This is a genomic window from Pseudoduganella aquatica (assembly GCF_020865585.1).
Lineage (GTDB): Bacteria > Pseudomonadota > Gammaproteobacteria > Burkholderiales > Burkholderiaceae_D > Rugamonas > Rugamonas aquatica_A.
In genome coordinates this window covers 3,587,289-3,644,959 of the sequence record NZ_CP086370.1, presented here as the reverse complement: position 1 = coordinate 3,644,959, position 57,671 = coordinate 3,587,289, and the positions used below count along the sequence as shown (strand labels likewise).

Annotated in this window: 45 protein-coding genes and 4 tRNA genes (2 of these 49 cut by a window edge); 22 read left to right on the top strand and 27 right to left on the bottom strand. The window is 63.5% G+C overall.

From position 1 onward, the window contains the following. Positions 1 to 542: the 3' portion of a tetratricopeptide repeat protein gene (locus KT882_RS16235; RefSeq protein WP_228892503.1), read on the top strand. 91 nt of this gene lie to the left of the window's left edge; the window shows 542 of its 633 coding nt (coding positions 92-633); its start codon lies off the left edge, out of view; its stop codon occupies positions 540 to 542. A 1-nt stretch (position 543) separates the two neighbouring features. Here the strand turns inward: KT882_RS16235 and prsR are convergent, their stop codons facing one another. Genes prsR through KT882_RS16220 form a run of 3 tightly spaced genes read right to left on the bottom strand, consistent with a single transcriptional unit; the run spans position 544 to position 5,390 of the window. Beyond that, positions 544 to 1,893 (bottom strand): PEP-CTERM-box response regulator transcription factor, encoded by a 1,350-nt coding sequence (gene prsR, locus KT882_RS16230; protein WP_161073481.1) that lies wholly within the window; start codon positions 1,891 to 1,893, stop codon positions 544 to 546. A gap of 21 nt (positions 1,894 to 1,914) precedes the next feature. After that, entirely contained in the window at positions 1,915 to 3,987 is a 2,073-nt protein-coding gene (gene prsK, locus KT882_RS16225) for an XrtA/PEP-CTERM system histidine kinase PrsK (RefSeq protein WP_228892502.1), read from the bottom strand. Further along, the gene (locus KT882_RS16220; protein WP_228892501.1) at positions 3,987 to 5,390 is read right to left on the bottom strand and encodes a TIGR03013 family XrtA/PEP-CTERM system glycosyltransferase; all 1,404 of its coding nucleotides are present in this window, start codon (positions 5,388 to 5,390) and stop codon (positions 3,987 to 3,989) included. Before KT882_RS16220 ends, prsK begins: the two co-directional genes overlap by 1 nt. A 208-nt stretch (positions 5,391 to 5,598) precedes the next feature. Here KT882_RS16220 and nadB point away from each other — a divergent pair, with 208 nt between their 5' ends. After that, positions 5,599 to 7,212 carry an L-aspartate oxidase gene (gene nadB, locus KT882_RS16215; RefSeq protein WP_228892500.1) on the top strand — a complete coding sequence of 538 codons (1,614 nt, stop codon included), beginning with the start codon at positions 5,599 to 5,601 and terminating at the stop codon, positions 7,210 to 7,212. 12 nt (positions 7,213 to 7,224) lie between these two features. Here nadB and KT882_RS16210 read toward each other — a convergent pair whose 3' ends face one another. Further along, entirely contained in the window at positions 7,225 to 7,977 is a 753-nt protein-coding gene (locus KT882_RS16210) for a substrate-binding periplasmic protein (RefSeq protein WP_228892499.1), read from the bottom strand. A gap of 76 nt (positions 7,978 to 8,053) precedes the next feature. On the opposite strand from KT882_RS16210, the gene KT882_RS16205 reads away from it, so the two are divergent. Continuing rightward, positions 8,054 to 8,605: a GNAT family N-acetyltransferase gene (locus tag KT882_RS16205; protein ID WP_161073477.1), complete on the top strand. Its 552-nt coding sequence runs from the start codon at positions 8,054 to 8,056 to the stop codon at positions 8,603 to 8,605. A 3-nt stretch (positions 8,606 to 8,608) separates the two neighbouring features. Here the strand turns inward: KT882_RS16205 and KT882_RS16200 are convergent, their stop codons facing one another. From KT882_RS16200 to KT882_RS16190, 3 genes are all read right to left on the bottom strand, one after another. After that, positions 8,609 to 9,265 carry a PEP-CTERM sorting domain-containing protein gene (locus tag KT882_RS16200; RefSeq protein ID WP_228892498.1) on the bottom strand — a complete coding sequence of 219 codons (657 nt, stop codon included), beginning with the start codon at positions 9,263 to 9,265 and terminating at the stop codon, positions 8,609 to 8,611. A 114-nt stretch (positions 9,266 to 9,379) separates the two neighbouring features. Continuing rightward, positions 9,380 to 9,583 carry a hypothetical protein gene (locus KT882_RS16195; protein WP_228892497.1) on the bottom strand — a complete coding sequence of 68 codons (204 nt, stop codon included), beginning with the start codon at positions 9,581 to 9,583 and terminating at the stop codon, positions 9,380 to 9,382. A 199-nt stretch (positions 9,584 to 9,782) separates the two neighbouring features. Then, positions 9,783 to 11,870: a 3-hydroxyacyl-CoA dehydrogenase NAD-binding domain-containing protein gene (locus KT882_RS16190; RefSeq protein ID WP_161073474.1), complete on the bottom strand. Its 2,088-nt coding sequence runs from the start codon at positions 11,868 to 11,870 to the stop codon at positions 9,783 to 9,785. Positions 11,871 to 12,197: 327 nt separating this feature from the next. Between KT882_RS16190 and KT882_RS16185 the strand changes: the two genes are divergently transcribed. From KT882_RS16185 to KT882_RS16170, 4 genes are read left to right on the top strand one after another with little or no spacing between them, the layout of a single operon-like run. Beyond that, positions 12,198 to 13,892 carry a methyl-accepting chemotaxis protein gene (locus tag KT882_RS16185; RefSeq protein WP_456107286.1) on the top strand — a complete coding sequence of 565 codons (1,695 nt, stop codon included), beginning with the start codon at positions 12,198 to 12,200 and terminating at the stop codon, positions 13,890 to 13,892. A gap of 3 nt (positions 13,893 to 13,895) precedes the next feature. Next, entirely contained in the window at positions 13,896 to 14,726 is an 831-nt protein-coding gene (locus KT882_RS16180; RefSeq protein WP_228892495.1) for a CheR family methyltransferase, read from the top strand. Continuing rightward, positions 14,723 to 15,241 (top strand): chemotaxis protein CheD, encoded by a 519-nt coding sequence (locus KT882_RS16175; protein ID WP_228892494.1) that lies wholly within the window; start codon positions 14,723 to 14,725, stop codon positions 15,239 to 15,241. Before KT882_RS16180 ends, KT882_RS16175 begins: the two co-directional genes overlap by 4 nt. Next, a complete protein-coding gene (locus KT882_RS16170; RefSeq protein ID WP_228892493.1) occupies positions 15,228 to 16,868 on the top strand; it encodes a chemotaxis protein CheW in 1,641 nt (546 codons plus the stop codon). The genes KT882_RS16175 and KT882_RS16170 overlap by 14 nt, the downstream gene beginning before the upstream one ends. Here KT882_RS16170 and KT882_RS16165 read toward each other — a convergent pair. The 6 genes from KT882_RS16165 to KT882_RS16140 form a co-directional block, all read right to left on the bottom strand. Next, positions 16,865 to 17,572 carry an ABC transporter ATP-binding protein gene (locus KT882_RS16165; RefSeq protein ID WP_187358751.1) on the bottom strand — a complete coding sequence of 236 codons (708 nt, stop codon included), beginning with the start codon at positions 17,570 to 17,572 and terminating at the stop codon, positions 16,865 to 16,867. The two genes, KT882_RS16170 and KT882_RS16165, sit on opposite strands and share 4 nt — an antisense overlap. Next, positions 17,572 to 18,324 (bottom strand): ABC transporter ATP-binding protein, encoded by a 753-nt coding sequence (locus tag KT882_RS16160; RefSeq protein ID WP_161073471.1) that lies wholly within the window; start codon positions 18,322 to 18,324, stop codon positions 17,572 to 17,574. Before KT882_RS16160 ends, KT882_RS16165 begins: the two co-directional genes overlap by 1 nt. Continuing rightward, complete coding sequence (locus KT882_RS16155) at positions 18,321 to 19,601, bottom strand: branched-chain amino acid ABC transporter permease (RefSeq protein ID WP_228892492.1); 1,281 nt, start codon at positions 19,599 to 19,601, stop codon at positions 18,321 to 18,323. Before KT882_RS16155 ends, KT882_RS16160 begins: the two co-directional genes overlap by 4 nt. After that, positions 19,598 to 20,542 carry a branched-chain amino acid ABC transporter permease gene (locus tag KT882_RS16150; RefSeq protein WP_228892491.1) on the bottom strand — a complete coding sequence of 315 codons (945 nt, stop codon included), beginning with the start codon at positions 20,540 to 20,542 and terminating at the stop codon, positions 19,598 to 19,600. Before KT882_RS16150 ends, KT882_RS16155 begins: the two co-directional genes overlap by 4 nt. Positions 20,543 to 20,675: 133 nt before the next feature. Next, positions 20,676 to 21,905: a branched-chain amino acid ABC transporter substrate-binding protein gene (locus tag KT882_RS16145; protein WP_161073468.1), complete on the bottom strand. Its 1,230-nt coding sequence runs from the start codon at positions 21,903 to 21,905 to the stop codon at positions 20,676 to 20,678. A 58-nt stretch (positions 21,906 to 21,963) separates the two neighbouring features. Next, positions 21,964 to 23,613, bottom strand: coding sequence for a 3-(methylthio)propionyl-CoA ligase (locus KT882_RS16140; protein ID WP_161073467.1), 1,650 nt, complete (start codon positions 23,611 to 23,613; stop codon positions 21,964 to 21,966). A gap of 181 nt (positions 23,614 to 23,794) precedes the next feature. Between KT882_RS16140 and KT882_RS16135 the strand changes: the two genes are divergently transcribed. From KT882_RS16135 to KT882_RS16090, 10 genes are all read left to right on the top strand, one after another. Then, the gene (locus tag KT882_RS16135) at positions 23,795 to 25,285 is read left to right on the top strand and encodes a protein adenylyltransferase SelO (RefSeq protein ID WP_456107285.1); all 1,491 of its coding nucleotides are present in this window, start codon (positions 23,795 to 23,797) and stop codon (positions 25,283 to 25,285) included. A 14-nt stretch (positions 25,286 to 25,299) separates the two neighbouring features. Beyond that, positions 25,300 to 25,698: a peptide-methionine (R)-S-oxide reductase MsrB gene (gene msrB / locus KT882_RS16130; protein WP_161073466.1), complete on the top strand. Its 399-nt coding sequence runs from the start codon at positions 25,300 to 25,302 to the stop codon at positions 25,696 to 25,698. Between the two features lie 17 nt (positions 25,699 to 25,715). Beyond that, the gene (locus KT882_RS16125; RefSeq protein WP_161073465.1) at positions 25,716 to 26,345 is read left to right on the top strand and encodes a septation protein A; all 630 of its coding nucleotides are present in this window, start codon (positions 25,716 to 25,718) and stop codon (positions 26,343 to 26,345) included. Further along, a complete protein-coding gene (locus KT882_RS16120; protein ID WP_228892490.1) occupies positions 26,342 to 26,614 on the top strand; it encodes a BolA family protein in 273 nt (90 codons plus the stop codon). The genes KT882_RS16125 and KT882_RS16120 overlap by 4 nt, the downstream gene beginning before the upstream one ends. A gap of 94 nt (positions 26,615 to 26,708) precedes the next feature. Continuing rightward, complete coding sequence (locus tag KT882_RS16115; RefSeq protein WP_161073463.1) at positions 26,709 to 27,488, top strand: peptidylprolyl isomerase; 780 nt, start codon at positions 26,709 to 26,711, stop codon at positions 27,486 to 27,488. A gap of 90 nt (positions 27,489 to 27,578) precedes the next feature. Next, on the top strand, positions 27,579 to 28,355 hold the full coding sequence (locus tag KT882_RS16110; protein WP_161073462.1) for a peptidylprolyl isomerase: 777 nt from the start codon (positions 27,579 to 27,581) through the stop codon (positions 28,353 to 28,355). Positions 28,356 to 28,465: 110 nt separating this feature from the next. Next, positions 28,466 to 29,992 (top strand): methyl-accepting chemotaxis protein, encoded by a 1,527-nt coding sequence (locus tag KT882_RS30805; protein ID WP_321170255.1) that lies wholly within the window; start codon positions 28,466 to 28,468, stop codon positions 29,990 to 29,992. A gap of 73 nt (positions 29,993 to 30,065) precedes the next feature. Then, entirely contained in the window at positions 30,066 to 30,755 is a 690-nt protein-coding gene (locus KT882_RS16100) for a DNA alkylation repair protein (RefSeq protein WP_228892489.1), read from the top strand. A 79-nt stretch (positions 30,756 to 30,834) separates the two neighbouring features. Then, positions 30,835 to 31,614, top strand: coding sequence for a class II aldolase/adducin family protein (locus KT882_RS16095; protein ID WP_228892488.1), 780 nt, complete (start codon positions 30,835 to 30,837; stop codon positions 31,612 to 31,614). Positions 31,615 to 31,623: 9 nt separating this feature from the next. Beyond that, a complete protein-coding gene (locus KT882_RS16090; RefSeq protein ID WP_161073459.1) occupies positions 31,624 to 31,809 on the top strand; it encodes a 4-oxalocrotonate tautomerase in 186 nt (61 codons plus the stop codon). Positions 31,810 to 31,910: 101 nt separating this feature from the next. Here KT882_RS16090 and purL read toward each other — a convergent pair whose 3' ends face one another. Continuing rightward, a complete protein-coding gene (purL, locus tag KT882_RS16085) occupies positions 31,911 to 35,957 on the bottom strand; it encodes a phosphoribosylformylglycinamidine synthase (RefSeq protein WP_228892487.1) in 4,047 nt (1,348 codons plus the stop codon). A 282-nt stretch (positions 35,958 to 36,239) separates the two neighbouring features. Here purL and KT882_RS16080 point away from each other — a divergent pair, with 282 nt between their 5' ends. Continuing rightward, positions 36,240 to 37,922, top strand: a complete 1,683-nt coding sequence (locus tag KT882_RS16080; RefSeq protein ID WP_228892486.1) for a response regulator — start codon at positions 36,240 to 36,242, stop codon at positions 37,920 to 37,922. Continuing rightward, complete coding sequence (locus tag KT882_RS16075) at positions 37,922 to 39,559, top strand: tetratricopeptide repeat protein (protein WP_228892485.1); 1,638 nt, start codon at positions 37,922 to 37,924, stop codon at positions 39,557 to 39,559. The genes KT882_RS16080 and KT882_RS16075 overlap by 1 nt, the downstream gene beginning before the upstream one ends. Positions 39,560 to 39,582: 23 nt before the next feature. On the opposite strand, the gene KT882_RS16070 is transcribed toward KT882_RS16075, so the two are convergent. Beyond that, positions 39,583 to 43,194 carry a hydantoinase B/oxoprolinase family protein gene (locus KT882_RS16070; RefSeq protein ID WP_228892484.1) on the bottom strand — a complete coding sequence of 1,204 codons (3,612 nt, stop codon included), beginning with the start codon at positions 43,192 to 43,194 and terminating at the stop codon, positions 39,583 to 39,585. A 141-nt stretch (positions 43,195 to 43,335) separates the two neighbouring features. Between KT882_RS16070 and KT882_RS16065 the strand changes: the two genes are divergently transcribed. Further along, on the top strand, positions 43,336 to 44,865 hold the full coding sequence (locus KT882_RS16065; protein ID WP_228892483.1) for an NAD(P)H-hydrate dehydratase: 1,530 nt from the start codon (positions 43,336 to 43,338) through the stop codon (positions 44,863 to 44,865). A 6-nt stretch (positions 44,866 to 44,871) separates the two neighbouring features. Here the strand turns inward: KT882_RS16065 and KT882_RS16060 are convergent, their stop codons facing one another. Next, positions 44,872 to 45,573, bottom strand: coding sequence for an ABC transporter ATP-binding protein (locus KT882_RS16060; RefSeq protein WP_187358755.1), 702 nt, complete (start codon positions 45,571 to 45,573; stop codon positions 44,872 to 44,874). A gap of 49 nt (positions 45,574 to 45,622) precedes the next feature. Here KT882_RS16060 and KT882_RS16055 point away from each other — a divergent pair, with 49 nt between their 5' ends. After that, entirely contained in the window at positions 45,623 to 46,267 is a 645-nt protein-coding gene (locus KT882_RS16055) for an arylesterase (RefSeq protein WP_228892482.1), read from the top strand. Positions 46,268 to 46,274: 7 nt separating this feature from the next. Beyond that, positions 46,275 to 47,333 (top strand): tRNA 2-selenouridine(34) synthase MnmH, encoded by a 1,059-nt coding sequence (gene mnmH / locus KT882_RS16050; RefSeq protein ID WP_161073453.1) that lies wholly within the window; start codon positions 46,275 to 46,277, stop codon positions 47,331 to 47,333. A 124-nt stretch (positions 47,334 to 47,457) separates the two neighbouring features. Here mnmH and KT882_RS16045 read toward each other — a convergent pair whose 3' ends face one another. From KT882_RS16045 to KT882_RS15995, 11 genes are all read right to left on the bottom strand, one after another. After that, positions 47,458 to 49,377: a SurA N-terminal domain-containing protein gene (locus KT882_RS16045; RefSeq protein ID WP_161073452.1), complete on the bottom strand. Its 1,920-nt coding sequence runs from the start codon at positions 49,375 to 49,377 to the stop codon at positions 47,458 to 47,460. A 149-nt stretch (positions 49,378 to 49,526) separates the two neighbouring features. Beyond that, a tRNA-Asp gene (locus KT882_RS16040) sits at positions 49,527 to 49,603 on the bottom strand. A 25-nt stretch (positions 49,604 to 49,628) separates the two neighbouring features. Next, positions 49,629 to 49,705: transfer RNA gene (locus KT882_RS16035), tRNA-Asp, on the bottom strand. A 44-nt stretch (positions 49,706 to 49,749) separates the two neighbouring features. Next, a tRNA-Val gene (locus tag KT882_RS16030) sits at positions 49,750 to 49,825 on the bottom strand. A 41-nt stretch (positions 49,826 to 49,866) separates the two neighbouring features. After that, entirely contained in the window at positions 49,867 to 50,154 is a 288-nt protein-coding gene (locus KT882_RS16025) for an HU family DNA-binding protein (protein WP_321170254.1), read from the bottom strand. A 187-nt stretch (positions 50,155 to 50,341) separates the two neighbouring features. Next, positions 50,342 to 52,753, bottom strand: coding sequence for an endopeptidase La (gene lon / locus KT882_RS16020; protein ID WP_228892480.1), 2,412 nt, complete (start codon positions 52,751 to 52,753; stop codon positions 50,342 to 50,344). 261 nt (positions 52,754 to 53,014) lie between these two features. Continuing rightward, entirely contained in the window at positions 53,015 to 54,283 is a 1,269-nt protein-coding gene (gene clpX, locus KT882_RS16015; RefSeq protein WP_057156650.1) for an ATP-dependent Clp protease ATP-binding subunit ClpX, read from the bottom strand. Between the two features lie 157 nt (positions 54,284 to 54,440). Then, positions 54,441 to 55,058, bottom strand: coding sequence for an ATP-dependent Clp endopeptidase proteolytic subunit ClpP (gene clpP, locus KT882_RS16010; protein ID WP_161073499.1), 618 nt, complete (start codon positions 55,056 to 55,058; stop codon positions 54,441 to 54,443). Between the two features lie 39 nt (positions 55,059 to 55,097). Beyond that, the gene (gene tig, locus KT882_RS16005; RefSeq protein WP_161073449.1) at positions 55,098 to 56,438 is read right to left on the bottom strand and encodes a trigger factor; all 1,341 of its coding nucleotides are present in this window, start codon (positions 56,436 to 56,438) and stop codon (positions 55,098 to 55,100) included. Positions 56,439 to 56,471: 33 nt separating this feature from the next. After that, a tRNA-Leu gene (locus tag KT882_RS16000) sits at positions 56,472 to 56,558 on the bottom strand. Between the two features lie 301 nt (positions 56,559 to 56,859). Beyond that, on the bottom strand, positions 56,860 to 57,671 hold the 3' portion of the coding sequence (locus KT882_RS15995) for an efflux RND transporter permease subunit (protein ID WP_228892479.1). Its footprint extends 2,275 nt past the window's final position; the window shows 812 of its 3,087 coding nt (coding positions 2,276-3,087); its start codon lies beyond the right edge, outside the window; its stop codon occupies positions 56,860 to 56,862.

Here is a 57,671-nt window from a genome sequence, read left to right as displayed (position 1 = left end):
CCTATCTCAAAACCGTGGTCGGCGGCGACTACAACGACGCCGAGGACCGCCAGGGCCTGGCCCTGATCGAGCCCCACCACTTCACGCCGGACGTGGAAAACCTCAGACACGGCAGCAAGAGCTATCTGGGCGGCGACTTGTCCTATACTTTGGAGCACTACCCCAACCACCACCGTGCGCTCAGCTCCATGGCCAAGCTGGTCCTGCGCGACAAGAACGTCAAGCCCACCGGCGCGAAGTTCAACATCGAGTGCTACTTCCAGCGCGCGCTGGGCTACCGTCCCAAGGACGCCAAAGTCCACGCCATCTACGCCGGCTTCCTGCTTGCTCAGAATCAGTTGGACCTGGCGCGCGAGCACCTGGCCACGGCCGTTCAGCTCGAACCGGACAATGCCACCAGCCACTACAACCTGGGCCTGCTGTACATCAAGAACAAGGACTACGCCGCCGCGCGCGAATCAGCCCAGCGCGCCTACGCGCTGGGTTTCCCGCTGCCCGGCCTGCGCAACAAGCTGCAGCAAGCCGGCCAGTGGCAGCAATGACTTACTTGATGCCGTGATGGCTCATCAGATCGTATAGCGTCGGCCGGCTCACCCCCAGCAGTTCGGCCGCCCGCAGGATATTTCCGTCCACGCGCGCCAGCGCCTTGATCATCACCTTGTATTCGGCCGCGTCGCGCGCCTGGCGCAGATCGATATTCTCCACCGCCTGCGCCTCCACCTCCGGCAGGCCCAGGTCCTCCAGCGCAATCTGCGAGCCCTCCGCCATGATCACGGCGCGCTTGATGCAGTTTTCCATCTCGCGCACATTGCCCGGCCAGGTGTAGGCATCGATGGCGGCCAGCGCCTCCGGGCGGAAATGCAGCGCCTGCCGGTGTTCGCTGACGCAGAAACGGTTCTTGAAGTGCTGCGCCAGCAGCACCCGGTCGCCCACCCGCTCGCGCAGCGGCGGGATGGCCAGCACAATCTCGCTCAGGCGGTAATACAAGTCCTCGCGGAACTGCCCCTGTTCAGCCAGGGTTTTCAGATTGCGGTGCGTGGCGCACACCACGCGCACGTCCACCGCGATCTCGCTGCGGCCGCCCACCCGCTCTATCACCCGCTCCTGCAAAAAGCGCAGCAGCTTGGCCTGCAGCGGCGGCGCCATGTCGCCTATCTCGTCGAGAAAGAAGGTGCCGCCGTGCGCCAGCTCGATTTTGCCCAGCGTCTGCCGCGCCGCCCCGGTGAAGGCGCCCTTCTCGTAGCCGAACAGCTCGCTCTCCAGCAGATGCTCGGGGATGGCGGCGCAATTGATGGCGACAAAACGCCGTTCGCGCCGCGCGCTGAGCCGGTGCAGGCCGCGCGCCACCAGCTCCTTGCCGCAACCGGAATCGCCCAGCAGCATCACGCTGGCCGACGACGGCGCCACCTTCTCCACACTGCGGCACATCTTCAGCATGCCCGGGTCGCGGCTGATAATGCCGGACAGCGGCGAATCGGCCTCGATCTGCAGCATGCGCCGGTTGTCCTGCTGCACCCCGTGCAAAAAGAAGGCGCGCTGTATCACCAGCCGCAGCAGGTCCGCATCCAGCGGCTTTTGCTGGAAGTCATAGGCTCCCATGGCTACCGCCTTCAGCACATTGCCCCGGTCCTGGTTGCCGGACAGGACGATCACCTTGGTCTCCGGCGCGGCGGTCACGATGTCGCGCAGCAGCGCCAAGCCTTCGGAAGCGCCGTCCGGATCGGGCGGCAAGCCCAGGTCCATGGTCACCACGCAGGGCTGGTGGCGCCGCAGCTGGGCCAGCGCCTGCTCGCGCCGCTCGGCGATCAGCACGTCGTACTCGTCCAGGCCCCAGCGCAACTGCTTCTGCAAGCCGGGATCGTCCTCCACCACCAGCAGCTTCTTTTTAGGCATCGCTCCTCCGGTTGATTGCGTTCAGGCGGCCGCAGCGGCGGCATGCAGCGGCAGCGTGATGCGGAAAGTGGTGCCGCGTCCGCACTCGCTGCTCACTTCCAGCCGCCCGCCTATGCCGTCCAGGTATGCGCGGCTCTCGAACACGCCTATGCCCATGCCTGCGGCCTTGGTTGTATCGAAAGGCTTGAACAGGCGTTCGCGGATGAATTGCTCGCTCATGCCGGCGCCGCTGTCGGCCAGCTCCACCACGGCGCTGGGGCCATCGCGCCGCAGCAGCAGCGCCACCGTGCCGTCCGGCGGCGTGGCCTCGATGGCGTTCAGTATCAGATGGCCCAGCACGCGCTCCAGGCGATGCCAGTCCGCCACCACCAGCAGGCCGGGATCGCGCACCGTCAGCTGCGGCCGGGGCCGCGCGGCCGCGCGCGCCTGCACCGCCTGCGCCAGCACCTGCTCCAGCGGCAGCGCCGTATTGCGCTCCGGCGCCTCGCCCCGGCTCAGCTTTTGCAGCAGCAGCGTCATCTTGCGCACCGAATGGGCCAGGGTTTCCAGCATGTCCTGCTGGAACTGGGGATTGCCCTGGTGGCGCTCGGCGTTCGCCAGCAGCAAAGACAGCTGCGACACCAGGTTCTTCAGGTCATGCACGATAAAGGCCGACATCCGGTTCAGCGACTCGAACTGGCGCGCCACCGCCAGCGCGTCCGACGACTGCTGGTGCGCCAGATAGCTGGCAGCCTGGCTGCCCGCGATCTTGAGCAGGTCGCGCACCTCCCAGTTCAGCGCGATGGCCGTGCGCGGCTGCGTCAGCGCCACCACGCCTTGCAGGCGGCCATGCAGCATCAGCGGCACGAGCAGCCACAGCTGGGGCACGCCGTGCAGCCACAGCGGCAGCTCCAGGCCAACGTAGCGTTCCGGCTGCGCCAGGCTTTCCGGCACGTCCAGCACCCACTGGCGCTCCTCCAGGAAGCGGCAGAAAGCAGTGCTGGCCGCCCCGTGCTGCGGGGCCAGGTTCCAGCTGGCGGCCGGCTCGCAGCGGCAGCCCGCCGCGTCGTCGCGGCACAGCCACAGCGCGCCCGCCGGGCTTTCCACCAGGCCGGCCAGCGCCTGCACCACCCGCAAGCCCAGGTCCGGTCCGTCCATCGACAGCGTGAGGGTGATGCGCTGCCATTCGTCGCGGTAGTCGAAACCGGTCTGGTAAAAGTGTTTGCTGACAAACACCTTGGCATAAGCCCGCACCGAACCGGAAAACAGCACGCCCGCCAGCACGATGGCCGCGCCGGCCAGCCAGGCCACTTGCATCAGCGGCCCCCAGGCGCCGCCGAAGCTGCGCAGATACCAGCCGCAAGCCGCCATGCCCAGCAGATACAGCGCGCTGCCGATCAGCGCCGCCGAGCGGAACAGCATCTGGCGCGACAGCGCCAGCCCCACCGTCCAGCGCGGATTGCGCACCGCCGACACAGCCAGCAGCGGCGCGCCCAGCGCGCACACCAGCCCGCGCGCGGCCCACAGCTCGCCGCTCATGCGGCGGAACAGCAAGGCGTCGCTGTACAGATAAAAATCGTAGGCGAACAGCAGGCCGATGCCCAGGCAGGCGAACTTGATGCTCCAGCGCTCGTGCGGCGGCGTGCCGCGGTACAGCTGCTCCAGCAGCAGCAGCCCGGCAACGGCCAGCATCAGGCGGCACGCCATCGGCAAGGCGGCGTCCCGCTCGGCCAGCCAGCCCAGCTCTTCGGACACCAGCGGCAGCAGCGCCAGCGCCACGGCCGCGCCCAGCAGCCAGCTGCGGCTATGTCCCGCGCGGCCCAGCAAGGACAGCAGGAACACCAGCCAGGCCACCGTGCGCGCCGCTTCCAGCGCTTCGCTGTATTGCGCCGCCCACTGTTCCACCCAGCCTGCGGAATGGACCGCCGCAGCGGCAGCCCAGGCGGCGGTCAGGCCGCAGGCCGCCAGCAGCGCCGTGGAATGGCGTCCCTTGCGCCAGCCCGGCAGCAGCAGCGCCGCCAGCAGCAGATAGGCCACGGCCGCCAGTCCATGGCTGGCCACGGCCGCAAACGATGCGGTCCAGGCCGCAGAAAGTGGCGCGTCCGGGAACGCCATCAGCGGCTCCCCTTGCCCAGCAGCACCACCCGCACCGTGTCTATCAGTATCAGCAAGTCCAGGAACAGGCTGTTGTTTTTTACATAATACAAATCGTATTGCAGCTTGCGCACCGCATCATTCACCGAGGCGCCATACTGATAGCGCACCTGCGCCAGCCCCGTGACGCCCGGCTTGATGCTGTGCCGCACGTTGTAGTACGGCACATCCTGCCCCAGCTGCTCAACGAAATACGCCCGTTCCGGCCTGGGCCCGACAAAACTCATCTCGCCTCGGAACACGTTCAGCATCTGCGGCAGTTCGTCGATGCGCAGCTTGCGTATCCAGCGGCCCACGCGCGTCACGCGCGGATCGTCCTCGGCCGCCCAGCGCGGCTTGCCGTCGCCCTCCGCGTCGCTGCGCATGCTGCGGAACTTCAGCACCCTGAACAGCCGTCCGTCCTTGCCCACCCGTTCCTGCTGGTAAAACACCGGCCCGCCGTCCTCGGCCGCAATGCACAGCGCCGCCAGCAGCATCACCGGCAGCGCCGCCACGCAGATCGCCGCGCTGGCCGCCAGGTCGAAGGTCCGCTTTACGCTGGCGCGCAGGAAACTCTGGTCAAAGCCGCCGCCAAAGATCAGATAGCTCGGCTGCAGCGTGTCGATGCGGATCTGGCAGGCCTCGCGCTCGAAGAAGGCCGACGCATCCACCACCCGTACCCCGCCCAGCACGCACTCCAGCAGTTGCCGCACCGGATAAGCGCCGCCGCGCCGGTCGCCCAGCGACACCACCACCTCGCCGGCGCCGTGCGTGCGCGCCAGCTCCAGCAACGATTGCCCGCCCGGCAGCAGATCCGGCAGCAGACAGGACGCCGCCACCTGCCGCCGCTCGCCCGCCACCGGCACGCAGCCCACAATATGAAAGCGCTGGAAACCCTGCTTGCTGACCGCCAGCTCCATGCACTCCTGCGCCAGCGCGCCGTCGCCCAGCAATATCAGCCGCTCGGTCATGCGCTCGGTGCGCACCGTGGAAAACAGCAGCAGCCGGGTCAGCAGCACGGCGCCGCCGCCCATCAGGAATGTCCAGTTCCCCACCTGCGCGGCGTGCAGGCCGGGCAGCGCGTGCACCAGCAGGTTGTGCAGGCAGAACGCCAGCAGCAGCGCCGGCACGATGCGCACCAGCGTCTGGCGCAGCGCGTCGCCAGGATGCAGGCGGAAGTCGGACTGGTACATGCCCAGCGTGCCCATGCTCAGCACGGTCAGCAGCGCAAACAGCAGCGCGCTCCAGTACCCACCGCCCGGGTGCAGCGCATGCCGCGCCTCGGCCAGCGAAGCCAGCCCGGCGCTGGCCAGCAGCAGCGCCACCTCCATCAGCAGCAGGATGAAGGCCATGCGCGGAACATAATGGTTGAAGATGCGGATCACAGTTCGCTCCCGCGCCCTCGGAGTGGGCAGCAGTGGTTCAGCCATGATGCCGCGCACAATCAGCAGGCGTGTTGAGGCGAAACAAGCCCAGCGCGCAGGGAAGCCGCGCCAGATCAACATCTTGCGCGAAAATGACCGGCGCATGACAGCCCGGCGCCAAATGGTCTATAGTCTTGCTTCCTTACACAGCAATTGTGAACCGAACACCATGAAATTTGATGTTGCGATTGTCGGCAGTGGCCTGGCCGGCCTGTCGGTGGCTTTGCATCTGGCGGAAACGCGCAAAGTGGCCATTATTTCCAAACGCGAACTGCTGGACGGCGCCAGCAACTGGGCCCAGGGCGGCATCGCCGCCGTGCTGGACTCCGGCGACAGCCACGACCAGCACATCGCCGACACCCTGGTGGCCGGCGGCGGCCTGTGCGACGCCGACGCCACCCGCTTCATCGTGGAAAACGGGCGCGCCGCCATCGAATGGCTGATCGAGCAAGGCGTGCCCTTCACGCGCGACGACAAGGCCGAACTGGGCTTCCACCTGACCCGTGAAGGCGGCCACAGCCAGCGCCGCATCATCCACGCGGCCGACGCCACCGGCCACGCGGTGCAGGTCACGCTGGAACAGAAGGTGCGCGCCCATCCCAACATCAGCCTGTTCGAGCACCACTGCGCCATCGACCTGATCACGTCGGACAAGCTGGACGGCAAAGTCCCGCACGGCAACAAGCAGCCCAAGTGCCACGGCCTCTACGTGCAGGACGTGCGCAGCGGCGAAGTGCACACCGTGGCTGCCGAGCACACGGTGATGGCCACCGGCGGCGCCGGCAAGGTCTACCTCTACACCACCAATCCGGACACCGCCAGCGGCGACGGCATCGCCATGGCCTGGCGTGCGGGCTGCCGCGTGTCGAATATGGAATTCATCCAGTTCCACCCGACCTGCTTGTACCATCCCTACGCCAAGTCCTTCCTGATCACCGAAGCGATACGCGGCGAAGGCGGCCTGCTCAAGCTGCCGCCAGAAGCCGGCCCGGCGGCGGGCATGCGCTTTATGCTGGTGCACGACGAGCGCGCCGAACTGGCCCCGCGCGACGTGGTGGCGCGCGCCATCGACTTCGAAATCAAGAAGCGCGGCCTGGACTATGTGCACCTGGACATCAGCCACAAGCCGGCCGAATGGCTGATCGAGCACTTCCCCACCATCTACGCGCGCTGCCTGGAGCTGGGCATCGACATCACCAAGGAACCCATCCCCATCGTGCCGGCAGCGCACTACACCTGCGGCGGCGTGGTGACCGACCTGCACGGCCGTACCGACCTGCCCGGCCTGTACGCCGTGGGCGAAACCGCCTGCACCGGCCTGCACGGCGCCAACCGCCTGGCCTCCAACTCGCTGCTGGAATGCGTGGTGATCGGCCGCGCCTGCGCGCAGGACATCGAAAGCAAGGAACGCGTCGGCGCTCCCTACCTGCCGGACTGGGACGAAAGCCGCGTCACCGACGCCGACGAGGAAGTGGTCATCGCCCACAACTGGGACGAGCTGCGCCGCTTCATGTGGAACTACGTCGGCATCGTGCGCACCACCAAGCGCCTGGAACGGGCGCAGCACCGCATCGCCCTGCTGAAAGAGGAAATCGACGAGTACTACCAGAACTTCCGCATCACCAGCGACCTGCTGGAACTGCGCAACCTGGTGGACGTGGCCGGCCTCATCGTCAACAGCGCCCTGCAGCGCCGCGAAAGCCGGGGCCTGCACTTCAGCCGCGACTACCCGGAAACGCTGCCGAAGGCGCTGCCCAGCATCCTCACGCCCAACCGCCGCTGAAGCGGCCCCGTCTCAGGGGATATCAACGTCGTAGCGCTGGCCAAGGCGCTTCAGCTCGCCGCTTTCGGCCAGCAGCTCGAAGGCGGCGTCGAAGCGGCTGCGGATGGCGTCGTGCGTGGCCCGCTTGGGGAAGGCGAAGTAGCCGTCCTGCACCTCGATCACCTGCGGCAGCGCCACCACCTGCCCGCCCAGCTTCAGCGCCGCCAGCACCGGTTCTGTGTTGCGGCGGTTGCTGGCGAACAGCGCCACGTGCTTGTGGGTCAGCATCAGGACGCCGTTTTCCACATTGTTCGCCACGCTCACGCGCAGGCGCGGCCGGGCCGCGTCAAAGCTGGCGCCGTAGGTCCAGCCATTCATCACCACGATGGATTTGCCTTCCAGCGCCGCATAGTCGCCCTGCCAGCCGGCGCCCGCGCCCGCCAAGGTGTAGAACACCATATCGTCGCGGTAAAACGCCGCCCGCGAAAACGCCATGCGCTCCAGCCTTTCCGGCGACTTGTACGGGCCCACCAGGACATCGGCCAGCCCCTGCGCCACCATGGCCTGCGCGCGCGCCCAGGGATAGAGCGCGAAGCGCACGGTGTCCTTGTTGCGGCGCGCCACCATGCGCACGATGTCCGGCCCCATGCCGGTGAATTCTCCGTCGGCCCGGCGCTCGAACACGCGCTCGAAATGCGCCCCCACCACCAGCAGCTCACGCGCCGCCGCGCCGCTGCACAGGCAAGCGAGCAACAGGGCCAGGGCAGGCCGGGGAAGTTTCAGCACGGAATCTCCTAGAGTATGTGGCTATCATACCTAGAGGCGTAGACTAGTCAAAAGAATTGCTTTACCGTATGGCCATATGACGACATCACAGACGGACCACAAGCTGCTGCGCGCCGCCCGCATGGACGATGTGCCGCGCATGGAAGAGCTGATCGCCCGTTCCGGCATCGCGCTGAGCGAAGGTTTCTACACGCCCGAGCAGGCGCAGGCCGTCACCCGCCACGTGTTCGGCGTGGACACCCAGCTGGTCGAGGACGGCACTTATTTCATCATCGAGCGCGACGGCCAGTTGCTGGCCTGCGGCGGCTGGAGCAAGCGCGCCACGCTGTTCGGCGCCGACCGCACCAAGACCGGCCCGGACCGCTTGCTGGACCCGGCCACCGAAGCCGGCCGCATCCGCGCCTTCTTCGTGGCGCCGTCCGCCGCGCGCCAGGGCCTGGGCAGCATGCTGATGGCGCACTGCCAGCAGGAAGCGGCGGCACAGGGCTTCCGGACGCTGGAACTGGCCGCCACCATGCCCGGCGTGCCCCTGTATCTGGCCAGCGGCTTCGAAGTGACCGAACCCTTCGAGCTGCCGCTGCCGGGCGGCGTCAATGTTCCGCTGGCGCGCATGCGCAAGCGGATCTGAAGACTACTTGTTCGCTTGACGGCGGCGGCCGGCCAGGCCCGCCATCGCCAGTCCCGTCATAAAGATCGCCATCGACGCCGGCTCCGGCACCGCGCTGACCGAGGAACTGGTGAATTCGGCGCGCAAGCCGATTGGATTGCCGCCGTTTTGAGCAAAGTTGCGCACCACGAAGTCCACCCTGTTCAGGCCTGGATTGAAACCGGTGTTGGCGGCAAAAGTGCTCCATTCCGTAAAGCTGCTGCCGCTGGCCAGCAGATTGCCGTTCAGGAATACCTGGGCCGCATTGTCGGCCATAAACCGGCCCGTGAACTTGGCGCTGGACGCCGCGTAGCCGCCCAGGTCGAACGTCAGGCTGTAGCGGTACAGGCCTTCCTGAACCGGATCATACGACTGGGCCTGGTCGCGGCTGGGCGTAATCCATTTTGAGAACTCGCCGTTCGCCATCCAGGGCGAAATCGGCCATACGCCATTCGACGTGGCGTATGCCATTGCGTCGGACAGGACGGTGCTGCCTTGCGTAACGGTGAGATTGTAGTGCGTGTCCTTGGTGCCGGAAGCGAATCCCTGACCGGTGTTGTACAGGCCGGTGATGGTGGACGCGCCTGCGGAGGCGGAGATCAGTGCAGTTGCGAGAGCGCAGACAGTAACGATGAATTTCATGCAATACCCCAAAGTCAAAGTGGAAGTCGATGCAGGCAAACTGGCCTGCGCAAACTGTTCCTCAACCGTTTTTTAGGGCTGTTGAAACGAAAATTTTTGTGACGTTTGTACTACTCAGCGGCGCAGCCGGGCAACGGCGACGGCGCCAAAAATGGCCAGGATGCCCAGAATGGGCGGCGGCGTCTCGGATTCATGCGGCTGTTGCACCTGCACATGCGGATGCAATTCGGCATGGTGCGCACTGATGCTGGCTGAGCCAGCGGGCGCGGAGAAGGTGGAGATCGCCGCGATAACGCAGGCAAAGAAGAACGTTTTCATGTAAAGCCCTGATCTGGGTGAAGTTAGTGCAGGCAAATTGGCCTGCAGGAACTGTCTCTCAACCGTTGTTTAGGGCTAACGAAACGAGCGTGCTTTAATTTTACCGCAGTTTACAAAATAGTGCGCAAGGAGAACTCAAATTACTTTCTAACAATGCCGGGGACGGCTGGCGCCCCGGGCACTGTTCAAAGGCCCGGCATCAGCCGTTAAAGCCCTTGCCCTCGGCAGCCAGCTTCACCAGCAGCGGTGCCGGTTTCCAGGCCTCGCCGTGGCGTCCGCGCGACATGCGTTCTATGCTGCCCAGCACATTCGGCAGGCCCACCGTGTCGGCGTAGAACATCGGGCCGCCGCGATGCAGCGGGAAGCCGTAGCCGGTGAGGTAGACCATGTCGATGTCCGAAGCGCGCATCGCAATGCCCTCCTCCAGTATCAGCGCTCCCTCGTTCACCAGGGCAAACACCAGGCGCTCGACAATTTCCTGGTCGCTGATCTTGCGGCGCACTACGCCGATGTCCTCCGAATGCTTGACGATCATGGCGTTGACTTCCTCGTTCGGGTAAGCCTTGCGGTCGCCCGCCTTGTAGTCATACCAGCCGCCGCCTGTCTTCTGGCCGTAGCGGCCCATTTCGCACAGCAGGTCGGCAGTCTTCGAGTACGTGATTTCCGGCGATTCCACGTAGCGGCGCTTGCGGATATACCAGCCGATATCGTTGCCGGCCAGGTCGCCCATGCGGAACGGTCCCATGGCGAAGCCGAATTTCTCCACCGCCTTGTCCACCTGCTCCGGCAGGCAGCCTTCTTCCAGCAGGAAGCCGGCCTGGCGGCTGTATTGCTCGATCATGCGGTTGCCGATAAAGCCGTCGCATACGCCGGACACCACGCCGGTTTTCTTCAGCTTCTTCGACAGCGCCAGTGTGGTGGCCAGCACGTCCTTGCCGGTTGCCTTGCCGCGCACGATTTCCAGCAGCTTCATCACATTGGCCGGGCTGAAGAAGTGGGTGCCGATCACGTCCTGCGGACGCTTGGTGAAGGCGGCGATCTTGTCCACATCCAGGGTCGACGTGTTGGACGCCAGGATGGCGCCCTGCTTCATCACCTCGTCCAGCTTGCGGAACACGGTTTCCTTCACGCCCATGTCCTCGAACACCGCTTCCACCACGATGTCGGCGTCGCCGATTTCCTCGTAGTTCATGGTGCCGGTGATCAGGGCGACGCGCTGCTCGAATTTCTCCTGCGTCAGCTTGCCCTTCTTGAGCGTGTTTTCGTAGTTCTTGCGGATGGTGGCCAGGCCCTTCTCCAGCGCCTCGGCCTTCATCTCCAGGATGGTGACCGGGATGCCGGCATTGGCGAAGTTCATGGCAATGCCGCCGCCCATGGTGCCGGCGCCGATCACGGCCGCTTTCTTGATCGCGCGGGTAGGCGTGTCCGCCGGCACGTCCGGCACTTTGCTGGCCTGGCGCTCGCTGAAGAAGGCATGGCGCAGCGATTTCGATTCGGTGGTCTGGATCAGCTTGAGGAAGCGATCGCGCTCGAACTTCAGGCCGTCCTCGAACTTCATGGTCACGGACGCGGCCACGCACTCCACGCACTCCAGCGGCGCCGGGAACGGACCCGACATGGCCTTGACGGTGTTGCGGGAGAATTGCAGGAAGGCTTCGTGGTTAGGGTAGTCCACCTTGCGGTCGCGCACTTTCGGCAGCGGACGCGCAGCGGCGACTTTATTGGCGAAAGCGACGGCCGCCTCCAGCAAATTGGCGTCGGCGGCGAATACCTCGTCAAAGATGGCGGTCTTGGCCAGCTTCTCGGACGGCACCGGGGTGCCGGACACGATCATATTCAGTGCCATTTCCAGGCCCAGCACGCGCGGCAGGCGCTGCGTGCCGCCGGCGCCGGGCAGCAGGCCCAGTTTTACTTCCGGCAAAGCGATCTGCGCACCGGGCATGGCCACGCGGTAGTTGCAGCCCAGCGCCAGTTCCAGCCCGCCGCCCATGCAGACGGTGTGGATCGCCGCCACCACCGGCTTGGTCGACTCTTCCACCGTGCGGATCAGCGTATGCAAGCTCGGTTCAGCCAGCGCTTTCGGCGAGTTGAATTCCTTGATGTCCGCACCGCCGGAGAACGCCTTGCCGGCGCCGGTGATAACAATGGCTTGCACCGCGTCGTCCGCCAGCGCCTGCTGCATGCCCTGCACCGCGGCGCTGCGGGTGGCGTGGCCCAGGCCGTTGACCGGCGGATTGTTCAGCGTGATAACGGCTACGGAACCGTGAACTTGGTATTCGGCACTCATGTCTCTTCCTTCTTGTCAGTGTAAATGTCAGTGAGGGTCGGCTGCAAACCTCACTATACCTCAAAAAAACGAACGATCGTGTTATTTTTTGCCAAGTGCGCAAGAGAAGCCTCGTCACCCGTAGCAACTTGCAAATCGTTTCGCATGAAACAGACACCGCTATTGAGAATTCTCAATACACCGCTTGCCTTTATGGATTACCGGGAAAATAATGATGGTGATTATTTTATGCGGCACCGCATTATAAATTCTCACCAAATATAACACTTCGCCGTTATTCATTTCTATTTTATCAATACGACTTACATTTAAGGAAACGCCATGGATATGAATGCCCCTAGCCAGATCCAAGATCAAGACCTGGACCTGCAAGCAATCAATACGGCGCTTAACCGGGTGCAAGCCGTGATTGAATTCGATCTGGAAGGCAATATCCTGCACGCGAACGACAACTTCCTGCGCACGCTAGGGTATACGCTGGACGAAGTGCAAGGCAAGCACCATTCCATGTTCTGCGAACCGGAGTACGTGAAGACGGCCGAGTACCGCAACTTCTGGCTGCGCCTGGCGAATGGCGAATTCGAGCAGGCCGACTACAAGCGCCTGGGCAAAGGCGGCCGCGAAATCTGGATCAGCGCCTCCTACAACCCCATCCTCGACGGCAGCGGCAAGCCCTACAAGGTGATCAAGTTCGCCACCGACATCACCGCCGCGCGCCAGCGCAGCACCGAGTGCGAAAGCAAAGTCACCGCCATCGGCAAGGCCCAGGCGGTGATCGAATTTGATACCGATGGTTGCGTTTTGGAAGCTAACGAAAACTTCCTCAAAGTAATGGGATACACGCTGGAGGATATAAAGGGCGCGCATCACCGCATGTTTTGCGAACCTGACTACACCAATAGCCTGGAATACAAGAAATTCTGGCAAAAGTTAAATCGGGGCGAATTCGACTGCGGCCGTTATAAACGAATTGGCAATAATGGCAAAACAATATGGATACAAGCCACTTATAACCCGATACTCGATTTAAATGGCAAGCCTTATAAGATCGTGAAATTCGCCATCGACATCACCGAGCAGGTGGAACTGGAGCAAAGCACCAAGATCAAGGCGGAGTCCGACGGCCGCAAGGTGGAACTGCTGCTGACCTCGGTGGCCAAGGCCGCGCAGGGCGATCTGAGCTGCAACGTGGTGGCTGAAGGCGACGAACCGCTGGACGAACTGGGCCGCGGCATCGGCAAGATGATTACCGACCTGCGCGGCGTGATCGGCAACGTGGTCACTTCGGCCAGCGGCTTTGCGCAAGCCTCGCTGGCCATCGCCGAGCGCTCCAGCGGCGTGGCCACCGGCACCCAGGCGCTGGGCGCCACCGTCGAACAGATGAACGCCTCCATCGACGGCCTGACCCACTCCATCAACTCCATTGCCGAAAACACCAGCAACGCCGACAACCTGGCCAAAGCCACCCAGCTGGAGGCCGAAGCCGGCGCCAAGGCCGTGGCCAAGTCGATCGAGGCCATGGAACTGATCAACCGGTCGTCGGAAGACATCGGCGAAATCGTCAAGGTCATCAGCGAGATTGCCAACCAGACCAATATGCTGGCCTTCAACGCCGCCATCGAAGCGGCGCGCGCGGGCGAGCACGGGTTGGGCTTCTCGGTGGTGGCGGACGAAGTGCGCAAGCTGGCCGAGCGCTCCTCCCAGGCCACCAAGGAAATTTCCAAGCTGATCAACGAGTCGGTCAAGCGCGTCACGGCCGGCAGCGAAATCTCGCGCCAGGCCAGCGACGCCTTCGACAAGATTGTCAGCGGCGTTTCGCGCACCACGCTGGCCATCTCGGACATCGCCATGTCGGCCAACGAGCAGCTGCTCACGGCCAAGGAAGTGAGCACCGCCATCCAGTACATCGCCGAGGAGACGGAAAAATCGGCCGCCAACTGCGACAGCATCGCCCGCTCGACGGACAGCCTGAACCAGAGCGCCACCGACCTCAACAAGATCGTTTCGGGCTTCGTGGTGTAAGCCATGGGCAGTGTTGCGGAGCTCAACCCGGCTACGCTGGCGGCGCTGATCGCGCTGGTGCGCAAGCACACCGGCATCGCCATGACCGAGCGTAAGAGCGTGTTGCTGGAACGCCGCCTGCGCCCGCGCATGGACGCGCTGGCGCTGGGCAGCTACCAGGCCTATATGGACCGGGTGGAGAGCGACCGCAGCGAAATTCCGCATTTTATCGACCTGGTCACCACCAACGACACCCAGTTCTTCCGCACCCCGCAGATCTGGGACTATATCGCCAAGCGCTTCCTGCCCGAGTGGCAGCGCAGCCATCCCGGCGCCTGCCTGAACATCTGGTCGGCCGCCTCCGCCAGCGGCGAGGAGCTGTATTCGGCCGCCATGCTGTGCGAGGAATTCAAGCTCCAGCACGGCCCGCTGCCCTACCGCATCCTGGCCACCGACATTTCGCAGCAGATGCTGGAACTGGCCGCCGCCGGCAGTTACGCCGGCCGCTCGGTGGAACGGCTGCGCGCCTCCCACCCGGCGCTGGCGGCGCGCTACTTCGTGGCCGACGGCGCCGGCGTGCGCGTCAAGGACGAACTGAAGCGCAACGTCAGCTTCGCGCGCCACAACCTGCTGCAGCCGCTGCGCCCGGCCCAGCAATTCGACCTGATCCTGCTGCGCAACGTGCTGATCTACTTCGACGCCGAACACCAGCAGGCCGTGATCGACTGCGCCCGCCCCAGCATGAAACCGCACGCACGCCTTATCCTCGGCGAATCGGAAAGCATACAGCGGCTGGCGTCCGAATACAGTTTCGAGGCGCCCATGATCTACGCCTTGCGGGAGAACCAGCCATGAACGGCGCCGTCATCGACGACAAGCTGCTCCAGGTCGGCATCGGCCAGCTAAAGGTTGCCGGACGCAGCGGCCAGCTGCAAGCGGTGCTCGGTTCCTGCATCGGCATCGGCTTCATCTGGGAGAAAGGCGGCCGCTGTGGTCTGGCGCACTGCCTGCTGCCCGAGCCGCGCGACGCCTGCGAGGCGGCCAGCTGCCAGATGCAGGCCAGCGCCCGCTACGTCAGCCAGGCCGTGCCCTCGCTGCTGCGCCTGATGGGCGCGCGCGAGGCCGATTATCCCGACATCACCGTGGTGCTGGCCGGCGGCGCCAGCATGTTCAGCTCCAAGCGCCTGTGCGTGGGCCAGGACAACGCCGCCGCCGCGCGCAAATACCTGGGCGAGTGCGGCCTCAGCGTGCGCTATTGCGAACTCGGCGGCAAATACGGCCGCCAGCTGGTCATCGACTGCGCGCACCATAGCTACAGCATCAAGGAAATCACCCCATCCAGGCAGGACACCCTCCATGCACACCATTGAAAACCTCAGTATTTCCCTGCCCGGCCCGGCCGCGGACGACAGTCCCATGAGCGAGCCGGCCAGCGCCGCCGCGAATGCCGCCACCGTCGCCGCCTCCGCCGTCAAGGCCGCGTCCGCGTCCGCCGCCGCCACCGAGCTGTACGGCTCCTTCTTCCTGGGACCGGACGAATTCGCCCTGCCCGCAGTCTGCATCCGCGAAGTGGTCAACCTGCCGGCCAAGATCACCACCCTGCCGCTGTCGCCCGCCCACCTGGAAGGCATGTTCACGCTGCGCGGCACCGTCATTCCCATCGTCAACCTCGGACGCCTGTTCAACCCGGCCGCCGGGCCTGCCGTGCCGGGCAACAAGGTGGCCATCATCGAGCACCAGGACGTGCTGGTGGGCATGCTGTTCGACGACACCGGCGAAATCCTGCGCGTGCGCCCCGAACAGCGCAGCGTGCTGCAATACGCGCCCGGCGCCACGCCCGGCGTCATCGCCGGCACCATCCTGCTCGACCAGGGCAACCGCCTGCTGCAGGTGCTGGACGCCAACCAGCTGATCCGCATAGAAAACGTGCCGCAAGTACTGTCGCTGCGCGCCAGCGGCCAGCAGCGGCTGCAGCGCGCGCAGGCGCAGGGCGAGCGCCGCCGCTGCGTGAGCTTCCGCTCGGCAGGCACCAGCTTCGCCTTTGAAATGGCGGCCATCCAGGAAATCGTGCGGGTGCCGGAGCTGCAGCCGTCCGTGCTGGCCGGCAAGCTCTGCCTCGGACGCATGAATTTCCGTGGCAGCCCGGTGGCCGTGGTGGACTTCACCGCGCTGCTGAGCGCCGGCGCGGCCGCGCGCCCGGTGGACGCCGCCGACCAGGACCAGCGCGTGATGGTGGCCCGCATCGGCGACGCCACCATCGCCTTCCTGGTCGACTCGGTCGACAGCATCATCCATTTCTACAACGACGACGTGCTGCCCATCCCCCTGCTCAGCAAGGCGCGCGCCGGCATGTTCGGCGGCTGCATTTCCCGGCCAGAGCAGGGCGACGTGATACTGCTCGACCACAGCGGCATTTTCTCCCACAAGGAAATCGCCGAGATGCGCCAGGGCCACGCCAAGCTGTATCCGCTCGACGGCCAGCAAGCCGCGGCGGGCAAGGAGAGCCGCCACGGCGCGCGCAAGGTCTACCTCACCTTCCGCTTGGAGCAAGCCTTCGCGGTCGAAATCAAGCAGGTGCGCGAGATTATCAAGTTCTCCGACAACATCACCCGCCCGCCCGGCACGCCCCACTACATGCGCGGCGTGCTCAACCTGCGCCAGATGATGGTCAGCGTGATCGACATGCGCAGCCTGTACGGCATGCCGGAACAGGCGCCCGGCGAGCTGTCGCGCATCCTGATTATCGAGCGCGGCGAGGAGCGCTACGGCCTGCTGGTGGACGGCGTGGAAGACATCATCACGGTATTGGACAGCCAGCGCTACGCCGCGCCGCGCCTGATGCGCAACCAGGCCGCCGGCGCCGGCATGCAAAGCGAAGCGGCCGAAGTCATCGACATGGAGAAGGACGACGGCAACCGCCAGTCCTTCAGCGTGTTCGACTGCGGCAGCCTGATCGACAAGCTGGCCAACCTGCTGCCGCCGCAAGCCCAGCCCTAAACCTCCAGCCACTCCTTGCGCACCGCAGCGTCGGCGCGCAAGGCAGCCGGCGTGCCCTCGAACACGATGGCGCCGTGCCCCATCACATAGACGCGCTGCGAAATCTCCATCGCGATCGCCAGCTTCTGCTCCACCAGCAGCACCGAAATGCCGCGCTCGCGCAGCGCCGTCAGGTAGTCCGCCACCAGGGCCACGATCTTCGGCGCCAGGCCCTCGGTGGGCTCGTCTATCATGATCAGGTCCGGGTCGCCCATCAGCGTGCGGCACAGCGTCAGCATCTGCTGCTCGCCGCCGGACAGCACGCCCGCCGCCACCGCGCGCCGCTCCTGCAGGCGCGGAAACATGCGGTACATATCGTCCAGGCTCCAGCGTCCCGACGCACCAGCGTTCTTCTGCCCCAGCACCAGGTTCTGCTCCACCGTCAGCGTGGGGAACACGTCGCGGTTCTCCGGCACATAGCCCAGGCCCTGGTGCGCAATCTGGTAGGCCTTCAGGCCCAGGATCTCGCGCCCCTTCAGCTTGACCGTGCCGGTGGCGCTGACCTGGCCCATGGCCGCCTTCACCAGCGTCGAACGGCCCGCGCCGTTGCGGCCCAGCAGGCTGACGATTTCGCCCGGTTCAACGTGCAGATCAACGCCGTGCAGCACATGGCTCTTGCCGTAATAAGCGTGCAGATTGCAGATGTCCAGCATGCGTTCCCCCATTATGCCGCCTCCTCGTGGCCGCCCAGATAGGCCGCTTGCACCGCGGCGTTGCCGCGTATCCGGTCCGGCGTGTCGCAGGCGATCACTTCGCCGTACACCAGCACGGCGATCTTGTCGGCCAGTCCGAACACCACGCTCATGTCATGCTCCACCATCACCAGCGTCTTGCCCACCGTGACCTTGCGGATCAGCTCCACCGCCGCGTCCGACTCGGAACGGCTCATGCCCGCCGTCGGCTCGTCCAGCAGGATCACGTCCGCCCCGCCCGCGATGGTGATGCCGATTTCCAGCGCGCGCTGCTCGGCATAGGTCAGCACGCCGGCCGCCACATTGCGCTGGCGCTGCAGGCCGATCTCCTCCAGCACCTGCTCGGCCCGCTCATGCGCGTCGCGCAGCTTCGCCAGCCGGTGCCAGAAGGAGTACTTATAGCCCAGCGACCACAGCACTGCGCAACGCAAATTCTCGTACACCGACAGGTTGACGAACAGATTGCTGATCTGGAAGCTGCGCGACAAGCCCAGCCGGTTGATCTGGTAGGGCTTGCGGCCGCTGATGCGCTGGCCGTTCAGCCGGATCTCGCCGCTGCTCAGCGGGAAGCGTCCCGAGATCAGATTGAACAGCGTGGACTTGCCCGCGCCGTTCGGCCCTATCACCGCGCAGCGCTCGCCCTGTTCTATGCCCAAGTTGGCGCCCCGGATAATCTCGGACTTGCCGAAGCTCTTGCGCACGTCCACCAATTCCAATGCCTTCATCGCGCGCTCCTGGTTTGCACTGCGATCTCCGCGCAGGAAGCACCCCACGCGTCCGCGAACACCGGCTGCGCCTTGCGCCACGCCACGATGCTGGCCAGCAGCAAGCCGCCCGCCAGCGACCACGGCAGCGCCGAGCGCGTATCGACCGCCATGCCGAACAGCTGCTTCACGCTGCCGTTGGCCGCCTCCAATGTCAGGTGGTACAGCATCTCCACGCCGGCCACAAAGCCGGCCAGCCCCGGCAGCACCGCCAGGCACACCCAGCCCAGCGGCTTGCCGATGCGGCCGAAGTGGCCGAACCTGGCCGCCCGCAGCAACAGCATGATGAGGCTGCCCATGCCGCCCGGCGCGTAGCGCACCAGCAGCACAAAGAACAGGCCCAGGTAGAGCTGCCAGGCCGGCGTGTAGTCCGACAGCAGCACCGAGAACAGGATGCCGACGATGGCGCCGAGCAGTGGCCCGAAGAAGAAACCTATGCCGCCGATAAAGGTGAACAGCAAAATGCTGCCGGAGCGGATGGCGCTGACGTTCTCCGCGCTGACGATCTCGAAATTGATCGCCGACAGCCCGCCCGCAATGCCCGCAAAGAAGGACGACAGTATCACCACGAGGTAGCGCACCCATTGCGTGTCGTAGCCGATGAACTCCACGCGCTCGGGATTGTCCCGCACCGCGTTGATGATGCGGCCCAGCGGCGTCTGCGTGTAGGCGTACACGGCGGCCGTGCAGACGAACAGCCAGAACGCGATCAGGTAATACACCTGGATCTGCGGCCCGTAAGTAATGCCCAGCACCGCGCCGCCGATCACGCGGTTGGTGGTCACGCCGCCCTCGCCGCCGAAGAAGCCGGGGAACATCAGCGAACTGGCGAATACCAGTTCCACCAGTCCCAGCGTAATCATGGCGAAGGTGGTGCCCGCCTTGCGTGTGGTGACGTAGCCGAACAGCAGCCCGAAGCCCAGTCCGGCCAGGCCGCCCACCAGCGGAATCAGGCTGGTAGGGATGGGCAACTGGCCCGCGCCGGCCATATTCATGGCGTGGATGGCGAAGAACGCTCCCAGGCCGGAATACACGGCATGGCCGAAGGACAGCATGCCGCCCTGCCCCAGCAGCATGTTGTAGGACAGGCCGAAAATCATGACGGTGCCCATCTGCGACAGCAGCGTCAGCCCGCCGCCCTTGCTGAACACCAGCGGAGCGATCAGCAGGATCAGCGCGTAGCCGCCCCACAGCAGCCAGCGGCCCAGATTGAGCGGGGTATAGCGTAGTTCTTTCATTCGCGTGTCCCCATCAAGCCCTTAGGGCGGAAAATCAGGATCAGCACCAGCAGCAGATACGGCAGGATCGCCGAGCTCTGCGCAATGGTGACGTTCAGCAGCGCATACGCGGGCGTGGCGGGCGTAACGGCAAGGCCCAGCTTGCCCAGCAGATGCGCCAGCGAATAATCCAGCGCCACCGCCGTGGTCTGCATGATGCCGATCAGCAGCGATGCAGCGAAAGCCCCCGCCAGCGACCCCATACCGCCCACCACCACGACCACGAAGATAATGCTGCCCACGGTGGCCGCCATGGCGGGCTCGGTAACGAAGGCATTGCCGCCGATAACGCCGGCCAGCCCCGCCAGCGCGCAGCCGCCGCCAAACACCGACATAAAGATGCGCGGCACGTTATGGCCCAAGGCCTCGGCCGCCTCCGGATGCGTGAGCGCGGCCTGGATCACGAGGCCCACGCGGGTGCGTGTCAGCACCAGCCAGATCGCGCCCAGCATGGCCAGCGCCACCAGCATCATGAAGGCGCGGTAGGCCGGGAAGCTGGTGGAGAACAGCGTGAACAGCGGGCCATCGAGCTGCTTGGGAATGGCGTACTGCACCGCCGCGCGGCCCCAGATGAGCTGCACCAGCTCAACAATAAGAAACGACAATCCGAACGTGAACAGCAGCTCCGGAATATGGCCGAATTTGTGCAGCGGCCGCAGTCCATAGCGTTCCACCAGCGCGCCCAGCAGGCCCACCGCGACGGGCGCCAGCACCAGCGCCGGCCAGAAACCCACCACGCTGCTGATGGTGTAGGCGATATATGCGCCCAGCATATAAAAAGACGCGTGCGCAAAGTTCAGCACGCCCATCATGCTGAAGATCAGCGTCAGTCCGGACGACAGCATGAACAGCAGCAGTCCATAACTGATGCCGTTAAGCATAGTAAACAGGGTGAATTCCATGGGGGCTCCGGTACGCAAAGACGTAGGGCGGGTTAGCGCAGCGTAAGCCGCCAAGGGCCGCCTACGGCTCCGGCGGGTTACGGCGTTTCGCCTAACCCGCCCTACGGATTGCAATTTCAGACGATGGACTTGCTCAGCCCGGCCGCTTCATCTGGCACGAGGTCGGCTGGCCGGCCACGTAGGCGTCGATCTTCTTGTCCATGCGCCAGCCGTAGCCGGTGTTTTCCTGGTCGTACTTGACGTCCTTGCCATTGACCTTGGTCCAGGTGCCGATATACAGCGGCTGCTGCAGCTGGTGGTCCTGCTTCTGCATCATCACGCCGCCGTTGAGGGACTGCGCCTTCATGCCCTCCAGCGCGAAGGCCACCTTGACCGGGTCCGGCGTCTTCGCCGCCTTGATGGCCTGCGACAGCATGGTGATGATGCTGTGCGTCTGCGCCGCGTAGTAGTCGTCGTTGTACTTGGCCTTGAAGGCTTCCACCACTTCCTTGCCGGCGAAGCTCTCGTTGTTGATCATCCAGTTGCCGATGATCTTGGTGTGCTCGGCGCCCGCCGCGCCCATCGCCGTCGGCACGCCGGTGGTGATGCCGTAGTAGGTGTAGAAGTTGGCCTTCAGGTCGGCGTCCTTGGCGGCGCGCACCAGCAGCGCCAGGTCGGCGCCCCAGTTTCCGGTGATGACGGAGTCCGCGCCGGATGCCTTGATCTTGGCGATATAGGGCGAGAAGTCCTTCACCTGCCCGATGGGGTGCAGGTCGTCGCCGGCGATCTTGATGTCCGGCCGCTTGCGCGCCAGGTATTCCTTGGCCGCCCGGCTCACCGCCTGGCCGAAGGCGTAGTTCTGGCCGATGATGTAGACCGACTTGATGTTCTTGTCCGGCGCCATATAGCTGGTCAGCGCCTCCATCTTCATGTCGGAGTTGGCGTCGAAGCGGAAATGCCAGAAGCTGCATTTGCTGTTGGTCATGTCCGGATCGATGGCCGCGTAGTTCAGGTAGACGATTTCCTTGCCCGGGTTGCGCTCGTTGTGCTTGTTCACCGCGTCCAGCAGCGCCAGGCCCACGCCGGAGCCGTTGCCTTGCGTGATGTAGCGGTAGCCCTGGTCGATGACGGCCTTGAGCTGGGTCAGCGATTCCTGCGGGCTGCCCTTGTTGTCGAAGCCGTTCACTTCGATCTTGTGCTCGCCCGCCCATTTGCCCTTGGTGGCCATGTCGGCGATGAGCTGGAAGCTTTTCAGCTGGTTCTGTCCGACCGGCGCGAACGGGCCGGACAGCGGGTCGATGAAGGCGATTTTCACGGTCTCGGCCAGGGCGGCCGTGGACAACAGGGTAAGGCTGACAGCAACTGCGAGCGTGCGGTAGGTCATAGTCTCCATCCTTCTTTTAGTTGTGGTTGTCCTGCGTGCTGCTTGTCGTGCTGCCTGCTCATGCCGTGGGCAGTTTGTACTCCTTGTATTGTTCGCGCAATTTGTTCTTCTGCACCTTGCCGGTGCCGCCCAGCGGCAGCGCGTCGGCAAAGACCACGTCGTCCGGCAGCCACCATTTGGCGATCTTGCCCTCGTAGAAGGCCAGCAGCTCCTCGCGGCTGACATCCATGCCCGGCCTGCGCACGATGACCAGCAGCGGGCGCTCGTCCCATTTCGGGTGCGCAATGCCGATGCAGGCGGCCTGCATCACGGCCGGGTGCGAGACGGCGATGTTCTCCAGGTCGATGGTGCCTATCCACTCGCCGCCGGACTTGATCACGTCCTTGCTGCGGTCGGTAATCTGCATATAGCCGTCGGCATCGATGGTGGCCACATCGCCGGTCGGGAACCAGCCGTTTTGCAGCGGATCGCCGCCCTCGTCCTTGTAGTAGGCCGAGATCACCCACGGCCCTTTCACCAGCAGGTGGCCATAGCTGCTGCCGTCCCACGGCAGTTCCTTGCCGTCGTCGTCGACGATCTTCATGTCCACGCCGTACACCGCATGGCCCTGCTTGAGCAGTATCTTGCGCTGCTCGTCCTGCGGCAGCTCGCGGTGCTTACCCATCAGCACGCCGGCCGTGCCCAGCGGCGACATTTCCGTCATGCCCCACGCGTGGATCACTTCCACGCCGAATTCGTCCATCAGGGTGTTCATCATGGCCGGCGAGCAGGCTGAACCGCCGATGACCGTGCGGCGGAAGCTGCTGAATTTCAGCTTGTTTTGCAGCATGAAGTTGATCAGGCCCAGCCAGACGGTGGGCACGCCGGCCGAGAACGTCACCTGCTCGGCCTCGAACAAGTCATACAGCGACTTGCCGTCCAGCGCCGCGCCGGGGAAGACCATCTTGGCGCCGCTCAGCGGCACCGAGTACGGCAGGCCCCAGGCGTTCACATGGAACATGGGCACCACCGGCAGCACGGCGTCGCGCGAGGTCACGTTGAGGGCGTTGGGCAGCGCCGAGCCGTAGGCGTGCAGCACGGTCGAGCGGTGCGAGTACAGCGCGCCCTTGGGGTTGCCCGTGGTGCCGGAGGTGTAGCACAGCGTGCAGGCCGAGTTTTCGTCGAATTGCGGCCATTCGTAGTCGTCCGAATGGGAGGCGATCAGGTCTTCGTAGCACAGCAGGCCCGGGATTTTGCTTTCCGCCGGCATGCGGTCGCGGTCGCACATCAGCACATAGTGCTTCACTTGCTTGCAGATGGCGGACATGGCTTCCACCGCGGGCAGGAAAGTCAGGTCGAACAGCAGCACCTGGTCTTCCGCGTGGTTGACGATGTAGGCGATCTGCTCCGGGTGCAGCCGAGGATTAATGGTGTGCAGCACGGCGCCGGAACCGGATACCGCATAATAGGCTTCCAGGTGGCGGTAGCCGTTCCAGGCCAGCGTGGCGACGCGGTCGCCCAGCGCAACACCCATGCCGTGCAGCGCGTTGGCCAAGCGGCGGGCGCGCTGGTGGCAGTCGCGGTAGGTGTAGCGGTGGATGTCGCCTTCGACACGGCGCGACACAATCTGGCTATCGCCAAAATGGCGGGCAGCGAACTCAATGATGCCGGATACAAGCAGGGGCTGATTCATCATCTGCCCCATGAGCGGGCTCTGCGGAAGCGTCATTGCATCTCCTAAGTAACTTTGTTTTTATTTCATGATTTAACCCATATTCGAACACACGTGCTATTTTCGTCAAACAGTTTTCATGCTGCGGCGCAGCAAACACCACAACCCAAGTAGTTACCAAGTGTAACGTCCATCGCAAAGTGGACGCCACCGCCTAGAATCGGCAGCGTGCGTTAAAATCTGGACTTCACCCATCGCCACTGGAACCGCCATCAATAAGCTCCCTCTGGACAACTCGTTCGCGAGTCTCCCGCCCTCTTTCTACACCCGATTAATGCCCACTCCGCTGCCCGCGCCCTATCTGGTCGCCGTGAGCGAAGCGGCAGCGGGCCTGATCGGCCTGGACGCCGCCGCGCTGGCTGAACAGCAGTCGCTCGACATCCTGGCCGGCAACGCCGTGCCCGCCAGCGCGCAGCCGCTGGCGGCCGTGTATTCGGGCCACCAATTCGGCGTGTGGGCCGGCCAGCTGGGCGACGGCCGCGCCATCCTGCTGGGCGACGTGGCCACCGCCAGCGGACCCATGGAACTGCAGCTGAAAGGCGCCGGCCTGACGCCCTACTCCCGGATGGGCGACGGCCGCGCCGTGCTGCGCTCGTCCATCCGCGAATTCCTGTGTTCGGAAGCGATGGCGGCGCTGGGCATCCCCACCTCACGCGCACTCTCGATAGCCGGCTCGGACCAGGGCGTCATGCGCGAAACCGTGGAAACGTCGGCCGTTGTGCTGCGTATGGCGCCCAGTTTCATCCGCTTCGGCTCCTTCGAGCACTGGTCCAGCCGCCAGAAACCGGTCGAGCTGAAAGTCCTGGCTGACTACGTGATCGACCGCTTTTACCCGCAGTTGCGCGCTGAAGCCAACCCATACGCGGCATTTCTGGCCGAAGTCACGCGCCGCACCGCCGTGCTCATGGCGCACTGGCAGGCGGTGGGCTTTATGCATGGCGTGATGAACACCGATAACATGTCCATCCTCGGCGATACACTCGATTACGGGCCGTTCGGCTTTATGGAAGCCTTTGACAGCAAGCACATCTGCAACCACACCGACCAGCAAGGCCGCTATTCCTACGGCATGCAACCGCAGATCGGCCACTGGAACTGCTACGCGCTGGGCCAGGCCCTGCTGCCGCTGATAGAAGAGATTCCCGCCGCCCAGGCCGCGCTGGACGTTTATCAGCCCGCCTTTGCCGCCAAGATGAACGAACTGCTGCGCGCCAAACTGGGTCTGGCCACCGAACAGGAAGGCGATCCGGAACTGATGGACGCCATGTTCTCGCTGCTGCAGGAAAACCACAGCGATTTCACGCAATTCTTCCGCACCCTGAGCAATCTCAAGACGGATACCGATGAGCCGGACCATGATTTGCGGGATGAATTCGTCCAGCGCGAGGCGTTCGACGCCTGGGCCGCGCGCTACCGCACCCGCCTGCGCGCCGAAAACAGCAATGATGCGGAACGCAAGCTGGCAATGGATAAAGTGAATCCCAAATATGTGCTGCGCAATTACCTCGCACAAATTGCAATTGAGAAAGCACAAAATAAAGACTTTACGGAAATAGCCCGTTTGCTGTCAGTTTTGCAGCGCCCATACGACGAACAGCCAGAGCACGAACAATACGCGGCTTTGCCTCCGGACTGGGCCAGCCATCTCGAAGTCAGCTGTTCTTCTTAAGAAAGTTTTAAATCATGACTGATAAAGTAATCAAATCCGACGCCGAATGGCGCGCCCAACTTGACGCCATGGAATACCAGGTCACCCGCCACGCCGCCACTGAGCGCGCCTTCACCGGCAAGTTCTGGGATCACCATGAGCACGGCATTTACACCTGCGTGTGCTGCAACACGCCGCTGTTCGCGTCCGACACCAAATTCGACTCCGGCTGCGGCTGGCCCAGCTACTTCAAGGCGCTGGACCCGGCCAACGTAACGGAGGTGGTGGACCGCTCCCATGGTATGCTGCGCACAGAGATTATTTGCGCCGTCTGCGATGCCCACCTGGGCCACGTCTTCCCGGACGGCCCGCCCCCTACCGGCTTACGCTACTGCATTAATTCCGCCTCGCTGCGTTTCGATCCACAAGACTAAAAACCAACGGCCTCACCATGAAAATCCTGTTCGACTTCCTTCCGCTGCTGGTCTTTTTCGCCTGCTACAAACTGGGCGGCATGCACCCGGAAGCGGCGCAAGCCTTCGTCAACACGTATATGAGCGGCATGCTGTCGGGCGGGTCCGTCACGCCCGACCAGGCCCCCATGGTGATCGCCACGCTGGCCGGCATCCTGGCCAATGCCGGCCAGATCGTCTATTTGAAGCTGCGCGGCCTGAAGGTCGACTTCATGCTGTGGCTGTCGCTGTTCCTGTTTGTAGTGTTCGGCGGCCTGACCATCTACTTCCACGACGAGATCTTTATCAAGTGGAAGCCGACCATGATCTACTGGTGCTTCGCGGTCGGCCTGCTGGCGGCGCGCTACTGGTTCAAGAACAACCTGATCCGCAAAGCCATGGGCTCGCAGCTGACCTTGCCGGACGAGGTGTGGGAAAAGCTCAACCTGTCGTGGACCGCTTTCTTTGCCGCGCTGGGCTTTATCAACCTGTTCGTAGCCTTCGTGCTGTTCAAGTCCGACACCGCCTCCTGGGTCAGCTTCAAAGCCTTCGGCACCACCGGTTTGACATTCGTCTTCATTATCGGCCAGACTATTTACCTCGCTAAATATATGAAGGACGAAGCATGACCGACCCGCGCATTGCCAAGATAGAAGAGCGCCTGCGCGCCGCCCTGCAGCCATCGCAATTGCTGCTGGAAGACGAGTCCGCGCTGCACGCCGGCCACGCCGGCGCAGCCTCCGGCGGCGGCCATTACCAGCTGCGTATCGTTTCCGATAAATTCGAAGGCCTTAAACTCGTCACAAGACATCGACTCGTGTATGATTCCGTGCACGATATGATGCGTGGGGAAATACACGCATTGGCCATTACCGCACTGGCACCGTCTGAAGTATGATAAGCGCGGAGATTTGGAAACAATGAGAGACAACGCGATCACACAAAATCCGCCTCTCCGCAATTAAGAACTTTACCCCTTAGGATTTGAAATAATGAATTTGAAGCCAGCCCGTCTGCTGATCGCACTTATCGCTGCTGTTGCGGCCCCCGCTTTTGCCCAGAACCTGGCCGTTGTGAACGGCAAGGCCATCCCGTCGTCGCGCGTGGATGCCGTGGTCAAGCAAGTTGTTGCTCAAGGCCAGCAACCGGATTCCCCACAGCTGCGTGAAGCCATCAAGAAAGAAATGATCGGCCGCGAAGTGCTGATGCAGGAAGCGGAAAAGCAAGGCTACGCCAAGAACGCCGACGTCAAAGCCGCGCTGGACAACGCGCGCCAGGCCATCTTCATCAACGCCCTGGTTGGCGAATACGTGAAGAAGAACCCGGTCAACGACGCCGACATCAAGGCTGAGTACGACAAATTCGTCGCTCAAACCGGCAACAAGGAATACCACGTGCGCCACATCCTGGTGGAAACCGCCGCTGAGGCAGACGCGGTCATCGCCAAGATCAAGGGCGGCGCCAAGTTCGAAGAACTGGCCAAGACCTCGAAAGACACCGGCTCGGCAGCCAACGGCGGCGACCTGGACTGGGCTACCCCATCGTCCTTCCCTAAAGTGTTCTCGGACGCTTTCGTGAACCTGCAAAAAGGCCAGGTTACCGAAAAGGCAGTTCAAACCCCGAACGGCTTCCACATCATCAAAGTTGACGATGTGCGCGAAGCCAAGCTGCCTACCCTGGAAGAAGTGAAGCCGCAAATTTCGGACGCACTGACCCAGAAGAAGCTGCAGGCTTACCAGGAAGAACTGGTCAAGAAAGCCAAAGTACAGTAATCAATCAGCAGTAAGGAACGGCGCCCTCGTGGCGCCGCTATTATTTGGGCCATGCGCACTGCGCTCCCGTGTTTTTTATAGGATGTGATAATGATTTTGAAGCCAGCCCGCCTGTTGTTAGCCCTGATCGCTGTAGCCGCCGCACCGGCATTCGCGCAAAACGCCGCGACCGTGAACGGCAAAGCCATTCCAGCCTCGAAAGTGGAAGCCATCGTCAAGCAAGTGGTTGCTCAAGGCAAACAAGCTGATTCCCCGCAACTGCGCGAAGCCATCAAGAAAGACCTGATCGGCCGCGAAGTGCTGATCCAGGAAGCCGACAAACAAGGCGTAGGCACCCGTGCCGAAGTCAAAGCGGCCCTGGAAAACACCCGTCAAAGCATCATCATCAACGCCATGCTGGCGGACTACGTGAAGAAAAATCCGGTGTCGGACGCTGAAATCAAGGCCGAGTACGACAAGTACAAGGCGCAGGTCGGCGACAAGGAATACCACGCCCGCCACATCCTGGTTGAGACCGAACAGCAAGCCAAGGACATCATCGCCAAGCTGAAAGCCGGCGGCAAGTTCGAAGAACTGGCCAAGGTCTCGAAAGACGGCTCCGCCAACAACGGCGGCGACCTGGACTGGGCAGCCCCATCGTCCTACGTCAAGCCTTTCTCCGACGCCATGGTGGCCCTGAAGGACGGCCAGATCACCGAAACCCCGGTGAAATCGCAATTCGGCTACCACGTGATCAAGCTGGAAGGCTCGCGCGCTGCCAAGCTGCCGTCGCTGGATGAAGTCAAAGGCCAGGTTGCCGAAGCGCTGACCCAGAAGAAGGTTGCCGCCTACCGCGAAGACCTGATCAAAAAAGCTAAAATCCAGTAATCCCCCGCTCAGGGAGTTGAACCAAAATGGCACTTGCACCAAAGTGCCATTTTTTATTTGTGAAACCCGGTCTACTATTGACGTACAGAAATAGTTAATCGGGAGAATTCATGAATTTAAGATCAAAAATGGCGTTGTGCATGGGGCTGGTGTGCCTGTTCTTTGTCTGCGCACTGGGCGTCGCCCTGCAAGGGATGCAGTCCGCCAAGAACCGCTTCCAGGGCTTCCTGGAGCAGGACCAGGCCCTGCTGATGACGGCCACCAATATGTACGCCCAAGGCCTGCAAATGGGCCAGGCGCTGCGCAACGTGGTGCTCGACCCGGCCAACAAGACCGGCTACAAAAACCTCGAGGACGCCGGTTCGGCCTTCAAGGAGCACAGCACCACGGCGCTGGAGCTGTCGCGCGACACGCCCGCCACCCTGCAAATCTTTCAGAAAGTCGCTGAGCTGCGCGACAAGCAAGCCGGCCTGCAAGCCAAGGTCGCCACGCTGGCCAAGGTAGACCAGCCCGCCGCCATCGTCGCCCTGAACAAGGAAGAGACGCCGGTATGGCGCGAAATGCGCACCCAGCTGCTCGATTTCATCAAGCAAAAGAACGCCGAGGTCAAAGAGACCAAGGCGGCCGTGGTCGAATCCACCCACCGCATGCTGCTCATCAGCATCTCGCTCGGCGCACTGGCCGTGGCGATAGGCGTCGGCATCGCCATCTGGATGGCGCGCGACGTCATGCGCCAGCTGGGCGGCGAACCCGCTTATGCCGCGCAAATCGCCCACCGGATAGCCGAGGGCGATTTCTCCGCCAGGATAATCACCGCGCACGGCGATAATGGCAGCCTGCTGTATGAGATTAAGAAAATCCAGGACCATCTGGCCGCCATGGTGCAACAAATCCGCACCGGCACCGATACCATCGCCCTCGCCTCGCAGGAAATTGCATCCGGCAATCTGGATTTATCCAACCGCACCGAAGAACAGGCCGGCTCCCTGGGCCGCACCGCTTCCTCGATGAATCAAATTACTTCGACGGTAAAACAAAATGCCGATAATGCGCGCCAGGCAAATGGTCTCGCCGCGTCCGCATCGGAAGTCGCCGTAAAAGGCGGCGACGTGGTCAATGAAGTCGTTAAAACCATGAGCTCCATTAACGACTCCTCGCGCAAGATTGTCGATATTATCGGCGTTATCGACGGCATCGCATTCCAGACCAATATTCTCGCCTTGAATGCCGCCGTGGAAGCAGCGCGTGCAGGCGAACAAGGGCGCGGCTTTGCCGTGGTGGCGTCTGAAGTCCGCAATCTGGCCCAGCGTTCCGCTGCGGCGGCCCGAGAAATTAAAGGACTGATTGACGACTCGGTTCAAAAAGTGGACGAAGGCAGCCGCCTGGTGGATCAAGCCGGCCTCACCATGCAGGAAATTGTGAATAGCGTAAAGCGGGTAACGGATATTATGGCCGAGATCAGCCACGCAAGCCAGGAGCAGACCGCCGGCATTGAGCAGGTTAATATCGCCATCGGCCAGATGGACCAGGTGACCCAGCAGAATGCGGCGCTGGTCGAGGAAGCTGCTGCGGCGGCGGCATCCATGCAGGACGAATCGGCCAATCTCGCGCAAGTGGTAGCCCGCTTTAAACTGTAATCTCCCAGTGGTAATTCGGGCGCTCTGCGGAGCGCCTTTTTTTTCGCCTGAAGACTGCCAGTTTTGAGCATGAATGTGCCATATTCTGGCATACTTCGGCAGTATGAAGACCGACCTCCTCCAGCAACTGCAAGGCGAACTGCAAGCGCTAGCCAATCCGGAACGCGCAAGCGGGATGCGCGCCTATATGCGCGATCAGTTTGATTATCTCGGCATTCCCACGCCAACGCGCCGTGCAGCAATAAAGCCTCTGCTTAAACCTTTAAAAGGCAGCGGCGCCGACCAGTTAATCGGCTTGGCAGATGAATTATGGGAGCGGCCCGAGCGCGAATACCAATACGCCGCGCTGGATCTGTTGAACATGCATAGCAAAGAGCTGGGCTTTGCGGATATTCCCGCACTGCTTGCGCTCGTGCAGCGAAAATCGTGGTGGGACACCGTGGATGCACTGGCCACGATAATAGGCGACGTATTGCAAGGACAGCACGATTATATGGATGAAGCGCTAGCGCACGATAATTTCTGGATGCGACGGATAGCGCTATTGCATCAACTAGGCTGGCGCGGAAAAACAGACCACGTCCGGCTTTATTCCTATTGCATCGCCCTGGCACAGGAAAAGGAATTCTTTATTCAGAAAGCCATTGGATGGGCTTTGAGGGATTATGCGCGGCACGCGCCGGACGACGTCCGCCAATTCACCCAGCAGAATAAAAGCATCCTGTCCGCCCTCAGCTACCGCGAAGCCAATAAACACCTGTAGACAAATATATGCCCAGGCGCATGGCAGCCATCGCTACGGCAGCACAAACGCCGATCGGACAGTATGCTAATCTGTTCGAATGGACAAGCTATCTACCTCAGCCCGGAGCCCAATTGCGCCAGCCGGCATCACCAGCCCAGCCGAATGGCAAACCCGAATTGACCTCGCCGCCTGCTACCAGCTGTGCGCCCAATTCGGCTGGGACGACGGAATATATACCCACATCTCCGCCGCCGTTCCCGGCGAACCGGGCCGATATTTAATCAACCCTTTCGGATTCCGCTTCGACGAAATCCGCGCCTCGAATCTCGTCAAAGTCGACCAAGACGGCAATATCGTCTGCCGCTCCCAGCACGCCATCAACAAAGCCGGCTTCGCCCTGCACGGCGCCGTCCACGCGGCCCGGCCGGACGCCGCCTGCGTCATGCATCTGCACAACCCCAACGCCATCGCGGTCGGCATGCAAGGCCCCGGCCTGCTGCCGCTGTCGCCCTACGCCCTGCGCTTCCACGGCGAAATGGCCTACCACGACTACGAAGGCCTGGACATGACGGCGGCCGAGCAAGCCCGCCTTACCGCCAGCCTCGCCCAGCACCCTGCCATGCTGCTGCGCAATCACGGCAGCCTCACGGTCGGCCGCACGATAGCCGAAGCCTTCGTGCTGATGCAGACGCTGGACCAGGCCTGCAAGCTGCAGTTGCTGGCCCAATCCGCCTGCATGCCGCTGCGCCAGCCCAGCGAAGCGGTCTGCATCAAGGCGCACCGCGAGCTGGTTGGCGACGGCGCGCCCGAAGGCCGCCTCGAATGGCCCGCTTTGCTGCGCCAGCTCGACGCCGCCAATCCCACCTACCGCACCTGAGGAGCTTTTATGCCCACCATCAACGTCCAACTCTTCGAAGGCCGCACGCCGGAACAGAAGCGCGCCTTCGTCAAAGCCATCACCGAAGCCACCTGCGCCACGCTGGACGCCACGCCCGAATCCGTGGACATCATCCTCCACGAGATCAAGAAAGAGCACTGGGCCACCGCCGGCCGCCTCTGGTCGGAGGAATAAAAAAAGGGGTCAGGGTTAATTAATTTGAAAATATTTCCAAATTAATTAACCCTGACCCCTTTTGAGGTTGGGAACAAGCCGGGCGGAGCCGGCTTTTGGTTTTAGCCGATGAACTTGCGGGCGTTGCGGAACATGCGCATCCATGGGGAGTCTTCGCCCCACGATTCAGGGTGCCACGATTGCTGCACGCTGCGGAATACGCGCTCGGCGTGCGGCATCATTACCGTGAAGCGGCCGTCGGCCGTCGTCACCGAGGTCAGGCCTTGCGGCGAGCCGTTCGGGTTGTACGGGTAGGCTTCGGTGGCGGCGCCCTTGTTGTCGATGAAACGCAGCGCGGCTATGGCTTCGCCGATGTTGCCGGTCTGGGAGAAGTCGGCGTAGCCTTCGCCGTGGGCGATCGCGATAGCAGTTTGCGTGCCAGCCATGCCCTGGAAGAAGATCGACGGCGAGTCCAGCACTTCCACCATCGAGAAGCGTGCTTCGAACTTCTCGGATTTGTTGGTGGTGAACTTCGGCCACGCATGCGCACCTGGGATGATGGATTTCAGGTTGCTCATCATCTGGCAGCCGTTGCATACGCCCAGGCCGAAGGTGTCGCCACGGCCGAAGAAGCGCGCGAACTGCTCCGCCATTGCAGGGTTGAACAGGATGGACTTGGCCCAGCCTTCGCCCGCGCCCAGCACGTCGCCGTAGGAGAAGCCGCCCACGGCGATCACGCCCTGGAAGTCGTCCAGCTTGACACGGCCGGCGATCAGGTCGCTCATGTGCACGTCCACCGCGGCAAAGCCGGCCTGGTGCATGACCCATGCGGTCTCGATATGCGAATTGACGCCCTGCTCGCGCAGGATGGCCACGCGCGGACGCACGCCGGTCGCCAGGAACGGCGCGGCGACGTTCTCGGACGGATCGAAGGTCAGCTTCGGCGTAATGCCTGGGTCCGTCAGGTCCAGCAGGCGGTCGTATTCGGCGTCCGCCGTGGCTGGGTTTTCGCGCATGCGGGAGATGCGCCAGCTGGTGTCGCTCCACAGGCGGTGCAGTTCGAAGCGCGGCTGGTTGTAGATCAGCTTGGCGTCGCGGGTGAATTCGATCACGCCACGGTCGTTCGGCTTGCCGATGATGTGGCTGCAGGCGCCCAGGTTGAACGAGCGCAGCACGTCCATGACCAGCGATTTCTCGTCGGCGCGCACTTGCACCACCGCGCCCAGTTCCTCGTTGAACAGCGCCTTGAGGGTCTGCTCGTTGCGGCGTTCGGCGATCTGGCCGGCCCAGTTCTTGGCGTCGCCCTGGTCGGCGCCGTGGCCTGCGTCCAGCGTCAGGATGTCGAGGTTGATCGACAGGCCGGCGCGGCCGGCGAAGGCCATTTCGGCCAGCGTGCCGAACAGGCCGCCGTCGGAACGGTCGTGGTAGGCCAGCAGCTTGCCGTCCTGGTTCAGTTGCTGGATGGCGGTGAAGAAGGCTTTCAGGTCTTCGGCGCTGTCGACGTCCGGCGCTTCATTGCCCAGCTGGCCCATCACCTGCGCCAGCGCGGAGGCGCCCATGCGGTTCTTGCCGCGGCCCAGGTCGATCAGGATCATGACGGTGTCGCCCGCGTCCGTGCGGATCTGCGGGGTCAGCGACTTGCGCACGTCGTACACCGGCGCGAAGCCGGACACGATCAGCGATACCGGCGACATCACGGCCTTGCTTTCGCCTTCGTCCTTCCAGGTGGTGCGCATGGACAGCGAGTCCTTGCCCACCGGGATGGAGATGCCCAGCGCCGGGCACAGTTCCATGCCCACGGCCTGCACGGTGTCGTACAGGGCGGCGTCCTGGCCCGGCTGGCCGCAGGCAGCCATCCAGTTGGCGGACAGTTTGATGTCTTCGATGGAGAGGATAGGCGCGGCGGCCAGGTTGGTGACGGTCTCGCCCACGGCCATGCGGCCCGAGGCCGGCGCGTTGATCACGGCCAGCGGCGTGCGCTCGCCCATGGCCATCGCTTCGCCCAGGTAGCCTTCGTAGCTCATGGCGGTCACGGCGCAGTCTGCCACCGGCACCTGCCACGGGCCAACCATCTGGTCGCGCACGGACATGCCGCCCACCGTGCGGTCGCCGATGGTGATCAGGAAGGATTTGTCGCCCACGGTAGGCAGCAGCAGCACGCGCTTGGCGGCTTCTTCCAGGCTGATGCCGGTCAGGTCGATGGCCGGGTAGTCGTTCTGCACATGGTGCACGTCGCGCTGCATCTTGGGCGGCTTGCCCAGCAGCACGTCCATCGGCATATCGACAGGGCTGTTGCCCATGTCGTTGTCGATCAGCTTGAGCTGGCGTTCTTCGGTGGCGGTGCCCACCACGGCGAACGGGCAGCGCTCGCGGTCGCACATGGCCTTGAAGGCAGGCAGGTCGTTCGGCGCGATGGCCAGCACGTAGCGTTCCTGCGATTCGTTGGACCAGATCTCTTTCGGCGCCATGCCGGACTCTTCAAGCGGAATCTTGCGCAGGTCAAACAGCGCGCCGCGCTTGGCGTCGTTGGTGATCTCGGGGAAGGCGTTCGACAGGCCGCCCGCGCCCACGTCGTGGATGGAGATAATCGGGTTGTTCGCGCCCAGCTGCCAGCAGCCGTTGATGACTTCCTGCGCGCGGCGTTCCATTTCCGGGTTGCCGCGCTGGACCGAGTCGAAGTCCAGGTCGGCGGTGTTGGTGCCGGTGGCCATCGAGGAAGCGGCCGAGCCGCCCATGCCGATGCGCATGCCGGGACCGCCCAGCTGGATCAGCAGGCTGCCGACAGGAATGTCGTTCTTGTGGGTATGCTGGCCCGAAATGTTGCCGATGCCGCCGGCAATCATGATGGGCTTGTGGTAGCCGTACACGGTGTCCGCCACGCCCGCCACTTGCGCGCCCACGTTCTGTTCGTAGGTACGGAAGTAGCCGCCCAGCACAGGACGGCCGAACTCGTTCGAGAACGCGGCGCCGCCCAGCGGGCCATCGATCATGATCTGCAGCGGCGAGGCGATGCGGTCCGGCTTGCCGTAGGCTTCGGCAGTGCCGCGCTGCGCATACGGCGCGGTGACCGAAGCGGCGTTTTCCCAAGCCTGCACGGCGCCGGGGATCATCAGGTTGGACACGGTGAAGCCGCACAGGCCGGCTTTCGGCTTGGCGCCGCGGCCGGTTGCGCCCTCGTCGCGGATTTCACCGCCGGCGCCGGTGGAGGCGCCAGGGAACGGCGAGATCGCGGTCGGGTGGTTGTGGGTCTCCACCTTCATCAGCGTGTGGGTCAGCTCGGTGGTGGCCGCGTATTCCTGGCCGGCGCCTTGCGGGAAGAAGCGCGAAACCACGGCGCCTTCCATGATGGACGAGTTATCGCTGTAGGCCACGATGGTGCCTTTCGGCTGCTTCTCGTGGGTGTTCTTGATCATCTTGAACAGCGACTTGTCCTTCGCTTCGCCGTCGATGGTCCAGTCGGCGTTGAAGATCTTGTGGCGGCAGTGTTCGCTGTTGGCCTGCGCGAACATCATCAGTTCCACGTCGGTCGGGTTGCGCTTGGCCTTGGTGAAGGCTTCATGCAGGTAGTCCACTTCGTCTTCCGACATGGCCAGGCCGAGGTCGGTATTGGCCTTGTCCAGCGCCTGCTTGCCCGCGCCCAGCACGTCCACCGATTCCAGCGGCTTGGCGTCCAGCGTGCGGAACAGGCCGGCAGCCTCGTCCGCGTGGCGCAGCACCGAATCCGTCATGCGGTCGTGCAGCAGCGCGGCGACGGCCTCGGCCTGCTCGGCCGACATCTTGCCCGCGCCTATGCTGCTGCCCAGGAAACCGGCTTTCAGGTGGATGCGGTAGGCCACGCCGCGCTCGACGCGCTTGATGTTGGCCATGCCGCAGTTGTGCACGATATCGGTGGCTTTCGATGCCCATGGCGAAATGGTGCCGAAACGCGGTATCACGACAAATTCCTCGACCGCGCCGCCGTCGGCCAGATCGGCCTGGGCGGGCTCGCCGTAGGTCAGCAGCCCTTGCAGGCGGCTGGTGTCGTCGCTCGAAAGCGGCGCGGCAGCGTCGATGAAGTGCAGGTGGCGCGCTTGCACGGCCGTAATGGCGGGCAGCACGGCTTGCAGTTGAGTGAGAAGGCGTTGGCTACGGAATGCAGACAGGGCGTTAGAACCCGGCAAAATCAACATGGTTGGGAGGTGGTTGAGCAGCGTGGCTGCGGATTAAAGAAGAAATCTGTGCGGCTAAAATCCTTTGCCCGGCATTATACCCTGTTAGCCCCTCCCCGGGCAGGGTCTGCTAGACAGCTTTGTCCATCGCAGAACGAGGGTGTCGTGCCCTTGATGCAACATTTTTGGCGCTTTTGTGTGTAAACGCGGGCCTGCCAAGGGGAAAAGTGCTGCGATGCACGTAAAATTGCCTATCCTTGGAGTATGCTGGACAAAAAGCCTGCCCGGCCTGAGAGAAAGAAGATGCCAGACTATAGCAACCTGTCGGTACTGATCGTCGACCCCAACCAGGGCATGCGCGCCAGCGTGCACAATATGCTGACCCAGGTGAACATCACCAAGGTGGAACACGCCGTGAGCGCGGGCACCGCGATCCGGGCCTTGAACAAGAAAAATTTCGACGTCATCCTGTGCGAGTACGACCTGGGCAGCGCCGGCGGCAACGAGGCGGGCCAGGACGGCCAGCAGTTGCTGGAGGACTTGCGCCTGCACCGCATCATCAGCCAGTGGGCCATCTTCATCATGCTCACGTCCGAAGGCGTGTACAGCAAGGTGGTCAGCGCCGCCGAACTGCTGCCGACCGACTACATCCTGAAACCGTTCACCGTGGACGTGCTGTCGCAGCGCATCGGCCGCGCCCTGGAGCGCCGCGCCACCTTCCTGCCGGTGTACCAGATGATAGGCCAGGGCAAGGCGCGCGAAGCCATCGCGGCCTGCCTGAGCAATGAGACCTCGCAGCCGCGCTACGCCACAGACTACGCCCGCCTGCGTGCCGAGCTGCTGGTCAACCTGGACCGCCTGCCCGAGGCCGAACAAGCCTACACCGCCATCGTCGCCAGCAAGCCGCTGGGCTGGGCGCAGCTGGGCCGCGCGCGCTGCGCCTTCGCGCTGAAACGCTATCCGGACGCGCAAGCGCAGCTGGAAACCCTGGTGGCGGAAAACCCCAAGCTGATGGCGGCCTACGACCTGCTGGCCCAGGTGCTGCGCGCCCAGCGCAAGGACGAAGAAGCCAAAAAAGTACTGGAAGACGCCATCGCCATCTCGCCCCACATGGTCACGCGCTTGCGCAACCTGGGCGACGTGGCCTACGCCACCGGCGACATCGAAGGCGCCGAAAAGGCCTTCAAGCAGGTGGTGGCCAAGGCCAAATATTCCGAATTCCGCGACCCGGCCGACCATGTGAACCTGGTGCGCACCCTGGTCAAGAAAGGCGACGCCGCCGGCGCTTCCGGCGTGATACGCGACATGGAACGCTCGCTGCGCAGCGGGCCGGACGTGGAAGTCTGCCGCGCCTACTCATCGGCCATGCTGCAGGAGCTGAACGGCAAGCCGGAAGCGGCCGCCGCCGAGCTGGCCAAGGCCATGGCCCTGCTGTCGGAAGCGACCGGCATGTCCAGCAACATCAAGCTGGGACTGGCGCACAGCTGCCTGGTGAACCGCATGGACGAACAGGCGGCCGTGCTGTTCGGCGAGCTCACCAAAGACCCGGACAGCGGCGTGTCCGAAGCCGACGTGGTGGCCCTGTGCAGCCAGGCCGGCCGCGAAGACATCGCGCGCAGCTATGACCAGCAGCTCGACTCCGAGGTGGACGCCATGGTGCGCCAGGCCGCCGAAAAAAGCCGCAACGCCGACCTAGCCGGCGCGGTGGAAGTGCTGCAACTGGCGCTGCGCAAGCGCCCGGACCATAAAGGCCTGTGGACCGTAGCCGCCACCGCCATGCTGCGCCAGATCATGGACCTGGGCTGGGACGCCAACGTTGCCGTGCAATGCACCGGCCTGCTGCGCCGCATCCGCGACGACAATCCAGCCCACCCGCTGCTGCCGGGCCTGATCGCCCAATACACGGCCGTGCGCCAGAAATATGCGCCCCCCGCCGCCACCCCAACCGCGCCCGCCCCCGCGCAGGCCGCCGCCGAGACGCGCTGATGCAGGACTATGCCGAACTGACCGTCCTGCTGGTGGACCCCAATCCGGGCATGCGCGCCAGCCTGCGCAATATGCTGAACCAGTCCGGCATCACCCGCATCGACGACGCGGTCAGCTCCGGCACGGCCATCCGCCAGCTCGGCAAGAAGAATTTCGACCTAGTGCTGTGCGAATACGACCTGGGCAGCGGCAGCGGCGACAACGGCCAGGACGGCCAGCAGCTGCTGGAAGACCTGCGCCTGCACAAGCTGATCGGTCCCTGGACCATCTTCATCATGCTCACCTCGGAAGGCGTGTACGGCAAAGTCGTCAGCGCCGCCGAGCTGCTGCCGGCCGACTACATCCTGAAACCGTTCACGGTGGAAGTGCTGATGCAGCGCATCGCCAAGGCCGTGGGCCGGCGCACCGCCTTCCTGCCGATCTACGAGCACATCGGCCAGGGCAATATACGCGAAGCCATCGCCGCCTCCACCACGGCCGAGGCCAACCATCCGCGCCACGCCACCGACTTCGCCCGCCTGCGCGCCGAGCTGCACTTTGGCGCCGGGCAGCTGGCCGAGGCCGAGCTGGCCTACCACACCATTTTGGCCGGGCGTCCCATAGGCTGGGCACACCTGGGCCTGGCGCGCTGCCAATTCGCCGCCCAGCGCTACGACGACGCCCTGGCCACGCTGGACAAGCTGCTGGCGCAAAATCCCAAATACATGGCCGCCTACGACCTGCTGGCGCGCACCCACGAAGCGCTGGGCCAGGCCGTGCAAGCCAAGAAAGTGCTGGAAGACGCCGTCGCCATTTCACCGCACATGGTGAGCCGCCTGCGCCACCTGGGCACGGTGGCGTATGAGACGGGCGATATCGGCATGGCCGAAAAAGCCTTCAAGCAGGTGGTGGCCAAGGCCAAATACTCCGAGTTCCGCGACCCGGAAGACCACGTCAACCTGGTCAAGACGCTGGTGAAAAAAGGCGACGCCAACCAGGCCAGCGGCGTGATCCGCGACCTGGAACGCTCGCTGCGCGGCAACACCAACACCGAAGCCTGCCGCGCCATCTCGGCCGCCCTGCTGCTCGACCTGAGCGGCAACGACACCGCCGCCGCCAACGAACTCAGCAACGCCGTGGCCGCCGTGGGCCTGGCCAAGGGCCTGTCCAACGGCCTCAAGCTCGGCCTCGTGCAAAGCTGCCTCAAGCACAAGCTGGACAAGGACGCCGCCCATGTCGTCATCGACATGATGGGCGACACCGAAAGCGGCCTGTCGATGGAGCAGGCGGTGGGTGTATTCGAACACGCCGGCCGGCACGACATCGCCCGCAGCATAGGCGAGCAGATCACGCACCAGGTGGAAGAACTGCTGGAAAGCGCCGCCAGCCACCTCGACCAGGGCGACCACCGCGCGGCCGTCACCACGCTGGGCATGGCGCTGCGCAAAAACCCCAGCAACCTGCCGGTGCTGTACGCCACCATCAGCGCCATGCTGCGCCAGCTGGACGAGCTGGGCTGGGAAGCGCCGCTGGCCGAACAGGCAGGCCTCCTGCTCGAACGGCTGCGGCGCATCGACAGCGGCAACCCCGAATTCGACACCCTGCTCCAGCAGCACAGCGCCACCCAGCGCAAATACGGCATCTCCACCACGGCATAGCGCCGGCACACCAAGCAAGGAATTTAGCTGCCGTAGCCGCCGCCGCCGGGGGTTTCGATGATGAAGACGTCGCCCGGCGCCATGTCGGTCTTGCCGATGTGGCCGAGCTGCTCCACGCTGCCGTCCGCGCGCTGGACCAGGTTGCGCCCGACTTCTCCCGGCTGCCCGCCCGCCATGCCGAACGGCGCGTGCAGACGGTTGTTGGACAGGATGGCGGCCGTCATCGCCTCGAGGAAGCGCACCTTGCGCACGCCGCCGTTGCCGCCGTGCCAGCGGCCCGCGCCGCCGGAGCCGGGGCGGATCTCGTAGCTGTCCAGCCGCACGGGGAAGCGGAACTCGAGTATCTCGGGGTCGGTCAAGCGGGAGTTGGTCATATTGGTCTGCACCGCGGACGTGCCGTCGAAGCCCTCGCCTGCTCCCGAGCCGCCGCTGATGGTCTCGTAGTACTGGTAGCGGGCGTTCCCGAAGGTGAAGTTGTTCATCGTGCCCTGCGACGCGGCCAGCACGCCCAGCGCGCCGTACAGGGCGTTGGTGATGCAGGTGGAGGTCTCGACGTTGCCCGATACGACCGACGCCGGGTAGTGCGGATTGAGCATGGAGCCCGGCGGGATCAGCACCCGCAGCGGCTTGAGGCAGCCCGCGTTGAGCGGGATCTCGTCGTCCACCAGCGTGCGGAAGACGTACAGCACCGCCGCCATGCACACGGCGGACGGCGCGTTGAAGTTGTTGTCCAGCTGCGCGGAAGTGCCGGTAAAGTCGATTTCGGCGCTGCGCCCCGCCTGGTCGACGCGCACCGCCACCTGGATTTGCGCGCCGTTGTCCAGCTTGAGCGTGTAGCTGCCGTCGCTCAGTGCGCCGATCACGCGCCGCACCGCTTCCTCGGCGTTGTCCTGCACGTGGCCCATGTAGGCGCGCACCACGTCGAGCCCGAAGTGCGCCACCATCTTGCGCAGCTCGTCCACGCCTTTCTGGTTGGCGGCCACCTGCGCGCGCAGGTCGGCCATGTTCTGGTCGGGATTGCGCGCCGGGTAGGTGGCCGACGCCAGCAGCGCGCGCGTTTCGGCGTCGCGCAGCTGGCCTCCGGCGGCGCCGTCGACCAGCTTGAAGTTGTTGATCAATACGCCCTCTTCCACAATGCTGCGCGAGTCGGGCGGCATGGAGCCGGGCGTGGTGCCGCCTATGTCCGCATGGTGGCCGCGCGAGCCGACATAGAACAGGATCTCGCTTCCCGCTTCGTCGAACACGGGCGAGATCACCGTCACATCCGGCAGGTGGGTGCCGCCGTTGTAGGGATCGTTGAGCATATAGACGTCGCCCGCGTGCATCTTGCCCGCGTTCTCGCGCATCACGGTCTTGATGCTCTCGCCCATGGAACCCAGGTGCACCGGCATGTGCGGCGCGTTGGCGATCAGGTTGCCGTCGGCGTCGAAGATGGCGCAGCTGAAGTCCAGGCGCTCCTTGATGTTGACCGAGTAGGCGGTGTTCTGCAGCCGCAGCCCCATTTGCTCGGCGATGGACATGAACAGGTTGTTGAAGATCTCCAGCATCACCGGGTCCGCCGTGGTGCCGATGGCGCGGCGTTCGGGCAGCGCTTCAACGCGGGTCAGCACGAGATGGTCCTGCGGCGTGACGGCCGCCTCCCAGCCCGGCTCCACCACCGTCGTGGCATTCGCTTCGGCGATGATGGCGGGGCCGTGGATAATGTCGCCAATGCGGGTGTCCTCGCGCTTGTAGAGCGGCGTGTCGCGCCAGGCGCCGGCGGCGAACATGGGGACGGTGGCCGATGGCGCCAGCGTGGCGGCAGCGCGCAGCGCTTGCTGCGGCGCCGCTTCGGCCGGCGCGTCGGATGCGCCTATGGCTTCCACCGACACCGCTTCAACGATCAGCGGCTTGTGCTGCATCAGGAAGGAGAAGCGCTTTTTATAGGCCGCTTCGAACTGCGCCTTCATGCTGTCCACGCTGTCGTGCAGCACGATGAGCGCGGAGTCCGTGCCTTCGTAGCGCAGGTGCACGCGGCGTACCAGCGAGATCCGTCCGGCCGCAACGCCCTGCCGCAGCAGCTCGCCGCGCGCCTCCTCGCCCAGCGCATCCAGCCGCGCCAGCAGGTCTGCTTCGCCGCCGTCGGCCAGCCTGGTTTCGACAGCGGCCTCGCGCATCGCGGTCTGGTCGGCCAGGCCCATGCCGTAGGCAGACAGCACGCCGGCCAGGGAATGGATGAATACTGTTTTCATGCCCAGCGCGTCGGCCACCAGGCAGGCGTGCTGGCCGCCCGCGCCGCCGAAGCTGGTGAGCGTGTATTCGGTCACGTCGTGCCCGCGCTGCACCGAAATCTGCTTGATGGCGTTGGCCATATTGCCGACGGCGATTTCGATAAAGCCCGCCGCCACCTGCTCAGGCGACACCTGCGCCGCACCTGCGCCCGCCGCGTCGTTGATCTCGCCGGCCAGCGCGGCGAAGCGCTCGCGCACGGCGGCGGCGTCCAGCGCCTGCTTGCCGTCCGCTCCGAACAGTTTGGGGAAGTGCTCCGGCTGTATCTTGCCCAGCATGACGTTGCAGTCCGTGACCGCGAGCGGGCCGCCGCGCCGGTAGCTGGCCGGGCCGGGATTGGCGCCCGCGCTGTCCGGCCCCACGCGGAAGCGGCTGCCGTCGAAGTGCAGGATGGAGCCGCCGCCCGCCGCCACCGTGTGGATGCTCATCATCGGCGCGCGCATGCGCACGCCCGCAACCTGGGTTTCGAACACGCGCTCAAAGTCGCCCGAGTAGTGCGAAACGTCGGTCGACGTGCCGCCCATGTCGAAGCCGATAATCCGCTCGAAGCCCGCCAGCCTGCTGGCACGCACCATGCCGACGATGCCGCCCGCCGGGCCGCTCAGTATGCTGTCCTTGCCCTGGAAGGCGCGCGCGTCGGTCAGGCCGCCGTTGGACTGCATGAACTGCAGATTCACGCCAGGCAGCTCGCTCGCCACCTGGTCCACATAGCGCCGCAATATCGGCGACAAGTACGCATCCACCACCGTGGTGTCGCCGCGCGCGACCAGCTTCATCATCGGGCTGACCTGGTGCGATACAGAGACCTGCGTAAAGCCTATCTCCCGCGCGATGGCGGCGACCGCGGCCTCGTGCGCGCTGTAGCGGTAGCCGTGCATGAAAACGATGGCCAGCGAACGCAAGCCCTTGTCGTAAGCCGCTTGCAGTCGGGCGCGCGCGCCGTCCACGTCCAGCGCCTGGACCACGTCTCCGTGCGCGCCCATGCGCTCGCCGATTTCCACCACATGGCTGTACAGCAGTTCCGGCAGCACGATATGGCGGTCAAACAGGCGCGGACGGTTCTGGTAGGCGATGCGCAGCGCGTCGCGGAAGCCGCGCGTAATGGCCAGCGCGGTGGGCTCGCCCTTGCGCTCCAGGAGCGCGTTGGTGGCCACCGTGGTGCCCATCTTCACGGCTTCAATGCTGGTGGCGGGCAATGGCTCGCCTGCAGCCACGCCCAGCAGATGGCGTATGCCTGCAATGGCCGCGTCGCGGTACTGTTCGGGATTCTCGGACAGCAGCTTGTGGGTGCGCAGCCGGCCGTCGGGCATGCGCGCCACGATGTCGGTAAATGTGCCGCCGCGATCTATCCAGAACTGCCAGTCCATATACCACCTCCAGCTATGCGAGAAGCGCTTATTGTAGTGCGCGCGCCGCCGCTTTGGGGGACGATAGGCCCAGACCGGGCCACGGTCCGGAAAATTAACATCAATGCTAGAATGACATCACCCCCACTGCTATGGCTGGCCATGAATCCACTCTACACCGTCGCCGAGATCCGCCTGATAGAACACACCGCCGCGCAACGCCTTCCGCCGGGGGCGCTGATGCAGCGCGCCGGGCAGGCCGGGGCCAATGCGGCGCTGGATCTGCTGCCATTCTCCACCAGCCGCGCACGCGTGCTGGTCCTGGCCGGGCCGGGTAACAACGGCGGCGACGCGCTCGAGGCGGCGGCCCACCTGGCCTATGCCGGTGCCCAGGTCACCATCCTGCATATCGACAGCGGCGCGCCCTCCTCGCCCGAGCGCGGGCACGCGCTGCAAAGGGCGCGCAGCAGCGCGGCGGTCTTTGCGGAACTGAACCTGGAGGCCATCGCCGGCATTGAATGGAACCTGGTGGTGGACGGCCTGTTCGGCATCGGCCTGAAACGCCCACTGGAAGGCCAGCTGCGCGAACTGGTGGAAGCGGTGAACGCCATGCCCTGCTCGCGGCTGGCGCTGGACGTGCCGAGCGGCCTGGATGCGGACACCGGCGCCATCGTCGGAGTCGATGGCGTCGCGGTGCACGCCACGCACACGGTCACCTTCATTGGCGACAAGCCCGGCCTGCACACCTGCGATGGCCGCGACCATGCGGGCCTGGTGCAGATTGCGCGGCTCGATATCGAGTCCGCCGCATTTCAGCCCTCGCGCCAGCATCTCAACGATGTGAAATTTTTCGCGCGCCATCTACGCGGGCGGCGGCACAACACGCACAAAGGCAGCTACGGCAGCGTGGCGGTGCTGGGCGGCGCCAGCGGCATGGCCGGTGCGCCGATACTGGCCGCGCGCGCAGCGCTGCTGACCGGCGCGGGGCGGGTCTATGCCTGCTTTGCGGATCAGGCGCCCGCATACGACAGCGCTTATCCGGAGCTGATGTGCCGCCAGGCTGCCGGTTTCGACTTCGACGCGGCCACCGTGGTGGCAGGCCCCGGCCTGGGCGCGGAGCGCCGCGCGCACGAGCTGCTGGCGCAGGCCATCGGCAGCGCCAGCCCGCTGGTGCTGGATGCCGATGCGCTCAACCTGCTGGCTGCGGACCCGCCGCTGCAGGCGGCGCTGGCCGAGCGCGCAAGCGCTGCCGCTGCGGCGGGCCGCACCGTGCTGACCCCGCATCCGCTGGAGGCGGCGCGCATGCTGGGCATCTCCGTGTCCGAGGTGCAGGCCGACCGGCCTGCGGCCGCGCGCACGCTGGCTGCGCGCACGCGGGCGGTGGTGGTACTGAAAGGCTCAGGCACCGTGCTGGCCGAGCCGCAAGGCCATGTGGTCATCAACACCACTGGCAATCCCTCGCTGGCCACGGCGGGCACCGGCGACGTGCTGGCGGGCCTGTGCGGCAGCCTGCTGGCGCAGGGCTGGCCCGCGTGGGAAGCCGCGCTGGCTGCAGTCTGGCTGCACGGCATGGCGGCGGACGTGATGGTAACCGAGGGCATGGGGCCGATCGGCCTGACTGCGGGCGAGCTGATACCGGCCATCCGCACCGCGCTGAACCGCATGGTGCAGCACCACGGGCGCGGAATCTAGACGAGACTAGACGATGCGCCCGGCCGCGATCGTGATAACGCGGCCGCAGCGGGCCGCTATCGACGGATCGTGCGTCACCAGCACCAGCGTGGAGCCGTGTTCACGGTTCAGCTCAAACATCAGCTGGATGACCGCCTCGCCGGTGGCCGCGTCCAGCGAGCCGGTGGGCTCGTCTGCAAACAGCAGCGGCGGTTCGCCGACAAAAGCCCGCGCCAGCGCCACGCGCTGCTGCTCGCCGCCGGACAGATACTTGGGATAGTGCTTCAAGCGGCTGGACAGCCCCACCCGGCCCAGCATCGCCTCGGCCTTGGCGCGCGCATCCGCATCGCCCGCCAGTTCCAGCGGCAGCATCACATTCTCCACCGCCGTCAGGTGCGCCAGCAGCTGGAAGGACTGGAACACAAAACCCAGCTTCTCCTTGCGCACGGCGGCGCGGCCGTCCTCGTCCAGCGCATAGATATCGCTGCCGTCCAGGTGCACGCTGCCGGTGCTGGGCGAGTCCAGCCCGGCCAGCAAGCCCAGCAAAGTCGACTTGCCCGAACCGGAAGCCCCAACGATGGCAAGCGTCTCGGCCTTTTGCACGGTAAAATCCACGCTGTGCAGGATGGTCAGCTCGCCGCTGGCATCGGCCACGCGCTTGCTCAGCCCCGCCACCACGATGGCCGCCTGGGCGGGCACGCTGGCCTGCACCTTGCCGCCGCCCGACATGGACGGTGAATCCGGAATGAAATTGCTGGACGCTTTAGGAAATTCAGGCATGGTCTTCTTGAAAAAAATACGTGAGGCTTTGTGGCTGCCGGTGGTGGCGCTGTTCTTGTTCAGCGCCGCCGCGAACGCCTATTCTGCACCAAAAACCATACTGGTGGTAGGCGACAGCTTGTCCGCCGAATACGGCCTGGCGCGCGGCGCCGGCTGGGTGGCGCTGCTGGAGCAAAAGCTGCAGGCCCAGAAGATAGACGCGCGCATCGTCAACGCCAGCGTAAGCGGCGAGACCACCAGCGGCGGCCGCACCCGCCTGCCCGCGCTGCTGAGCAAGCACCAGCCATCCATCGTGGTGATCGAACTGGGCGCCAACGACGGCCTGCGCGGCCTGCCCGTGCCGGCGGCGGAAGCCAACCTGCGCGCCATGGTCAAGGACGCGCGTGGCGCCGGCGCGCAGGTGCTGCTGGTGGGCATGCGCATGCCGCCCAACTACGGCCGCGACTACGCCGACAAATTCTTCGCCATGTTCGGCCTGCTGAGCAAGGACGTGAAAGCCCCGCTGGCCCCCTTCATGCTCGACGGCGTGGCCGACAAGAGCGAACTGTTCCAGCCCGACCGCCTGCACCCGCTGGCGGCCGCGCACCCCATCATCCTGGGCAATATCTGGCCGCATTTGCAGCCGCTGCTGAAAGCGAAATAAACACACAATGAAATACCCTGAAATCCTGCGCTTCGCCGACCTCGCCCACCGCCTGGACCAGTTCGACGCCATCATCGACGCGCGCAGCCCGTCCGAATACGCGCTCGACCACCTGCCCGGCGCCATCAACTGCCCGGTGCTGGACGACGAAGAGCGCATCCAGGTCGGCACCACGTACAAGCAAGTCAGCTCCTTCGAAGCGCGCAAAATGGGCGCCGCCATGGTGGCCCGCAACATCAGCAAGCATATCGACGCGCTCTGGCTGGACAAGCCGCGCGAATGGACGCCGCTGGTGTACTGCTGGCGCGGCGGCAACCGCAGCGGCTCGCTGGCCCACATCCTGGCCAAGATAGGCTGGCCGGTGGTGCAGCTGGAAGGCGGCTACAAGGACTTCCGCCAGTACGTCAGCACCGCGCTGGAGCAGCCGCCCGCGTTGGACTACCGCGTGGTGTGCGGCACCACCGGCAGCGGCAAGAGCCGCCTGCTGCAGACGCTGGACGCGATAGGCGCGCAAGTGCTGGACCTGGAACAGCTGGCCGCCCACCGCGGCTCCGTGCTGGGCGGCCTGCCCAGCCAGCCGCAGCCCTCGCAGAAAGCCTTCGAGACCGCCATCTGGGAGCGGCTGCACCGCTTCGACCCGGCCAAGCCGGTCTTCGTGGAATCCGAAAGCAAGAAAGTCGGCGCGCTGCGCGTGCCGGGTGCGCTGATGGAGCAGATCCGCGCCGCCGGCTGCATCTCGCTGCAGCTGTCGCGCGCGCACCGCGTGCAGCTGCTGATGGAAGACTACCAGCACTACATCCAGGACGCCGGCCCGCTCAACGAGCAGCTGGGCTACCTGGCGACCTTGCACGGCCGTGAAAAGATCAGCAACTGGCAAGCCCTGGCCAGCGCAGGCCGCATGGCCGAGCTGGTGGACGCCCTGCTGGCCGAGCACTACGACCCCGCCTACACCCGCTCCATCGCCCGCAACTTCCCCCGCATCGCCGACGCCCTGGTGCTCGAGCTCCCCGGCATCGCCCCGGACGACCTGCTCGCCGCCGCCCGCCAGCTCCACCCCGCCGGATAGTTTCCAAACCTCAAAAAAGCAAAAAAAGGGTCAGGGTTAATTATTTAAATAATTAACCCTGACCCCTTTTTGGGTCTTTTTACGTCATGGCAATAAAAAATGCCGCCCGGGGGCGGCATCTGGTTTATTTGGCCTCGTCGGTTTTTGCCGTCTCGGCCTTGGCCAGGATCTTGACCTTGGATTTTTGCTTGATCGCGTCAATGTAGGCTGCCATCTCTTGCTCGGCGACGATGCTGGTGATCTGCTCCTGCTCGCTCTTGCGGCGCGCTTCGTCTTGTGCGGCGGGCTGCTGCACTTTTCCGATGCGGTAGACGCCGTAGCCTGCGCCCGGCACGTCCACGCCCACGTAGGCCGGCAGCTTGCTGGTGTCGGCCTTCATCACTTCGGCCAGCACCACAGGGCTCAGGCCCTTGCCGTCGGCGCGCGAGACGATCTGCGCAGGGCCGTAGCCTTCGGCACTGCCGCTGGCTTTGGCGGCGGCCATCTTGGCTTCGCCTTCCTTGTGCGCCAGCTTGACGGCTTCTTCGGCCGTCACGCGCTGGCGGATGGCTGCGTCGACTTCAGCCAGCGGGCGCTTGGCCGCAGGCTTGAATTCGACGATGCGGCCAGCGACCAGCGTTGCCGGCGCCACTTCCACCGCTTCGGTGTTGCGCTTGTTTTTCAGCGATTCGGACGAGAACAGCGCGGTCAGGAACTTGGCGTTGTTGTACGGCGCCGTGCCCAGTGCCGGCGATGGGTTGCGCGTGATGTGCTCGGCGGTTTCCACTTTCAGCTTGAGCTTGTCGGCGGCCGGTTTCAGGCTGTCGGACTGCTCGTACACGGTGTTGGTGAAGGACTCGGCCATTTCCGAGTACTGCTTGCCGGCTTTCTGCTTTTTCAGGTCGGCGGCAATGCTGTCTTTCACTTCATCCAGCGGCTTGGTGGCGACCGGCTTGAGCGCGGTGATGGTGATGACGTGGTAGCCGAACTCGGTTTCCACAGGACCGGCGATCTCGCCCTGCTTCATGCTGAAGGCTTTGTCTTCCAGCGCTTTCGGCAGCGAGCCTTTTTCCAGTTCGTTCAGGTCGCCGCCCTGCTCGGCCGACGATGGATCCTGCGACTTGGCCTTGGCGATCTTGGCGAAGTCGGCCGGGTTCTTTTTCACGTCGGCCAGGATGGCTTCGGCTTTGGCTTTGGCGGCTGCCTTGTCGGCGGCGCTGGCGTCCTTGCCCACGGTGACCAGGATGTGGCTGGCGCGGCGCGATTCGGCGCTGCTGAAGCGGGCCTTGTTGGCTTCGTAGTAGGCTGCCACTTCGGCGTCGCTGACGGTGACCTGGTCGGCCACGGCGGCGGCGCTGAACACCACGTATTCGATCTTGGCCTGCTCAGGCACTTCGAACAGCTTGCTGTTCTTGTCGTAGAAGGCTTTCACCATCTCGTCGGTGACTTTGACTTGCGCCAGGTATTGCGCGGCCGGGAACAGCTGTTCCTGCACTTCGCGTTCCTGGGCGCCGAAATCGGAGATCTGCTTGGCGACGGCGCGCGGCACGATGCCGGTTTCCTGCACGGCGCCCAGCAGCTGCTGCATGGACATCTCGCGGCGGCGCTGGGCGTCGTACGCGGCCGGCGACAGGCCTTGCGCGGCCAGCAGCGCCTTGTAGCGCTCCATGTCGAAGCTGCCGTCTTCCTTGCGCAGGGCCGGGTTTTCCAGGTTCTGCTTCTGCAGCACGCTATCGGCCACGGTCAGGTGGCTGCGCACCATTTCGGCGGCGATGGCGCGCTCGGCCACCAGGCGCTCGAGCACGTTCTGTTTGAACTCGGGGGTGTCGATCAGCTTCTGGTCGAACTGCGCGCCCATACGCTGGCGCAGGCTGTCGAGCTGGCTGCGCTGCGCGGACTCCCATTCCTGGCGGCTAATCGACTGGTCGCCGACCTTGGCCACGATATTGGCCTGGTCGCCGGAGTTGTTGTAGCCGGCCACGCCGACGAACACAAACGACGGCACGATCAGGAGCGCCAGTAAAATCTGCATCAGCTTTTGATGCGTGCGTATAAATTCAAACATGGTCCGCCAATTCTTAGAGAGGAAATATTCCGTCGCGATTTTACAGCGCCGTGCCGCTCTATAGCAAGGCACAGTTTTGAGAAAACGGCAAGCATGGCAAAAATGAAAAAGCCCCTGCAACTTTTCAGCTGCAGGGGCTTCCATATTCTTGGCGGAGCGGACGGGACTCGAACCCGCGACCCCCGGCGTGACAGGCCGGTATTCTAACCAACTGAACTACCGCTCCTGGTCAGATGTTTATGTGTATTTGTTGGCGGAGCGGACGGGACTCGAACCCGCGACCCCCGGCGTGACAGGCCGGTATTCTAACCAACTGAACTACCGCTCCAGCAAATACAGGTACAGCATCACTGTTACTGCGCTTGGCTTGACTGGTGGGCGCTGAGAGGCTCGAACTCCCGACCTAAGCCTTGTAAGGGCTCCGCTCTACCAACTGAGCTAAGCGCCCAATCAAACCGCTCCAGTGAGCCAGCGGCTCACCGAAGTCCGTTAGTTTACTGCATCCTTCAAAGCTTTGCCAGCTTTAAATTTAGGAACTTTAGCTGCTTCGATCACGATTTCTTCTTTCGTGCGCGGATTGCGGCCGGTGCGAGCAGCGCGTTCGCTCACGGAGAAAGTGCCAAAGCCGACCAGGGTGACGCTGTCGTTCTTGGCCAGAGTAGTAGTTACGCCATCGATCACCGCATCCAGTGCGCGCGCAGCAGCCGCTTTCGAGATGTCAGCGGAAGTGGCAATATGGTCGATCAATTCAGTCTTGTTCACAAGCTTCCCCGTCACAAAGGTTTATATCGTTTATACCGTTTTTATACGGCAGAGAAAATCTCAGGCCGTATTAAACAAGCCGTGCAACCTTGTGTCAAGGGAAACACAGTACAAAACCACAGCAAAAGTTAAAACAGGCGCTTAAAAAGCGCCTGTTTGTGGTTGAAGGGACAATTAATGCGAGCTGTCCCGGCGGTTCTGCTTAGTGTTTGACCACTTCGCCCTGACCGTCAACTTTCGCCGCCGCAGCCGCCACCGCCTCTACCGGCGGGGTTTCCACGATGGCTTGCGGCTGGCGCTCGAGTGCGATTTCCAGCACTTTGTCGATCCAGCGCACCGGCACGATTTCCAGCTTGTTTTTCACATTGTCCGGAATTTCGGCCAGGTCCTTCACGTTCTGCTCGGGGATCAGCACCGTCTTGATGCCGCCGCGATGCGCCGCCAGCAGCTTCTCTTTCAGGCCGCCGATCGGCAGCACTTCGCCGCGCAGCGTGATCTCGCCCGTCATCGCCACGTCTGCGCGCACCGGGATACCGGTGAACACGGACACCAGCGCGGTCGTCATCGCGATGCCGGCCGAAGGACCGTCTTTCGGCGTGGCGCCTTCAGGAACGTGGATGTGGATGTCGCTCTTTTCAAACACCTCGGATTTGATGCCGAGGCGGTTGGCGCGGCTGCGCACGACGGTGCGCGCCGCTTCGATCGATTCCTTCATCACGTCGCCCAAGGTGCCGGTGCGGATCACGCCGCCCTTGCCCGGCATGGTCACGGCTTCGATGGTCAGCAGATCGCCGCCCACTTCGGTCCATGCCAGACCGACCACCTGGCCCACCTGGTTTTCCTTCTCGGCCACGCCGAAGTCGTAGCGGCGCACGCCCAGGAACTTGTCCAGGTTTTTCGGCGTCACGGCGACCTTCTTCTCGGTCTTCTTCAGCAGCAGCATCTTCACTACCTTGCGGCAGATCTTGGACACTTCGCGTTCCAGCGAGCGCACGCCGGCTTCGCGGGTGTAGTAGCGGATGATGTCGCGCAGCGCGGCTTCCGATACCGAGATCTCTTCTTCCTTCAGACCGTTGTTCTTGATCTGTTTCGGCAGCAGGTAGCGCTGCGAGATATTGGTTTTCTCGTCTTCCGTGTAGCCCGACAGGCGTATCACTTCCATGCGGTCCAGCAGGGCCGGAGGGATGTTGTACGAGTTCGAGGTCGCCACGAACATCACGTCGCTCAGGTCGAAGTCCACTTCGATGTAGTGGTCCGAGAAAGTGTGGTTCTGCTCAGGGTCCAGCACCTCCAGCAGGGCCGACGACGGATCGCCGCGGAAGTCCGCGCCCATCTTGTCGATTTCGTCCAGCAGGAACAGCGGATTGCGCACGCCCACTTTCGCCAGCGACTGCAGCACCTTGCCCGGCATGGAGCCGATGTAGGTACGGCGGTGGCCGCGGATCTCGGCTTCGTCGCGCACGCCGCCCAGTGCCATGCGCACGAACTTGCGGTTCGTGGCGCGGGCGATGGACTGGCCCAGCGAGGTCTTGCCCACGCCCGGAGGACCAACGAAGCACAGGATAGGCGCTTTCAGCTTGTCGACGCGCTGCTGCACCGCGAGGTATTCCAGGATGCGTTCTTTGACCTTGTCCAGGCCATAGTGGTCGCCCTCGAGCACTTTCTCGGCGTTCGCCAGGTCGTTGTTGACCTTGGATTTCTTCTTCCAGGGCAGGCCGACCAGGGTGTCGATGTAGTTGCGCACCACGGTGGCTTCGGCCGACATCGGCGACATCAGCTTGAGCTTTTTCAGCTCGGCGTTGGCCTTGTCCAGTGCCTCTTTCGGCATCTTGGCGGCAGCCACTTTCTTTTCCAGCTCGTCCAGGTCCGCGCCGTCTTCGCCCTCGCCCAGTTCCTTCTGGATGGCTTTGACCTGCTCGTTCAGGTAGTACTCGCGCTGCGACTTCTCCATCTGGCGCTTGACGCGGCCACGGATGCGCTTTTCCACCTGCAGGATATCGAGCTCGCCTTCCAGCTGGCCGAGCAGGTGCTCCAGGCGCTTGGCGACGTTGAAGATCTCCAGGATCACCTGCTTCTGCTCAAGCTTCAGCGGCAGGTGGGCAGCCACGGTGTCGGCCAGGCGGCCGGCGTCGTCGATGCCGGACAGCGAAGCCAGGATCTCCGGTGGAATCTTTTTGTTCAGTTTGACGTACTGGTCGAACTGCTGGACGATGGCGCGGCGCATCGCTTCGATTTCCGAATCGTCGCCCACCTCGGAATCGAGCGGGGTCAGGTCGGCCACGAAGTGCGTCGGCGCGTCGGTGATTTTGTTGATACGGGCGCGCTGGGCGCCCTCGACCAGCACCTTGACGGTGCCGTCCGGCAGTTTCAGCATCTGCAGGATGTTGGCCACGCAACCGATTTCATAAATGTCGGAAGCAGAAGGTTCGTCCTTGGCGGCAGCTTTCTGGGCGGCGAGCATGATGCTCTTGCCCTGCTCCATCGCGGCTTCCAGCGCCTTGATCGACTTGGGGCGACCTACAAACAGCGGTATCACCATATGCGGGAAAACTACAACATCCCGCAGCGGCAATAACGGCAGTTGAGTTTGCTCAGTTAATTTGGAAGTTGTCATGGCGTACCTTATGTGAAAGCGTGTTGCAGATATTGGCGCAAAGATGCCAAATCACAAGACCCGGCAGATAATAATTCTTAACAATTCAGTTGAGAATCCTGCCGTGCTATAAAAATATGCAAACTCAAATAAAAAAGCCACGCGCGACGCAGGCATCGCGTGTGGCTTTCCGAATGAAGCCTGCATTCTCTTATTGATTTAAATTGTACCGCCTTGCCCCATGGATGCAAAACGAATTTTGCGCATGTGTGCAGTACTTATTTAATTTTCACCAGAGGCTTTTGGGCTTTCCTGATAAATGAGCAAGGGTTTCGCGCCGCTGGTGATGGTATTTTCATCAATCACCACTTTGCTTACATTCTGCTCATTTGGCAGTTCATACATCACGTCCAGCAATGCGTGTTCCAGGATGGAGCGCAGGCCGCGCGCGCCGGTCTTGCGGGCCAGCGCCTTCTTGGCGATGGCGTGCAATGCGGCCGGGCGGATCTCCAGCTCGGAGCCTTCCATGTCCAGCAGCTTGCTGTACTGCTTGACCAGGGCGTTCTTCGGCTCGACCAGGATCTGGATCAGCGCTTCCTCGGTCAGCTCGGCCAGCGTGGCCACCACGGGCAGACGGCCCACCAGCTCGGGGATCAGGCCGAACTTGATCAGGTCTTCCGGTTCCGCTTCCATCAGGATCTCGGAGGCAGCGCGCTGCTCCTTGCTCTTGACGGTGGCCGAGAAGCCGATGCCGCTCTTCTCCGAACGGTTGGAGATGATCTTGGCCAGGCCGTCGAAGGCGCCGCCGCAGATGAACATGATGTTGGTGGTGTCGATCTGCACGAAATCCTGGTTCGGGTGCTTGCGGCCGCCCTGCGGAGGCACCGAGGCCATGGTGCCCTCGATCAGCTTGAGCAGCGCCTGCTGCACGCCCTCGCCCGACACGTCGCGCGTGATGGACGGGTTGTCGGACTTGCGCGAAATCTTGTCGATCTCGTCGATGTAGACGATGCCGCGCTGCGCCTTTTCCACATCGTAGTTGCAGCTTTGCAGCAGCTTCTGGATGATGTTCTCGACGTCTTCGCCCACGTAGCCGGCTTCGGTCAGGGTGGTGGCGTCGGCGATCACGAAAGGCACGTTGAGCATGCGGGCCAGGGTCTGCGCCAGCAGGGTCTTGCCCGAGCCGGTAGGACCGACCAGCAAGATGTTGCTCTTGGCCAGTTCGATGTCATCCTTCTTGCCCAGGTGCTTAAGACGCTTGTAATGGTTGTACACCGCAACCGACAGGATGCGCTTGGCGGTCTGCTGGCCGATGACGTACTGGTCCAGCAATTCCTTGATTTCGTGCGGGGTCGGCAGGTCGGACTTGGCGCCGGTGACCGACTCGATGCTGGACGTCTCGTCACGGATGATGTCGTTGCACAAGTCGATGCATTCGTCGCAGATGAAGACGGACGGGCCGGCGATCAGCTTCTTGACCTCGTGCTGGCTCTTGCCGCAGAACGAGCAGTAGAGGAGTTTTTCGCCGCTGGAGGATTTTTTCTCGGACATGGGACTTGTTTAAGTAGTTGCAATATTGGTGCTGCTGCATGCCGCGAAGCAAACTCTGCGGCGGCGTACATAGCACATGCTACCTGAAATAAAAAAGAAACGCCCGGAACGTTGTAGCGTCCGGGCGTCTTTTTTGGTTCTCAGCGCTGAGGACGCATTAGCCGCGGCTGGTCAACACTTTGTCGATCAGGCCGTATTCGGTGGCCTCCTCGGCGGACAGGAATCGGTCGCGGTCGGTGTCCTTGGCGATCTGTTCCACCGTCTGGCCGGTGCGTTCGGCCATGATCGAGTTCAGGCGATGGCGCAGGTAGAGGATTTCCTTGGCCTGGATTTCGATGTCCGAAGCCATGCCCTGCGAGCCGCCCGAAGGCTGGTGAATCATGATGCGCGAGTTAGGCAGCGAGAAACGCTTGCCCTTCGCGCCTGCCGCCAGCAGGAAGGCGCCCATCGACGCCGCCATGCCGGTGCACAGGGTGGACACGTCCGGCTTGATGAACTGCATCGTGTCGTAGATCGCCAGGCCGGCCGAAACCGAACCGCCAGGAGAGTTGATGTAGAGCGAGATATCCTTGTCCGGATTTTCGCTTTCCAGGAACAGCAGCTGGGCAACGATCAGATTGGCCATCTGGTCGTTGACGGGACCTACCATGAAAATCACGCGCTCCTTCAGCAGGCGCGAGTAAATATCATACGAGCGCTCGCCTCGGCCGCTTTGTTCAATCACCATCGGCACCAGGCCGAGCATTTCGGTGTCGAGTGCCGGATTACGGTTCATCATGCTTTATTCCTTTGATGCAGCTTCTCTGAAGCTGGATTACGCTTGCGCGTTGCTTCCCATCAGCTCGTCGAAGGCAACAGCTTTCGACGTGGTTTTCGACAGGCCCAGAACGAAGTTAACGACGTTTTCTTCTAATACAAGGGCTTCGACTTCAGCCAGACGGCGGCGGTCGCTGTAGTAGTACTTCAGCACTTCGCGCGGGTCTTCGTAGCTTTGGGCGAAATCTTCCACTTGCGCTTTGACTTGCTCAGGCAGCGCTTGCAGTTTGTTCTCGTTGACCAGCTGCGACAGGATCAGGCCCAGGCGCACGCGGCGCTCGGCCTTGTCGGCGAACAGTTCCGGCGGGAATGGCACGTCTTTGACGTTCATGCCGCGCTGAGCCATGTCCTGGCGGGTCATTTCGGCCAGGCGCTCGGTGTCCTGGGCGATCAGGGCTTGCGGCACGTCCAGGGTGGCGGACTTGACCAGCGCATCCATCACGGCTTCCTTGTTGCGTGCTTTCACACGGCCGGTCACTTCGCGTTCCAGGTTGACTTTGATGTCTTCGCGCATTTTGGCCAGGTCGCCGTCGGCTACGCCCAGCGATTTGGCGAATTCAGCGTCGACTTCCGGCAGGTGCGCCCATTCCAGCTGTTTCAGGGTGATGGTGAACTGGGCGGTTTTGCCGGCCACGTCCTTGCCATGGTAATCCTCTGGGAAAGCCAGGTCGAAGGTCTTGGATTCGCCGACTTTCAGGCCTACGGTTGCGGCTTCGAACTCAGGCAGCATGCGGCCTTCGCCCAGCACGAACGGGTAGTCTTCAGCTTTGCCGCCTGGGAATTCCACGCCGTCGATCGAGCCGACGAAGTCCACGGTCACTTTGTCGCCATTGGCTGCGATAGGAGCACCGCCGTCGCCGTGTTCGCCGGCTTCGCCTTTGGTGTGGAAGTGCACGCGCTGCTTGCGCAGGATTTCGATGGTCTTGTCGATTTCCGCGTCCGACACTTCGGCTTTCACGGTTTCGATTTCAACGGTGGACAGGTCGCCGATGACGACTTCCGGGTACACTTCGAACGTTGCGTCGAAGGCCAGCTGGCCTTCAGGCGAATCGTTCTTCGGTTCGATGCGCGGGTAGCCTGCTACGCGCAGTTCCGCTGCGTTGGCGGCGTCGTTGAAGGCGCGGCCGACCTTATCGTTCAGCACTTCGGTTTCGATCTGATAACCGAATTGTGCGGCGACCATTTTCATGGGCACTTTGCCAGGACGGAAGCCTGGTGCCTTAGCCGACTTGGCTTGCACTTTCAGGCGCTTCTCAACTTCCGTGCGGACTTCGCTCAGCGGGAAGGAGATCGTGATACGACGTTCGAGTTTGCCCAGGGTTTCGACTGCAGTTGCCATGTAAAAATCGTCCAAAAAATATAAAGAATACTGTGGTGCGAGGAGGGGGACTCGAACCCCCACACCATTGCTGGCGTCAGGACCTAAACCTGGTGCGTCTACCAATTTCGCCATCCTCGCGGCGTATTTGTACAAAAGCAAAGGGCGGGCCGTTTTCAATAAAGGTCCATTGAAAAGGGGCCGCCCCACCCCGCCTCAGCAGGGGCTTTCAACTTCAACGCGGTATTTTACTGTTTTTTTCCGAGTACGGAAGGGTTTTTTAACTCAAACACAACATTAAAAATGTAATGCCTTGATTCCTCTGCAATTTGCACGCATTGGCGGCGGGTTACGGCGTGCCGCCTAACCCGCCCTACGACATTTCGAGGTCCGCGATTGGCACGTAGGGCGGGTTAGCGCGCGAGCTCGTAACCCGCCGGCGTCACGTTTGCGCAGGCTTTTTGACGCGGAACCATGCCGCATACAGCGCCGGCAGGAACAGCAGCGTCAGCGCCGTGGCCAGTATCAGCCCGCCCATGATGGCCACCGCCATCGGCCCCCAGAACACGGAACGCGACAGCGGTATCATGGCCAGCGCCGCTGCGGCCGCCGTCAGGATAATCGGCCGGCAGCGCCGCACCGCCGATTCCACGATGGCGTCCCACGGCGCAACGCCGGACTTGATGTCCTGCTCGATCTGGTCCACCAGGATCACCGAATTGCGGATGATCATGCCGAACAGCGCAATAATGCCCAGGTTCGCCACAAAGCCCAGCGGACGCCCCAGCAGCAGCAAGGCCGCCGCCGCGCCGGCCACACCCAGCGGGCCGGTGAGGAAGACCAGCAGCGCGCGCGAGAAACTGTGCAGTTGCAGCATCAGCAGCGTGAAGATGATAAAGATCGCCAGCGGCAGGTTGGCCGAAATCGACGCCTCCGCCTCGCTGCTGTCGGACGCCGCGCCCTTGACGTCGATGCGGTAGCCGGCCGGCAGGTTCTTGCGCAGCTCGTTCAGCTTGGGATCGATCTGGCCGGTCACGGTGGGGCCTTGTATGCCTTCCGCAACATCCGACTGCACGGTAATCGCCCATTCGCGGCCTTCGCGCCACACCACGCCCGGCTCCCACACGAAATGCACGCGCGCCAGCTGGCCTATGGTGACCGACTTGCCGCTCGGCGTAGGAATATTGGTGTCGTTCAGGATGGAGATGGTGTTGCGCTCCTCCAGCGGCTGGCGCACCTGGATGTCGATCAGCT

Excerpts from the sequence above, each read along its gene's own strand:
- KT882_RS16190 (WP_161073474.1), bottom strand. The coding sequence starts at position 11,870 with ATGAGTGCCGAATACCAAGTTCACGGTTCCGTAGCCGTTATCACGCTG.
- KT882_RS16200 (WP_228892498.1), bottom strand. The coding sequence starts at position 9,265 with ATGAAATTCATCGTTACTGTCTGCGCTCTCGCAACTGCACTGATCTCC.
- KT882_RS16090 (WP_161073459.1), top strand. The coding sequence starts at position 31,624 with ATGCCCACCATCAACGTCCAACTCTTCGAAGGCCGCACGCCGGAACAG.
- KT882_RS16060 (WP_187358755.1), bottom strand. The coding sequence starts at position 45,573 with ATGTCGGGCGGCGGCAAGGTGCAGGCCAGCGTGCCCGCCCAGGCGGCC.
- KT882_RS16120 (WP_228892490.1), top strand. The coding sequence starts at position 26,342 with ATGACCGACCCGCGCATTGCCAAGATAGAAGAGCGCCTGCGCGCCGCC.
- KT882_RS16140 (WP_161073467.1), bottom strand. The coding sequence starts at position 23,613 with ATGACGCTTCCGCAGAGCCCGCTCATGGGGCAGATGATGAATCAGCCC.
- msrB (WP_161073466.1), top strand. The coding sequence starts at position 25,300 with ATGACTGATAAAGTAATCAAATCCGACGCCGAATGGCGCGCCCAACTT.
- KT882_RS16145 (WP_161073468.1), bottom strand. The coding sequence starts at position 21,905 with ATGACCTACCGCACGCTCGCAGTTGCTGTCAGCCTTACCCTGTTGTCC.
- KT882_RS16115 (WP_161073463.1), top strand. The coding sequence starts at position 26,709 with ATGAATTTGAAGCCAGCCCGTCTGCTGATCGCACTTATCGCTGCTGTT.
- KT882_RS16070 (WP_228892484.1), bottom strand. The coding sequence starts at position 43,194 with ATGGACTGGCAGTTCTGGATAGATCGCGGCGGCACATTTACCGACATC.
- KT882_RS16165 (WP_187358751.1), bottom strand. The coding sequence starts at position 17,572 with ATGGGGGAACGCATGCTGGACATCTGCAATCTGCACGCTTATTACGGC.
- KT882_RS16080 (WP_228892486.1), top strand. The coding sequence starts at position 36,240 with ATGCCAGACTATAGCAACCTGTCGGTACTGATCGTCGACCCCAACCAG.
- tig (WP_161073449.1), bottom strand. The coding sequence starts at position 56,438 with ATGGCAACTGCAGTCGAAACCCTGGGCAAACTCGAACGTCGTATCACG.
- KT882_RS16125 (WP_161073465.1), top strand. The coding sequence starts at position 25,716 with ATGAAAATCCTGTTCGACTTCCTTCCGCTGCTGGTCTTTTTCGCCTGC.
- KT882_RS16180 (WP_228892495.1), top strand. The coding sequence starts at position 13,896 with ATGGGCAGTGTTGCGGAGCTCAACCCGGCTACGCTGGCGGCGCTGATC.
- clpP (WP_161073499.1), bottom strand. The coding sequence starts at position 55,058 with ATGAACCGTAATCCGGCACTCGACACCGAAATGCTCGGCCTGGTGCCG.
- clpX (WP_057156650.1), bottom strand. The coding sequence starts at position 54,283 with ATGTCCGAGAAAAAATCCTCCAGCGGCGAAAAACTCCTCTACTGCTCG.
- KT882_RS16170 (WP_228892493.1), top strand. The coding sequence starts at position 15,228 with ATGCACACCATTGAAAACCTCAGTATTTCCCTGCCCGGCCCGGCCGCG.
- KT882_RS16045 (WP_161073452.1), bottom strand. The coding sequence starts at position 49,377 with ATGTTTGAATTTATACGCACGCATCAAAAGCTGATGCAGATTTTACTG.
- lon (WP_228892480.1), bottom strand. The coding sequence starts at position 52,753 with ATGACAACTTCCAAATTAACTGAGCAAACTCAACTGCCGTTATTGCCG.
- KT882_RS16160 (WP_161073471.1), bottom strand. The coding sequence starts at position 18,324 with ATGAAGGCATTGGAATTGGTGGACGTGCGCAAGAGCTTCGGCAAGTCC.
- KT882_RS16195 (WP_228892497.1), bottom strand. The coding sequence starts at position 9,583 with ATGAAAACGTTCTTCTTTGCCTGCGTTATCGCGGCGATCTCCACCTTC.
- prsR (WP_161073481.1), bottom strand. The coding sequence starts at position 1,893 with ATGCCTAAAAAGAAGCTGCTGGTGGTGGAGGACGATCCCGGCTTGCAG.
- KT882_RS16205 (WP_161073477.1), top strand. The coding sequence starts at position 8,054 with ATGACGACATCACAGACGGACCACAAGCTGCTGCGCGCCGCCCGCATG.
- mnmH (WP_161073453.1), top strand. The coding sequence starts at position 46,275 with ATGAAATACCCTGAAATCCTGCGCTTCGCCGACCTCGCCCACCGCCTG.
- KT882_RS16110 (WP_161073462.1), top strand. The coding sequence starts at position 27,579 with ATGATTTTGAAGCCAGCCCGCCTGTTGTTAGCCCTGATCGCTGTAGCC.
- KT882_RS16185 (WP_456107286.1), top strand. The coding sequence starts at position 12,198 with ATGAATGCCCCTAGCCAGATCCAAGATCAAGACCTGGACCTGCAAGCA.
- prsK (WP_228892502.1), bottom strand. The coding sequence starts at position 3,987 with ATGGCGTTCCCGGACGCGCCACTTTCTGCGGCCTGGACCGCATCGTTT.
- KT882_RS16075 (WP_228892485.1), top strand. The coding sequence starts at position 37,922 with ATGCAGGACTATGCCGAACTGACCGTCCTGCTGGTGGACCCCAATCCG.
- KT882_RS16095 (WP_228892488.1), top strand. The coding sequence starts at position 30,835 with ATGGACAAGCTATCTACCTCAGCCCGGAGCCCAATTGCGCCAGCCGGC.
- KT882_RS30805 (WP_321170255.1), top strand. The coding sequence starts at position 28,466 with ATGAATTTAAGATCAAAAATGGCGTTGTGCATGGGGCTGGTGTGCCTG.
- KT882_RS16155 (WP_228892492.1), bottom strand. The coding sequence starts at position 19,601 with ATGAAAGAACTACGCTATACCCCGCTCAATCTGGGCCGCTGGCTGCTG.
- purL (WP_228892487.1), bottom strand. The coding sequence starts at position 35,957 with ATGTTGATTTTGCCGGGTTCTAACGCCCTGTCTGCATTCCGTAGCCAA.
- nadB (WP_228892500.1), top strand. The coding sequence starts at position 5,599 with ATGAAATTTGATGTTGCGATTGTCGGCAGTGGCCTGGCCGGCCTGTCG.
- KT882_RS16065 (WP_228892483.1), top strand. The coding sequence starts at position 43,336 with ATGAATCCACTCTACACCGTCGCCGAGATCCGCCTGATAGAACACACC.
- KT882_RS16150 (WP_228892491.1), bottom strand. The coding sequence starts at position 20,542 with ATGGAATTCACCCTGTTTACTATGCTTAACGGCATCAGTTATGGACTG.
- KT882_RS16100 (WP_228892489.1), top strand. The coding sequence starts at position 30,066 with ATGTGCCATATTCTGGCATACTTCGGCAGTATGAAGACCGACCTCCTC.
- KT882_RS16055 (WP_228892482.1), top strand. The coding sequence starts at position 45,623 with ATGGTCTTCTTGAAAAAAATACGTGAGGCTTTGTGGCTGCCGGTGGTG.
- KT882_RS16175 (WP_228892494.1), top strand. The coding sequence starts at position 14,723 with ATGAACGGCGCCGTCATCGACGACAAGCTGCTCCAGGTCGGCATCGGC.